Below are 57,671 nucleotides of genomic sequence, written 5' to 3' on the forward strand. Positions count from 1 at the left end.
CCCGCGACGATTTTAGCCCGGCGATCGCTTGAGACGCATCGACACCGAAAAGCGCTCTGCGGGATGCACCGTCACCGATATCTCGAACGTCGCGCCGCTCGCGTCGAGATAGCGGCGCACGATTTCCAGCGCCGCCGTTCCCGCCTCGACGCGCAGGCGTCTCGCCATCTGCGCCGATACGGCAATGGCACGCACGTCCTGCTGAATCTCGTCGATGCAGCGTCCGTAACGCGCTTCGATCAGCGCGCTGATGAGCGTATCCGGGTTCTCCTTCGCGGCTTGCGCGACGTCCTCGTATTCCGGATCGATATACACATCGGTCCAGCCAACGGGCGGACTGTCCTTGTCGCCGTCGATACGCACGCTCGATATGCGCAGCCACGGTGTGCCCTGTGCGCAGCGCAGCGTCTTCGCGAGCTTCGCGGAGGTTTCGATGTGCTGCGTCGACTGCACGACGCTCGATCTCGTTTCGGAAGTGCTGTTCTCGTTCATCAACCTCGTGATGAAGCTCGCGCCGCTCGGCACGTTCGGCGCGGTCGCGTATTCGGTGGGCAGCAACGGCACGGCAGTGCTGATCGCGCTGGCGCAGCTCGTCGTGAGTTTCTATGCGGTGGTCGTTCTCTTCATCGTCGTGGTCATGGGCATCATCGCGAAACTCGCGGGCTTCAGCCTGTGGCGCTTTCTGCGCTACATCAAGGACGAGATCTTCATCGTGCTCAGTACTGCTTCGTCGGAAAGCGCACTGCCGCGTCTTCTGATCAAGCTCGAACGGCTCGGCTGCGCGAAGCAGACGGTCGGACTCGTGCTGCCCACAGGCTATGCGTTCAATCTCGATGGCACGTCGATCTTCATGTCGATGGGCGTCATGTTCATCGCGCATGCTTATGGCGTGCAGATCACGCTGGAACATCAGATCGGCATTCTGCTGCTGATGCTGCTGACGTCCAAAGGCGCAGCCACGGTTTCCGGCGGATCGTTCGTGGTGTTTGCAGCGACCGTCACGTCGACGGGCATCCTTCCCGTCGAAGGACTCGCGTTGATCTTTGGCGTGTACCGCTTCATGTCGATGGCAATCGCGACGTGCAACACCATCGGCAACAGCCTTGCGACGGTCGTCATCGCGAAGTGGTCGCGCACGTTCGATGCGGCCGTCAGCGAACGGCATCTTTATCCGGAGCGCTATCCGGAGATCGCCGAAGCAGACCGGCGGCTCGCGGACGGCAATCTTCTCCCCGAAGACATGAACGACGCGAATCCTCATCCGGACGGTATCCCGCTAAAAACGGCGCGATGATTCTCGCAGCGCGGCAATCGCCGCGCTTTTTTTCACTTCGCTTATCATCGGAAAACCGCGCATCGAACGTGCTGGATGAGCAACCGCAACGGAGGTCGCATGCCACCGCTACGCGCAATCCATCTGCTGCAAACGAAGGAAGGCTCCCGTCTGCATGGCGCCGGGCTCGACCGGTGGCGCCGCTGGGGCCCGTATCTGAGCGAGCGTCAATGGGGCACCGTTCGCGAGGATTACAGCGAATACGGCACGGCGTGGGACTACTTTCCGCACGACCATGCGCGCAGCCGCATGTATCGATGGGGCGAGGACGGTATCGCGGGATACGGCAACGACCCGCTCGACTGGTGCGTGTCGCTCGCGTTGTGGAACGGCCGCGATCCGATCATCAAGGAGCGGCTTTTCGGTCTCACGAACGAGCAAGGCAATCACGGCGAAGACGTAAAGGAACTGTACTTCTATCTCGACGGCACGCCGACGCATTCGTACATGAAGATGCTGTACAAGTATCCGCACGATGCGTATCCGTATCAGCAACTCATCGACGAGAACAAACGGCGCGGTCCCGATCAGCCCGAATACGAACTGCCCGACACGGGCGTATTCGATTGCGACCGTTACTTCGATGTCTATGTCGAATACGCGAAGCACGCGCCCGATGACATCGTGATGCGCGTGACCGTCGAGAATCGCGCGGACGAAGCCGCGACGCTTCATCTCTTGCCGCAATTCTGGGCGCGCAACCGGTGGGCGTGGTCGAGCAAATGGGGCAAGCCGTCGCTGAAGCTCGAACACGATGCGCGCGAAGGTGCCCGCGTCATCGCGCACAATCCGTCGCATGGCGAGATGGATGTCACGGCTTCTGCGCAAGCGCCGGTCGAATGGATTTTCTGCGAGAACGAGACGAACGTTCGTCGCATATACGGCATCGAAGGCGCGGGGCCGTTCAAGGATGGCTTCAACGACTATCTCGTCGAAGGCGACGAACAGGCGATACGCCGCGATCGCGGCACGCGTTGCGCCGCGCATGTGCATCTGCAACTCTCACCGCATGAAAGTTCCGTGATGTACTTGCGCTGGCGTCCGGCATCGGTTTCGAACGATCCGCCGCTCGACCTGGCCCAGCTTTTCGCGCGTCGCGAAGCGGAAGCCGACGAGTTCTATGCGACGCTGCAACACGATATCGACGATGCCGACGCGCGTCTCGTGCAACGCCAGGCGCTCGCCGGCATGCTATGGACGAAGCAGTATTATCAGTTCGACGTCACGCGCTGGCACGACGGCGATCCGGGCCAGCCCACGCCGCCGAAAGAACGGCGGCATGGCCGCAATGCTGACTGGCGGCACATGTGCAACGGCGACATCGTATCGATGCCGGACAAGTGGGAGTATCCGTGGTACGCATCGTGGGACCTTGCGTTCCATGCGGTCGCGTTCGCGACGATCGATCCCGACTTCGCGAAGAAGCAATTGCTGTTGCTCGTGAAAGAACGCTACATGCATCCGAACGGGCAATTGCCCGCTTATGAATGGGCATTCGGCGATGCGAACCCACCCGTTCACGCATGGGCGACATGGCGCGTGTTCGAGCTCGATCGCGAGATGACCGGCATCGGCGATCACGCGTTCCTCGAGGTCATGTTCCACAAGCTGCTGCTCAACTTCGCGTGGTGGGTGAACCGCAAGGACGCCGACGACCGCAATATCTTTCAGGGCGGATTTCTCGGCCTCGACAACATCGGCATCTTCGATCGCTCGCAGCCGCTGCCGACCGGCGGACGTATCGATCAGGCCGACGGCACCGCATGGATGGCATCCTACGCGCTCGACCTCATGCAGATCGGCCTCGAACTCGCGATGACGAACGAATCGTATGTCGAGATCGCGGTGAAGTTCTTCGAGCACTTCCTGTATATCGCGGAAGCCGTGAGCTGCGGCGAAGTCTGCAATACCGGCCTATGGGACGGCAGCGACGAATTCTTCTACGACGTACTGCATCTGCCGAACGGCGCGCGCGTGCCCATGCGCATTCGATCGATCGTCGGACTGATTCCGCTCTTCGCCGTTCATGTGCTCGAGGAAAGCGTGTACGGCGACTTGCCCGGACTGCGTGAACGCCTCGTATGGTTTCTCGATCATCGGCCGAACCTTGCGAAGCTCGTATCGCGCTGGACCGAGCCTGGCAAAGGCAACACGACTTTGCTTTCGCTCTTGCGCGGACATCGCATGAAAGCGCTGTTGCGCCGCACGCTCGATCAAGCGGAGTTCCTGTCGGACTATGGCGTACGCGCGTTATCCCGCGTGCATTGCGACAAGCCTTATGTGTTCGATCATGATGGCGTGAACGTCTGCATCCGGTACTTGCCCGCGGAATCGGATTCGCGCGTATTCGGCGGCAATTCGAACTGGCGCGGGCCGATCTGGATGCCGGTCAATTACTTGTTGATCGAATCGCTTTACGAGTTTCATCGCTACTACGGCGATGATTTTCGCGTCGAGCATCCGACGGGATCGGGCAAGTTTCATTCGCTGAGCGAAATCGCCGACGATCTCTCACGGCGCATCAGCATGCTCTTTTTGAAAGACGAAGAAGGCAAGCGTCCTGTGATGGCCGCGTATCCGATGCTGCAAGCCGATCCGCGCTCGCAGGATCTCATTCTCTTCCACGAGTACTTTCATGGCGACAACGGGCGCGGTGTCGGTGCGTCGCATCAGACTGGATGGAGCGGGCTCGTTGCGCTGCTGCTGCAACCGCGTCTGATGAAGTTATCGCACGTGGGGCCGGAAGCGCCCGTCATGGCCGTGCGTCTGCATGAAGAAGCGAGCGCCGAGATGGGACGCTAGCGCGTCATGAAGCAATCGACTTCGAATGCGTAGCTGCCGAAACAGAAGCCGCCTGTCCGTCGCTTTCGATGACACATTTTTCTGGTGCGCGGGGTACCGCCGGAACGTTTGTACCATGCGGATGCGGACGATGAAAACATTCTCGCGGATCTGATTTTCGCGCTGGAAATTCTGGCGCTCGCCTATACTTGAATCGTCGGTTCGCGTGTTTCTTTCATGTCCCCAGAGAACCGGAGGACGTCATCATGTTCAACCATCTGCTGGTTCCCACTGACGGGTCCGCGCTCTCCGAAGCGGCTGTCCGCATGGCGGTCTCGCTCGCCAAAGAGAACAGTGCGCGCATCACCGGTCTTTATATGGTGCGGCCATTTCATATGACCGTTTATAGCGCCGAGATGGTCGGCGCGAGTCAGGATGAGGCGCACGCCGCGGATCAGGCCCGCGCGCGGCAATATCTCGAGAATCTGCGAAGTATCGCCGCCCAGGCCGGCGTCGCTTGCGATACGGAAGCGCCGACGGGATCGCATCCGTATGAGGCGATTCTCGATACGGCGAAAGCGCGGCACTGCGATCTCATCGTGATGGCGTCGCATGGGCACGGCGGAATTCGCGGGCTATTGCTCGGGAGTGAAACGCAGAAAGTGCTTACGCATAGTCATTTGCCGATTCTGGTGGTGAGGCCGCCGGAGTGATGCGTCCGCCGTCCTACCGCTCCAGATTCCCGAAACAGACATACTTCGCTTCGAGATACTCCTCGACTCCCGACGATGCCCCTTCGCGCCCCATGCCCGATTCCTTGATCCCGCCGAAGGGCGCAACTTCGTTGAACACGAGGCTGTCATTCACGCCGACGACGCCGCATTCGAGCGCTTCCATGACGCGGAATGCGCGGCTGATATCGGCGGTATAGAAGTACGCCGCGAGCCCCGTGCGCGTATCGTTCGCGAGCGTGACGACGTCGTCCTCGTCCCTGAACGGCAGCACGCTGGCAATCGGGCCGAGCACTTCGTCGCCGCATACGCTCATCGACGGATCGACGTTCGTCAGCACCGTCGGCCTGAAGAAGTTCGATCCCGGCGCGACGCGTGAGCCGCCCGCTGCGATCTTCGCGCCGAGCCTGACCGCTTCGTCGACGAGACTTTCGATGCGCGTCACCGCCGCATCGCCGATAAGCGGGCCGATCTGCGCGCCCTCGTCCAGCCCGTCGCTCACTTTCAGCAACGCGACCTTGGACACGAGCTTGGCGACGAAAGTCTCGTACACGTCCTCATGCACGAAGAAGCGGTTCGCGCACATCGCCGCCTGCCCCGAATGACGAAACCGCGCATCGAGCGCGCCCTTCACGGCGAGGTCGATGTCCGCGTCGTCGAACACGATGAAAGGACAGTTCGCCCCCAGTTCGAGCGACATCTTCTTCACGGTAGGCGCGCATAAAGTCATCAGCCGCTTGCCTTCCTCAATGGAACCGGTGAACGATACTTTCCTCACGTCGGGGCTCGCAAGCAGCGTGCTGCGAACCGGTTCGCCCTCGCCCGTCAACACGGAGAGCACGCCGCGCGGCAAGCCCGCGTTCTCGCCGAGCACGCACAGCGCGAGCGCGGAGAATGGCGTCTGCGGATCGGGGTGATGGATGACCGTGCAGCCCGCCGCGAGCGCAGCGCCGACGCGTCGCGCAACCATCGACGAAGGAAAGGTCCATGACGTGATCGCGCCGCACACGCCAATCGGCTGATGCAGCACACGTATGCGTTGATTGCGTCGCGGCGCGGGAATGTTGTCGCCGTAAATGCGGCGCGCTTCCTCGGCGAACCAGTCGAGATAATTCGCGGCCTGCGTGATTTCGGAGCGCGCTTCGTGCAGCGGCTTGCCTTGTTCGCGGCAGAGGATGATGGCGAGATCGTCGCGATGATGTTCGACGAGGCGCGCCCACTCTCTCAGCACCGACGCGCGCTCGCGACTGCTCCAGCTGCGCCAGTCCTGCAGCGCCGCGTGCGCGCACTGGATGGCCTCCGTCACCTGCTCGTCCGTGACCTGCGGCACCGAGCCGATGATTTCTTTAGTGGATGGATTGATGACAGACACGCGCGGCAGCGAAGTATTGTCGATCCACGCGCCGCCGATATACGCCGATTGTTCGAAAAGACTGGGGCACTGCAGTTCCATGGCTCGCTCCAATGCGTTGGCGCTTCGTGCAATCAGGTGCATCGAGCTTAACGCATTTTCCACTCGCCATTCGGACGCGCGCGGCATCCCGGGTATACGAATACTGCGCGCGCCGCTCACTCAACATCACCTTAATGGCTCGCGCCCTCCACCGCGCCGATGCCCGTTTCGGAGCGCACGGTCTGCGCTTCGAAGCCTGCTTTATCGACACGCGCACGCGCCGATTGATCGGTTACAGAGAAGAGCCAGATGCCGATGAAACCGATCGCCATCGAGAACAGCGCAGGCGATGCATACGGGAACGGCGCATCCGCGTAGTGGAACACATCGACCCATACGGCTTTGGACAGGACCGTCATCACGACCGCCGAAAGCAGGCCGAGAAAGCCGCCGATTGCCGCGCCGCGCGTCGTGCAGCCGCGCCACAGGACCGACATGAAGAGCACCGGAAAGTTGGCGGACGCCGCGACCGCGAACGCGAGCGACACCATGAACGCGATGTTCTGCTTCTCGAACACGATGCCGAGCACGACCGCGACGATGCCGAGCACGATCGTCGTGATGCGCGACACCTTCAGTTCGCTCTTGCTGGACGCCTTGCCCTTCTTGAACACGGTCGCATAGAGATCGTGCGACACCGCCGATGCACCCGCGAGCGTCAGGCCCGCCACCACTGCGAGGATAGTTGCAAACGCAACTGCCGAGATGAAGCCGAGGAACACGTTGCCGCCGACCGCGCTCGCGAGATGCACCGCCGCCATGTTCGTGCCGCCGAGCAGCTTGCCGCCCGCATCCTTGAACATCGGATTGGTGCTCACCAGCACGATCGCGCCGAAGCCGATGATGAACGTGAGTATGTAGAAGTAGCCGATCCACGTCGTCGCCCAGAACACCGACTTGCGCGCTTCCTTCGCGTTGGGGACGGTGAAGAAACGCATCAGGATATGCGGCAGACCGGCCGTACCGAACATGAGCGCGATGCCGAACGAGATCGCCGAAATCGGATCCTTGATGAAGTTGCCCGGACCCATGATCGACGCCTTCTTCTCGTGCACGTCGACGGCCTTCGCGAAGAGCGCCTCGGGGCTGAAGTGGAATTGCCACAGCACCATGAACGCCATGAACGATGCACCCGCAAGCAGCAAACACGCCTTGATGATCTGCACCCACGTCGTCGCGGTCATGCCGCCGAAGAGCACGTACACCATCATCAGCGCGCCGACGATCACGACCGCGATCCAGTATTCGAGCCCGAACAGCAGCTTGATGAGCTGTCCCGCGCCGACCATCTGCGCGATCAGATAGAACGCGACGACGACGAGCGTGCCCGATGCAGCGAACGCGCGAATCGGCGTCTGCTTGAAGCGATACGCGGCGACATCGGCGAAGGTGAAGCGGCCGAGATTGCGCAGACGCTCCGCCATCAGGAACGTGATGATCGGCCAGCCGACGAGAAAGCCGATCGAATAGATCAGCCCGTCATAGCCATTGCTATAAACCGCCGCCGAAATGCCGAGAAACGACGCCGCCGACATGAAGTCGCCCGCGATCGCAAGACCGTTCTGAAAGCCCGTGATGCCGCCGCCCGCCGTGTAGAACTCGGCCGCGGAACGCGTCTTCTTCGCGGCCCATTTGGTGATGAAGAGCGTCGCGATCACGAACGCGATGAACATGCAGATCGCGGTCCAGTTGGTCGCCTGCTTGACCGCCTGACCGAGATCGCCGCCTGCTGCAAATGAACTCGCGGACGCCGCGAAAAGCGCGCCCGCCGTGACGATGCGTTGCGGCTTCATGCGGCCTCCCGCTTGATCTTGTCGGTGAGTTCGTCGTACGTGCTGTTGGCGTGGCGCACATACAGCCCCGTGATGACGACCGTGAACACGATCACGAACAGGCCGATCGGCATGCCCCATGTCATGACGCCCGCGCCCATCTTCGCGGCGAGCAGATCCTTGTTGAATGCGATGAGCAGCACATAGCCGTAATAGACGACCAGCACGAGTGCCGTCAGCGTCCAGCCGAGCTTCGAGCGCTTTCGCACCAGTTCGCCGTAAGCGGCGCTCGACTTTATTTTCTCTACGATCTTCAGATCCATTTCCGTCGTCTCCTGCATGAATGCCTCGTGTACGATGCGCTGGAGACTAAGGTAAAAGCGTCCGCTTACCCGTTTCTTACGTGAAGCGTTTTCTTTCGACGGGGTTTACGCGAAGCATCGTCCATTGCTATGCACCCGATAGGCGATCCATCGTTCGCCCGGGCAGCGTCGTCGCGCTGTCGTCTTTGAGGCTCACGCCCGTCAGCTTGCGCGTGCGCGCTTCGTTCAGCAGCCACGCGAGCTTGAACGCGGCCGCGTCGTAAGCAAGTCCTTCAGGACGCACGTTCGATATGCAGTTGCGCTCCGCATCGCTGCGGCCCTGCACGGGATCGTAAGTCACATACACGCCGAGGCTCGCGGGCGAACTGAGCCCCGGCCTCTCACCGATCAGCACCGCGACGATGCGCGCCCTCAATATCGCGCCGATGCAATCGCCGAGCGCGACGCGCGCCTGAGTCGCGACGACGACCGGACCGATGCGCCATCCGTCGAGCCGCGCGATCGTTCTTTCGATGAGCGGTATCGCGTGCGTCGCCGCTGCGTTCGACGACAGTCCATCGGCGATGACGAACACGACATCCGCGTCCGTCGCGTGGGTCGCGAGACTCGCGGCGCTGTCGTCGCTCAGCATGCGGCCAAGATCCGGACGACGGAGATAAACATCGCGTGCCGAAGCGGCGCTGCATACCGAAGCACATGCGAATCGCTTCGAAGCCAGTTCTCCCAGCAACGACGAGACATCGAGCGGCCGATGCACCGCATCGCGCGCCTGCGCATGCGCGAGATTGAACGCGAGCAGCGGCGCGGTCGGCACGCTGTTGCCCGCGCGTCCCAGCGCGATGCGCGCATCGGTGAAACGGCGCAGCGCTTTCCACGGATTCTGGCTGACGCTCATCACGCCCTCATCCAGTCGTTCAGCGCGGGCCACTCGGCGCGCGTCTGAAGCATGCCGCGCGCATTCGTGATCTGAATCGCGCGCAGCCACGCTTCGAACTCCGGCGCGCGTTTCAGACCGAGCACGTCGCGCACATACAGCGCGTCATGAAACGACGTGCTCTGATAGTTCAGCATGACATCGTCTGCGCCGGGCACGCCCATGATGAAGTTCACGTTGGCCGCGCCGAGCAGCGTGAGCAGATTGTCCATGTCGTCCTGATCGGCTTCGGCGTGATTCGTGTAGCAGACGTCGCAACCCATCGGCACGCCGAGCAGCTTCGCGCAGAAATGATCTTCGAGTCCGGCGCGAGTGATCTGCTTGCCGTCGTAGAGGTATTCCGGACCGATGAAGCCGACCACGGTATTCACGAGAAACGGATCGAACTTGCGCGCGACCGCGTAGGCGCGCGCTTCGCAAGTCTGCTGATCGACGCCATGATGCGCGTTCGCCGACAACGCGCTGCCCTGTCCCGTCTCGAAGTACATCAGGTTCTCGCCGACCGTCCCGCGCTTCAGCGACAAACCCGCTTCATACGCTTCCTGCAACAACGCGAGCGAGATGCCGAACGACGCATTCGCCTTTTGCGTGCCCGCGATCGACTGGAACACGAGATCGACCGGTGCGCCGTGTTCGATCGCCGCAAGCGTGTTGGTCACGTGTGTCAGCACGCAGGTTTGCGTCGGCACGTCGTAGCGTTCGCGGAACGCGTCCATCATCGCGAGCAATTTGCCGATGGCCTGCGGCGAGTCGGATGCGGGATTGATGCCGATCATCGCGTCGCCGCAGCCGTACATGAGGCCATCGATCATCGAAGCGGCGATGCCTTGCACATCGTCGGTCGGATGATTCGGCTGCAGGCGCACCGACATGTGCCCCGGCAATCCCACGGTATTCCTGAAACGCGTGACGACCGGACGTTTCTTCGCCGCGAGAATGAGATCCTGATTGCGCATCAGCTTCGATACGGCCGCGACCATCTCGGGCGTCAATCCTTGCGATACGGCGACGAGCGCGGCGGTATCGGTCGTATCGGCGAGCAGCCATTCGCGGAACTCGCCGACCGTCAGATGCGACACGACGGCGAACGCCTCCCGCGAATGTTCATCGATGATGAGGCGCGTCACTTCATCGTCCTCATACGGAATCAACGCTTCTTCGATGAACGCCCGCAACGGCACCCTCGCCAATGCCAACTTCGCCGCCGCGCGTTCTTCTTCCGTCGCGGCGGCGATGCCCGCGAGTTCGTCGCCGGAACGTCGCGAACTCGCTTTCGCCAATAGCGTCTTGAGATCGTCGAAACGATACGTCCGAACGCCTACGGTTTCGCTGAAGCTCATACGCCGCTTCCGCCGACCGTCTTCAAACTCTTCCATTGCCCTTGCTCGACCTGAAAAAGCGTGTATGGAGGCTTGATGAGATCGCCATATGGATCGAACGAAATCTTGCCGGTCACGCCAGTGACGTTGACCTTCGCGAGCGCATCCACGATCTTGCCGCGATCGAGCGAGTTCGCATCGTGAATGGCCTTGATCATCGCGAGCGCGGCATCGTAGGCGAATGGCGCATATAGTTCGACATCCTGATTGAAGCGTGCCTTGTAGCGCTTGCCGAACTCCTGCGCGGAAGGCAGCTTGTCGAGCGCGGGACCGGGCTCGAGGTCCTGCGTGCCGTTGCCCGATGTGCCCGCGATCTGCAGGAACGCGTTGCTCTTCAGTGCGCCCGCGCCGAAGAGCTGCGTCGTCATGCCGAGCGAGCGCATCTGCTTGACGAGCATCGCGCCTTGTTCATCGAGTCCGCCGAAGAAGATCAGATCGACGTTCTGGCTCTTCATCGTCGTGAGAATCGCGCGGAAATCGACGGCCTTGTCGTTCGTGTATTCGCGCGCGACGACCTTGCCGTTGGCTTCCTTCACGCCCTTCTCGAAGGCATCGGCGAGACCTTGCCCGAACGCCGTGCGATCGTCGATGATGCCGATGCGCTTCGGCTTCATCTGCTCGACGACGAAGCGCCCCGCCACCACGCCGCCCACGCCATCGTGGCCCATCGTGCGGAACACGTTCTTGAAGCCCTGTTTCGTGAGTTGCGGATTCGTCGAGCCGGGCGTGATCATCGCGACATTCGCCTGGTGATAGACGGTCGATGCCGGAATGCTGCATCCAGAGTTGTAATGCCCGATCACGCCGACGATGCCGCTATCCACCGCTTTCTGCGCGACCTGAATCGCGACGCGCGGATCGGCCTGATCGTCGTACACCTCCAGTTCGAACTTGACGGGCTTGCCGCCGACGATGGGATGCTTCGCGTTCTCTTCGTCGATCGCGAGTTGCGCGCCGTACTGCAAGTCCTTGCCGACGCGCGCAACCGGCCCGGTCAACGGTCCGACGAACGCGATCTTCACGACCTCGGGATCGGCGGCCCACGACATCGGCATGTACGCGGCAAGCACGCCCGCGGTCACGCCCGAAAGAAAGATACGGCGATTCATGTTCATGCTCCTCAGTGAAAACGCGACGCGCGATAACTCGCGAGATCGAGTGGCGGCGAACGTCGCGCGATGAGATCGGCGACGATGCGTCCGCTCACGCCCGCGAGCGTCAAGCCAAGATGCTGATGCCCGAACGCATACACGACGCGCTCGCTCGCCTTCGATGCGCCGATGACCGGCACGCCGTCCGGCAGCGTCGGACGAAAGCCCAGCCATTCGCGATCGGGCGTGCCGAGCGCGGGCAACGCGCGCTTCGACGATACGGTGACGAGATCGAGCAGCGCGCGATTGCGCTCCTCGATGAAACCCGCGAGTTCGACGGTGCCCGCGACGCGAATGCCATCGCTCATCGGCGTCATGTAGAAGCCGCGCTCCGCCCAGCCGCACGGCCGCGATATGAGGTTCGATGCCGACGCATAACGGATGTGGTAGCCGCGCTCGGTATCGAGCGGCACGCGATCGCCACATTGCTGCGCGAATTCGCGCGAACGCGCGCCCGTCGCGACGACGACATGATCGAAGCGGCGCGCATCGCCCTCGACGCGCAACGCGACGTCCTGCACGCCCGGCTCGATCGCGTCGACCTTCTTGCGTTCGAGTTGCGCGCCACGCGCGGCGAGCCGCTCGTGCAAGGCCTGAAGAAAGCCCGCCGGATCGCTGAAATGCCAGCTATCGCGAAACAGCACGCCGCGCGCGAAAATCGGCGCGAGGTGCGGTTCGAGTTCGCGGATCGCGCCGCTGTCGAGCACATCGAAGCCGACGCCAAGCCTCTCGCGCAATGCCAGCGAATCGCGCGACGCGTCGAACGAAGCCGCGCTCGAATACAGATAAAGGCATTCGCGCGGCTTGACGAAGCGCTTCAAGGCATTGTCGTCGAGCAAGGGTGCATAGCCTTCCTGCGCACGCGACAACAACGCGGCCAGCGCCTGTGCGCTCGCTTCGAAATTCTTTTGTCGCGAGCTCATCAGAAAGCGCGCGAGCCACGGCGCGAGTTGCGGCAGATAACGCCAGCGCAATCTGAACGGACTATCGTTCGAGAAGAGAAAGCGCGGAATATCGCGGAATACGGACGGATTGTTCACCGGCACGCATCCGTATGGCGCGAACGTGCCCGCGTTGCCGAACGACGCGCCCTGCGCCACGCCCGACGGATCGAACAGCGTCACGCTGTGACCGTCGCGCGTGAGCCAGGCCGCGCTCGCCATGCCGATGAACCCCGCGCCGATGATCGCCACGTTCGACATCAGTCCTGCCCCTTCCATGCGAGCCGATTGTCTTGCGACAGGAAGCCCGTCGCCGATTCGCTCTCTTCATGACGATGATGATGCTTCGCGGCGAAGAAGTACGCCGCCGATGCGGCCGCGAGGCTCGCGAGACTCGCCATCAGTTGCGGACGCAGTTCGTGGTCCGCGCCCATGGCCGCAAGCACACCGACGATCGCGATCACGACGGCATACGACAGCCACGGGAAGAGCCACATCTTCAGCGTGAGACGCTCGGGCGCTTCGCGTTGAATGCGTCGGCGAATGCGGATTTGCGCCAGCGCCGTTGCGAGATAGACGAACAGCATCACCGCGCCCGATGCGTTCACGAGAAACAGGAACACGCCCTGCGGCGACACGATCGCGGCGACGATCGCCACATAACCGACGACGCTCGACAGCACCACCGCGAGACGCGGCACCTTGTTCGGCGTGAGCTCGAGCAGCGACTTCGGCGCATCGCCGCGTTCCGCGAGACGGAACAGAATGCGCGACGACACGTACAGGCCCGAGTTCAGCGCGGACAGCACGGCGACGAGCACGATCGCGTTCATGATGTCGGCGGCGTAGGGAATGCGCATCGTCTCCAGCGCGGCGACGAACGGCGAGTGGCCCGTCACGATGCTGCCCCACGGCACGATGCACGCGATCAGGAACAGCGAGCCGACATAGAACGTGATGACGCGCAGGATGACCGAGCGCGTCATCGCGGCGACGCTTTTCGCGGGATCGTCGGATTCGGCCGCTGCGATGGTCGCGATTTCCGCGCCGCCGACCGCGAAGATGACGGTCGGCACGGCGGCGAACACGGACATCGCGCCGAACGGCAGGAAGCCGCGATTGCCGGTGAGATGCGCCACGGCGCTGCCCGCGTGCCCGAAGCCGAGCAGATAGCCCGCGCCGATGGCGAGGAACACGATGATCGCCGCGACCTTGATCGACGCGAACCAGAACTCGAATTCGCCGTACGACTTGACCGAAAGCAGATTGATGACGGTCATCACGGACAGCAGCACGAGGCCGATGACCCAAACCGGCGCGGGTATCCAGCGCTGCAATATCGCCGCGCCGGCGACCGCTTCGACCGCGACGACGATCACCCAGAAATACCAGTACAGCCAGCCGCTCGTGAAGCCGGCCCAGTTGCCGAGGCCGATGCGCGCATATTCGGTGAACGAGCCGACGCCGGGCACGGCGAGCGCCATTTCGCCGAGCATGCGCATGACCATCAGCACCACGATGCCGGCGACGAGATACGACACGCACGCCGCCGGACCGACGGTCGCGAGCGTCGCGCTGCTGCCGACGAACAGCCCCGCGCCGATGATGCCGCCGAGCGCGATCATCGTGACGTGCCGCTGACGCAGCGCGGAGCCTAGCTTCGGTTGCGAGGTTTCAGGCAAGGACATCGGGGAATCTCCTGGGGACAAAGATCGGATGAAACGGGAAGCGCGGGATGAGACACGCACCAGACAAACTCTGATCCTAGAATCACACAATATTTTTTTGTGTGCAATTAAAAGCGCGGTTGTGTGGTGCCGGTATTTTCCCTGAGGGGAGGATGGAGCGGCTCTTGCAGAGGCGTTTCAGTCCATATACGGCCACTGCGTCGGCCATGCGCTGGGTTAGAATCGGCAGACTTCCGCACAAATCGCGGACAAAGCAATGTTTGTATGGAGACACAGATTCATGGCTTCCGACAAGGATCAGACGCTGAGCGCAAACGGCGAAGCCGACGGCACGACGAGGCGATCGACCTATATCGAGGTGTCGAGCTCCATCGAGAAGGAAATCCGCAGCGGCATGTATCCGCCGGGCAGCCGTCTGCCGCCGCAGCGGCAACTGGCGAGCGAACTGGGCATCAACGTGTCGACGGTGTCGCGCGCGTACAAAGAGTTGCAGTTGCGCGGCCTCGTGATCGGCAGCAAGCGGCGCGGCTCGCTCGTCACGGGCGGCGCGATGCCGAGCGTCGAGATGCCGCCCGCGAGCACGGGCAGCTCGGTCATCGATCTGACGGTGAACCGGCCCGCGACCGGGGAATTCCTCGCGTGCCTCGCGCGCACGATGGGCGAACTGCCGCGCGATCCGCGCTTTGCGCAATTGCAGGAATATCAGCCGCCGCAGGGGCCGTCATGGGCGCGCGCGGCCGGTGCGCGCTGGATGAGCGCGCCGGGTTTCGCGCCGACGGCGGATCAGGTCGTCGTGACGAGCGGCGCGCAGCACGGGCTGTATGCGGTCCTCAACAGTCTGATCGGCACGGACGGCGTGATTCTCGCGGATCAACTCACGTATTACGGGCTGAAGGCGCTCGCGCCCGTCTTCCAGTTCGAGATCGTGGGCATTCCGAGCGACCGCGACGGCTTGCTGATCGACGAGGTCGAGCGCGTGTGCAGGCGCGTGCCGGCGAAGGCGATTTTCACGGTGCCGAATCTGCAGAATCCCACGGTCACGACGATGAGCCTGGAACGGCGCATGGCGCTCGTCGATGTCGCGCGGCGGCATGGCGTCGCGATCATCGAGGACGACGTGTACGGGCCGCTCGTCGCGCAGCGTCTGCCGACGCTCGCGAGTCTGTGCCCCGAACTGACGTATCACATCTCGGCGACGTCGAAGATCCTCGCGCCCGGCTTGCGGCTCGGTTATCTGCTGAGCCCGCAGGACAACGCCGCGCTATGTGCGGAGGCCGTGCGTACGACGGCGTGGATGCCCGCGCCGCTGTCGATGCTGATCGCGACCGTCTGGATCGAGGACGGCACCGCGCAGCACATCATGAATGCGCAGCTCGCGGAAATCCGCGCGCGGCATGATCTCGCGCGCGAGTTGCTGCCGCAGGAATTCCTGCAATCGGATCCGGCGTGCATGTTCGTGTGGTTGAAGCTGCCGCTGCCGTGGCGCGCGGACGATTTCGCCGCGAATGCGAAGGCGCGCGGCGTCGTGGTGATGCCCTCGTCGGCGTTCGCGGTCGACCGGTCGGAAATCGAGCATGGGGTGCGCGTGAATCTCGCGTGCGCGGAAAGCCGCGATCAGCTCGTCAGCGGATTGCGGATGCTGGCGGGAACGTTGAGAGACCGGCCGCGGGCGCTGTTCGGGCATTTGTGATTCCGACTCGCCGCCGGAAAGCGCACGACGGCGGCGTCACGGCGCCCAAGTCAGGACATCGACATTTCGGTTCGGCGTTGCATTTATCGTCACGATGAATCCGACGGCTCGCTAAGCCATCCATACCTTCCCCGCCGATTCAGCACGCCAGTTCAGTAATTGCTGCGCATCCCGATCCACACCATTCAGTCAAAATGCCGATAAACGCTATGGCGTTTTCATCCGAGTTCAGCTATTAGTAGACTCGTCACGCACGTCACGCCACTCGGTGGCGAACCAAGAGCATCTCTCTGGCTATAACTCGACCGTCAAAACCGGAGGCAGCTACGCCACATTACAAGCATCAGGCTCGCGCTCGCTGACGTCGCCCTAAGTCCTGTCCCGCGCGATTTCATCGCATGGCGCAGGCGCACCGGAAATGCGCACGCTTTCCGGGCGCATCCGCCTAAACGCACACCGCGAGCATTGTCGTGGCGAGGCGCTCTGTTGGCGCGTTCGCTCATCAACGATCGGCCATCCCAACGGGGGAGGCGCCCATGGCGTTCGTGTCGGAACACGTACTGGACTGCTGCTCGTTCGCTCCACCTTCGCGCTCCATGCGCGCGCTGCGCGTGGGCGCGATCGCCGCGCTCGCGTCGCTCTCGCTCGCGGCGTGCAAGAAGCCGGCGCCGCCAGCGCAGAAGCCCGCCGTCGATGTCACCGCCGTGACTGTCACGGCGCAATCGACGCCCGTCGACTTCGAATTCACCGCGCAGACGCAAAGCTCGCGCGAGGTCGAAATCCGCGCGCGCGTCGACGGCTTCCTCGAAAAGCGCATGTACACCGAAGGCGCGCTCGTCTCGGCCAATCAGGTCATGTTCCTCATGGACAAACGGCCGTTCGAGGCCGCGCTGCAGACGGCCAAAGGCTCGCTCGCGCAACAGCAGGCGCGGCTGCTCGTCACGCAGCAGAATCTCGCGCGCGTGAAACCGCTCGCCGCGATGAACGCATTGAGCAAGAAGGATCTCGATGACGCCATCGGCAACGAAAAGAGCGCCGAGGCCGCCGTCATCGCCGCGAAAGGCGAAGTGCAGACCGCCGAACTGAATCTCAGCTACACGACGATCCGCTCGCCGCTCAAGGGCCTGTCCAGTTTCGCGCGCATCCAGGAAGGCAGTTACGTGACGCCGACGCAGGGCGGCCTGCTCACCTACGTCTACCAGCTCGATCCGATGTGGGTGAACTTCAGCATCTCGGAGAACGAACTGCTGGGCTATCGCGAGCAGATCAAGAAAGGCGAACTGCGCTTTCCGCCCGACAACAAGTTCGATGTGACCGTCATCCAGGCCGACGGCTCCGTCTTTCCGCAAACCGGTCGCATCGACTTCACGAATCCGGCGTTCAGCACGGAGACGGGCACGTTCCTCGTGCGCGCGGTGTTCGCGAATCCGCAAGGCACGTTGCGACCGGGACAGTTCGTCAAGGCGCGCGTGGCGGGCGCGGTGCGACCCAACGCGATTCTCGTGCCGCAACGCGCCGTGCTGCAGGGCGCGAAGAGTCACTTCGTGTGGGTGCTCGACGAACAGTCGAAGCCGCATCAGCGCGTCGTCGAAGTCGGCGAATGGCACGGCGACGACTGGTTCATCACGAACGGCCTGAAGGCGGGCGAACGCGTCATCGTCGATGGCGCGATACGCGTCGGCGCGGATACGCAGGTTCGCGTCGTCGCCGCACCGGCCGCGGGCGGCGCGGCGGCATCGGGCGCGCAGGAGGCGTCGCTCGGAGACGCGAAGAACGCAAGCGGCGGGACCGAAAAGTGAAGTGATTTGATCTGACGACAAGCACGTCGCGCGGAAGAGGCCAATGAACATTTCACATTTCTGCATTGACCGTCCGATTTTCGCGTCGGTCATTTCGATCATCATCACGCTGGGCGGCGCGCTGACCATGCTCGCGCTGCCCACCGCGCAGTATCCAGACATCACGCCGCCGCAGATCACGATCTCCGCGACTTATCCGGGCGCGAGCGCGGATGTGGTCGCGAACAACGTCGCCGCGCCGATCGAGCAGCAGGTCAACGGCGCGGACAACATGATCTACATGAGCTCGTCCAGCTCGTCGACGGGCAATCTCACGATCAACGCGTACTTCCAGATCGGCACGAATCCGGAACTCGCACAGGTCGACGTGCAGAACCGCGTGAACCTCGCGCTGCCGCAGCTGCCGCAGTCGGTGACGGCGCAGGGCGTGCAGGTGCAGAAGAAGTCGCAGGCGTTCATGATGGTCATCGCCATCTATTCGCCCGACGAGCGCTATGACGCGACGTATATCGCGAACTACGCGAACGTGTACGTCCTCGACGCGTTGAAGCGCATTCCGGGCGCGAACCAGAGCGCGATCTTCGGCACGCCCGATTACGCGATGCGCATCTGGCTCAAGCCCGACCGCATGGCGCAGCTCGGCATCACCGCCGCCGACGTGCAACGCGCCGTCGCCAATCAGAACCAGCAGTTCGCGGTCGGCCGTCTCGGGCAATCGCCGACTGGCGCGCCCGTCGAACAGTCCTTCGCGGTGACGACGACGGGCCGCCTCACCGAGCCTGCCGAGTTCGAGAACATCATCATCCGCGCGCAATCGGGCGGCGCGGCGATCGTGCGTCTGAAAGACGTGGGACGCGCGGAGCTCGGACAAAAAGACTATTCGATCCGCAGCCGCTTTCAGGGCAAATCGGCGACGGTGCTCGCGGTGTATCAGCAGCCTGGCGCGAACGCGCTCGATGTGTCCAAGCAGGTGCGCGCGTCGCTCGCGGAAATGAAGAAGACGTTCCCGCAGGGCATCGACTACGAAATCGCGATGGACACGACGGAGTTCACGCGCGCGTCCATCTCCGATGTGGTGCATACGTTCTTCGAAGCGGTCGTGCTGGTCGTGATCGTCGTGTTCGTGTTCCTGCAAAGCCTGCGCGCGACGCTCATTCCGGTGCTTGCGGTGCCGGTGTCGATTGTCGGCACGTTCATGGGCATGGAAGCGCTCGGCTTCTCCATCAACATGTTGACGCTGTTCGGCATGGTGCTTGCCATCGGCATTGTCGTGGACGATGCGATCGTCGTGATCGAGAACGTCGAGCGCAACATGACGGTGCACAAGCTCGATCCGAAGACCGCCGCGAAGAAGGCGATGGACGAAGTGGCCGGGCCGGTCGTCGCCATCGTGCTCGTGCTGTGCGCGGTGTTCGTGCCGGTGGCGTTCCTCTCCGGCATCACGGGGCAGATGTACAAGCAGTTCGCCATCACGATCGCGATATCGGTGGTGATATCGGGCCTCGTCGCGCTGACCTTGTCGCCCGCCCTCGCCTCCTTGCTGCTCAAGCCGGGACATCACGAGAAAAAGGGCTTTTTCCGCTGGTTCGACAATCAATTCGCGCGCATGACGCGGGGCTACACGCACCTCGTGCGGCTCGTCATCAAGCGTTTCGCGATCGCGCTGCTGCTCTTTGTCGGCATGATCGCGCTCGCCGTCATGATGATGCGCGACATTCCGACGGCGTTCCTGCCGCCCGAGGATCAGGGCTATCTGCTCGGCGCCGTCATCATGCCCGATGCCGCGTCGCTCGACCGCACCGGCGCCGTGTCCGACCGCGTGACCGAATACTTCATGAAACAGCCGGCGGTCGGCAGCATCACGACGGTCGATGGCTTCTCCATTCTCGACAGCCAGAACAAGAACAATTCGTCGACGTTCTTCGTCGGCTTCAAGAGTTTCGAGGATCGCTATACGTCGGCGAATATCCGCACGCAGAACGCGCGCGCCGTGCTCGTCGATGCTTACAAGCATCTCTCGCAGATTCGGGAGGGCATCGTCGTGCCGCTGAATCCGCCGTCGATTCCGGGCCTCGGCACGACGGGCGGCACCGAAATGTGGATTCAGAGCAAGGGCGATGCGACCATCGCACAGTTCGCCGGAATCGTCGACGATTTCGTCGCGAAGGCGAAAGCGCGGCCGGAACTGACGGGCGTGACGAGCACGTTCAACGCGTCGTCGCAGCAACTGCTCGCCAACGTCGACCGCGACAAGGCCGAAACGCTCGGCGTGCCCGTCGAGGACGTCTACAGCGCGATGCAGACGATGTTCGGCTCGCTGTACGTGTCGCAGTTCAATCGATCGAGCCGCCTGTGGCAGGTGATTCTCCAAGCGGAGCCGCAGTATCGGCTGAAGCCCGACGATCTGACGCAGATTTTCGTGAAGAGCAAGAGCGGCGAGATGGTGCCGCTCAAGTCCGTGGTCAATACGAAGTACGTGACCGGTCCCGATCTCATCACGCGCTTCAACAACTTCCCCGCGGTGAAGATCACGGCGAACGCCGCGCCGGGCTACGCGTCGGGGCAAGTGATCGCGGCGCTGGAAGACATCGCGAAGGACTTGCCGAGCGATTACGGCATCGGCTGGAGCGGCGAGGCTTACGAGGCGAAACAGTCGGGCAGTTCGTCGGCGCTCGTGTTCATATTCGGCCTCATCATGGTCTTCCTGATTCTCGCCGCGCAGTACGAAAAGTGGAGCCTGCCGTTCGGCGTGCTGATGGCGGTGCCGTTCGCGATCTTCGGCGCGCTGCTCGCGATCCTCTTGCGCGGCCTGAACAACGACGTGTACTTCCAGATCGGTTTGACGATGCTCGTCGCGCTCGCCGCGAAAAACGCGATTCTCATCTTCGAGTTCGCCGTGCTGAATCGCGAGGCGGGCGCGTCGGTCTACGACGCCGCGATGACCGCCGCCGAAGAGCGCCTGCGCCCGATCGTGATGACTTCGCTCGCGTTCATTCTCGGCTGCGTGCCGCTCGCGATCGCGACGGGCGCATCGGCGAACAGCCGGCACTCGATCGGCACGGGCGTGATCGGCGGGATGCTCGGCGCGACGGTCATCGCCGTGTTCTTCATCCCGATGTTCTTCTGGGGACTCGAAACGATGTCCTCCCGCTCGAAGAAGAAGAAAGGCGCCGAAGCGAGCGCGCCGGATGCCAAGCAGACGCACGGCGGAAGCGGCCAGAACGCGTCGCCGTCCGCTCCGGACAAGGGAGACTGACATGCGGCGCGCCAGCCTCGTTCACTCGTTTTCGGGCATCGCCGCGGCGCTGTCGCTGTCCGGCTGCCTGCTCGGCCCGAACTACTCGCGTCAGCCGGTCGAAACCCCGGCGACGTACCGCTTCGCCGCGCCCGAAGTCGCCGACGCCGCGAACTCGGAATGGTGGCGTCAGTTTCAGGATCCGGTTCTCGACGAGCTGATCTCGACGGCGCTCGCGAACAACAAGGACGTCAAGATCGCGGCGGCGCGCGTCGATCAGTTCATGGGCCAGTTCGTCACGACGCGTTCCTTGCTGTTCCCGCAGATATCGGCGGGCGCGACGGCCTCGCGGCAGCGCGCGTCGGCGGCGGGACCGCAACCGCTCAACGGCTTCGGGCCGGTCTACAACGACTTCCAGGCGTCGATCGCCGCGTCGTGGGAGCTCGATCTCTTCGGCCGCACCCGGCGTCTGACCGAAGCCGCGCGTGCGAATCTGCTGTCGAGCGAAGAAGGACGGCGCGCGACGATCCTGTCGCTGGTGGCGTCGGTGGCGTCGTCGTATCTGAATTTGCGCAGTCTCGACAAGCAGCTCGAAATCGCGAAGGCGACGACGCAAAGCCGCGCCGAATCGGTGCATGTGTTCACGCTGCGCTTCGAAGGCGGCGAAGTCTCGCAGATGGAACTCGCGCAAAGCCAGTCCGAATACGAAGCCTCGCTCGCGACGATTCCGCAGCTCGAAACGCAGATCGCGCAGCAGGAAGACGCGCTGTCTATCCTGCTCGGCGCGAATCCCGGGCCGATCGTGCGCGGCCGAACGCTCGGCGAGATGGCGACGCCCGTCATCCCCGCCGGCCTGCCTTCGGACTTGCTGGAGCGCCGGCCCGATCTGCTGCAGGCGGAACAGGATTTGATCGCGGCGAACGCGCTGATCGGCGCGGCGCGCGCGCTCTATTTCCCGCAGATTTCGCTGACGGGCCTGCTCGGCACCGCGAGCGGCCAGTTCTCGTCGCTGTTCACGGGGCCGTCGCGCATCTGGTCGTTCGCGGGACAGGTCACGCAGCCGATCTTCACGGCGGGCAACATCTCGGGTCAGGTGCAGTCCGCCGAAGCGCAGCAGCAGGCGGCGCTGCTCACGTATCAGAAGGCGATCCAGGTCGCGTTCCAGGAAGTCGACGACGCGCTCATCGCCTCGCAGAAACTGCACGAACAGCTCGAAGTGCAGGGCCGCCAGGTCACGGCGCTCGCGACCTACTCGCGCCTTGCGCGGGCGCGCTACGAAGGCGGTTATACGAGTTACATCGAAGTGCTCGACGCCGAGCGCAGCCTCTTCAACGCGCAGTTGTCGGCGACGCAGACGCAGGCCGCCGCGCTCGTGTCGTTCGTCACGCTCTACAAGGTGATGGGCGGCGGCTGGGTCGTCGCAGCCGACAAGATGACGACGCAACAGCAGTCGGCCACGCCTTCCGCCGATTCGCCCAAACCGGGCCAGCCCGCTTCGCAGACGGTGCAATGAACACGGTCACATCGGAGGATCGCGACGCGCGGCCGCTGATCGCGTGTCACGAATGCGATCTGATGCAGCGCGAGTGCGACGTGCCGCCCGGCGGCACGCTGCGCTGCTGCCGCTGCCGCGCCGTGCTGTACCGGCGCCGCGGGCGCGGCTTCGATCGCGCGCTCGCGTACGCGCTCGCCGCCTGCGTGCTGTGGCTGATCTCGAATGCGTTTCCGATCGTCGGTCTCGCGGTGAACGGCGATCTCGTCGAGACGACGCTCTTCGGCGCCGTGCGCGTGCTCTATCGCGACGGCATGTGGCCGCTCGCCGCCCTCATCTTCTTCACGACGATCCTGATGCCCGCCGTGCAGGCGCTCGGCATGGTGTGGCTGCTGCTGCCGCTTTATCTGGAGCGCCGGCCGTGGCGCGCCGACACCGTGTATCGCCTGCTGCGCGTCGCGCGCAACTGGGGCATGACCGAAGTGCTGATGCTCGGCTTGCTCGTCGCGGTCGTGAAGCTCGCGCATATCGCATCGGTGGTGACGGGGCCGGCGCTGTGGTCGCTCGCCGCGCTGATGCTGCTGCTCGTCGCGGCGTCATCGTCGTTCGATGAACGCGCCATGTGGCAGCGCGTCGAAGGCGCGCCGCCCGGCATGCCCGCCGACACGCCGCTCAAAGGGCGCACGGCGGCGGAAAGCGGCATCTGCGTATGTCACGATTGCGGCCTTTCCACGCGCGGCATGCAGCACCGCGGCCATCTGTGCTGTCCGCGCTGCGGCGCGCATTTGCATCTGCGCAAGCCCGCGAGCCTTTCGCGAACCTGGGCGTATCTGATTTCGGCGGCGATCCTGTATATCCCGGCGAACATCCTGCCGGTGATGAACACGAGCTCGCTCTTCGGCGCGCAGAAAGACACGATCATGAGCGGCGTCGCGTATCTGTGGACGTCCGGCTCGCCGCCGCTCGCGGTGCTCGTGTTCATCGCGAGCATCGCCGTGCCGATGCTGAAGATTCTCGCCATCGGTTATCTCGCCACGAGCGCGAATCTGCGCATGACGCAGCAGAGCGCGTTTCGCGCGCGCGTCTACCGTATCGTCGAATTCGTGGGACGCTGGTCGATGCTCGATATCTACGTGATCGCCGTGCTCGTCGCGCTCGTGCAGTTCAGCGCGATGGCGACGATCGAGGCCGGGCCGGCGGCGATCGCGTTCGGCGCGGTCGTCGTGCTGACGATGTTCGCGGCGATGTCGTTCGATCCGCGCCTGATCTGGGATTTCTCGCCGACTCGGGAAGGTACGCGATGAACACGCCCGATGCCGAAGTCGTGCCGAAGAGGCGCTGGCGCATTCCGTGGGTCTGGATCGTGCCGCTGGTCGCCGTGGCGATCGGCATCTGGCTCGCGGCGCAGGCCGTGCTGGAGAAAGGGCCGACCGTCACCATCAGCTTCAAGACCGGCGAAGGCCTCGAAGCCGGCAAGACGAAGATCAAGTTCAAGAACGTCGACATCGGCCTCGTCAAGACGGTCGCGCTGTCGAAGGATTACACGCGCGTGATCGCGACGGCCGAGCTGACGCGCGACGCGACCAACATGCTCGTCGACGACACGCGCTTCTGGGTCGTGCGGCCGCGCGTGGCGGGCGGCTCGGTGTCGGGCATCAGTACGCTGCTGTCGGGCGCGTATATCGGCATGGACATCGGCCGCTCGAAGCAGGACCGGCGCGATTACACCGGCCTCGAAACGCCGCCGATCTTCGCGAGCGACGTGCCGGGGCGGCAGTTCATCCTGAAGGCGACCGATCTCGGCTCGGTCGATGTCGGCACGCCGATATATTTCCGCCGTCTGCAAGTGGGCCAGGTGACGGCGTTCGAACTCGACAAGGACGGCAGCGGCGTCACGCTGCACGTATTCGTCAACGCGCCCTACGACCGTTACGTGAACGCCGATTCGCGCTTCTGGCAGGCGGGCGGCATCGACGTGACGCTCGGCACCGACGGGCTCAAGGTCAACACGCAGTCGCTCGTGTCGATCCTCATCGGCGGACTCGCGTTCGAGACGCCCGCCGTGTCGCTCAGTTGGGCGGAAGCGCCGCGCGACACCGTGTTCACGCTGCATCCGACACGCGCCGATGCGCTGCGCGTGCGCGAAAGCATCGTCGATAAATATGTCTTCGCGTTCGATGGTTCCGTGCGCGGCCTCGCGGTCGGCGCGCCGGTCGAATTCCGCGGCATTCAGATCGGCGAGGTGTCGGCGATTTATACGCGCTTCGATCCGGTGACGAAGCGCATCAGCATACCGGTCGAGGTGAATCTGTATCCGGAGCGTTTCACGTCGCGCTTCGCCAACGTGCCGAAGGGCGGCCGCCTCACGAACGACCGCAAGGAGCTCGCGGACCTGCTCGTCGCGCGCGGCATGCGCGGGCAGTTGCGCACCGGGAGCCTGCTGACGGGCCAGTTATATGTGTCGATCGACTTCTTCCCGGCTGCGAAGAAAGCGAGCATCGACTGGAGCCGCACGCCGCCCGAAATGCCGACGACGCCTAGCGGCCTCGACTCGTTGCAGGATTCGGTCAACCGCATCATGACGCGCATCGACAAGCTGCCGATCGAGGAGCTGACGGCGAGCGCGCGGCAGACGCTCGACAGCACTACGCGGCTGATGCAGGGCCTCAACACGGAAGTCGTGCCGCAGGCCGCGACGACGCTCGCCGCGGCGCGCGCCGCGCTCGATGCCGCGCATTCCACGCTGATGCCGGATTCCGGGCTGCAGCAGGACACGGCCGAAGCGATCCGCGAACTGACGCGCACGGCGGTCTCGTTCCGCAGTCTCGCGGATTATCTGCAGCAGCATCCGGAAGCGTTGCTGCGCGGCAAGCCGGAGGACAAGAAGTGATGCGGCCCGTACTCGTCTCTCTCGTTCTTTCGATGGCGATGCTCGCCGGATGCGCCTCGCCGAGCGCGAGCTTTTATCGCTTGAGCGCCGATCCGTCGCTGACCGCGGCGACCGCGCGCGCCGCATCGAGGCCGGTGATCGTCGGACCGGTGACGGTGCCCGATCTCGTCGACCGGCCGCAGATCGTCACGCGCAGCACCGACAACGAAGTCACGTTGAACGAATACGCGCGCTGGGGCGAGCCGCTCAAGAGCAGCATCGCGGATGCCATCGCGGGCGATCTCGCGCTGCTGCTCGCATCGGATCAGGTCGCGCCTGCATCGCGCGCCATCGCGGATGCGAACGCGTGGCGCGTGCGCGTCGATATCCAGCAGTTCGAATCCGTTCCCGGCGATGCCGTCGCGATCGATGCGCACTGGTCCGTGCGCCGCTTCGGCGACGACAACGCGCTGACCGGCCGTTCGCTCGTGCGCGAGCCGGTCAGCGGAAGCGGCTGGGATGCGCTCGTGGCCGCGCACAGCCGCGCGCTCGCGAGCGTGAGCAGGGATATCGCGGGGGCGATCGGGGGTAGTGGGCTCAAGTAGAAGCGCCCCTCACAGCACCAGCTTCGCCGCCTCATCGAACGCCGCGCCCGCGGGCGGCACATCGCGCCGCGCGATCCGCACGATCTCCACCGCGCGCGTCTGCGGCGGCTGCGTCGGCAAGTGCGCAAGCTCGATCGCGATGTCGGCGTGCGGCTCGTCGCAGCGCGTTTCCATCAGCAGGTTCATCTGATTCAGACACAGCTCGCGATGCGTGACGGAAATCAGCGCCGCCGGCTCGGCGAGCAATTCGACGATGGTCTGAAGCTGCATCTCGATGGAATCGGCGAGCGAGCCGAGTGCCGAGAGCGCGGCTTCGTTCTCCTCGAAATCGCGCTGCAGCCGCGTGGCGTCGCCGGCCAGATCCGTCGATGCAATCAGGCCGCTCATGCCCGCGCCGCGCCGGCCGAGCATCTGCATGCGCGCGGTCAGCAACGCGCGATGTTCCTGCAGCGCGTCGCGCCGCGCGTCGTTGTGCGCGACGCGCGACATCGCTTCCAGCACGAACTGCTCGACGATCCGCTGCACGAGATCGCGTCTGAGCGCTTCGTCCGTTCCGTTGCAAAAGCGCATGCGCTTGTCGTCGAAGCTGACCGCCGTGCGCGCGACGTCCGAACGCAACGCGCCGCCCTCCACCGCCGCGACGAGCACCTTCCGCTCGACGAGCGTCGCGCCCAGCACCGCGAACCCATGATCGGCGGCAATGTTGCCGTCGAACCAGCCGCGCACATCGTGCGATTCGCCGATCACGCGCGCGACGTCGTCCGGCGTCGCGAACTTCGCGCGCAGATACGGATCGTCCGCCCATGCCGCCGGTGTCGCGTCGCGCGGCGCGGGCAGCGCCGCGACGAGTTCCCGCGCGTGATCCAGCGTCTTGCCGACGACCGGCGCGAGCCGCGACTCATAACGGCTCGCGAGGCGCACCTGAGGCGCGACCGCGACGATGCGGCCGAGCGCCTCCTTGACATCCTCGCGCGAACTCGCGTTATCGCGCCGGAACAGCCAGTTGAACATGCTTATCCCATGATATGCACGCCGCCGTCCACGTACAGCGTCTCGCCGGACATGCGCCGGGCGAAAGGCGTCGCGAGGAACGCGCAGGTAAAGCCGACGTCCATGATGTCGACCAGCTCGCCGAGCGGTGCACGCTGTGCGGCTTCGGTCAGGAGCAGGTCGAAGTCCTTGAGTCCCGATGCCGCGCGCGTCTTGAGCGGCCCCGGCGAAATAGCATGCACGCGAATGCCCTGCGGACCGAGCTCGTAGGCGAGATAGCGCGCGCACGCTTCGAGCGCGGCCTTCACCGGGCCCATTACGTTGTAGTTCGCGACGACCTTGTTCGCGCCGTGATAGCTCATCGTGAACATCGCGCCGCCGTCTTTCATCAGCGGCGCCGCGAGCCGCGCCATGCGGACGAACGAATGGCAGGAAATGTCCATCGCCTTCGCGAAGCCTTCGGCGGAACAGTTCAGCAGGCCGCCCTGCAGATCGTCCTTCGGCGCCCACGCGATCGAGTGCACGAGAATATCGAGCTTGCCCCACTCGCTCGCGATACGCTCGAACACCGCTTCCAGTTCCTCCTGGCTCGACGCGTTCAGCGGCATGAAGATCGGCGCTTCGAGGGCTTGCGCGTGCGGCTCGACGTAAGGCCGCGCTTTCTCGTCGGCATACGTGATGGCGAGATCGGCGCCCAGTTCGCGGAACGCTTTCGCGCAACCATAGGCGATCGAATGCTCGTTGGCGATGCCGGTGACGAGCGCCTTCGCGCCCTTCAGCACGGGCTGCGGGACATTCAATGTCATGCGGATGCTCCTTCGCGTTTGTCATCGATCAGCGCGAGCGTGTGGCGCGCGATCATGAGTTCTTCGTTGGTCGGAATCACCCATGCGCTCACCTTGCTCGACGCCGTGCTGATGCGCGGGCCGCCGCTCGCATTGGCTTCTGTATCGAGTTCGATGCCCCACCACGCCGCTTCTTCGCACACGCGTTGTCGTATCTCCTTCGAATGCTCGCCGATGCCCGCCGTGAACACGATTGCGTCGAGCCCGTGCAGCGCCGCGCTCATCGAGCCGAGCTCGCGGCCGATGCGATGCACGTAAAGATCGATCGCGAAGCGCGCGCGTTCGTCGCTGCTCGCGAGCAGCGCGCGCATGTCGCCCGACACGCCCGACACGCCGAGCAATCCCGACTGGCGATACAGCATGTCTTCGATCTCGCGCGCGTTCATGCCGAGCTCGTCGAGCATGTAAAGAACCACGCCCGGATCGAGATTGCCGCAGCGCGTGCCCATCATGAGACCGTCGACGGCGGTGAAGCCCATCGTGCTGGCGACGCTCTTGCCCGCGTGCATCGCGCACAGGCTCGCGCCGTTGCCCAGATGCGCGACGACCGTGCGCCCGCGCGCGGCATCGGGTGCAACATCCGGCAGGGCACTCGCGATGTATTCGTACGAGAGACCATGAAAGCCGTAGCGCCGCACGCCGTTCTTCGTGATCGATTCGGGCAGCGCGAACGCCTGCGCGAGCGGCGCCTGCGTCGAATGAAAGGCCGTGTCGAAGCACGCGACCTGCGGCAGGCCCGGATTGCGCTCGGCGACGATGCGTATCGGCCTCAAGTTATGCGGCTGATGCAGCGGCGCGAGCGGTGTGAGCTTGTCGAGTTCGTCGAGCACTTCGGGGCTCGTCAGTACGGGCTTCGTGAAACGCGCGCCGCCGTGCACCACGCGATGCCCCACGCCGACCAGACGATGCCCCGCGCCATGCCCGCGCAGATACGCGCCCAGATGCGCGATCGCTTCGGCATGTTGCAGCTTCGCGCCTTCGCCCCATGAATGCTCCGCGGACTTCTCGCCTCGCCTGTCGTAAGCGACGAAATGCGGCGCGCTGAACAGCGCTTCAACCTGTCCGTGCGTGACGAGTTCGAGCGCGTCGCCTTCGACATCGAACGCGCTGAACTTGATGCTCGACGAGCCCGCATTGAGAACCAGAATCACATCGGCCATGGAATCACCCCACTACTTGCGCTTCTTCGCGGCGCTTCGACGCCACGAGCGATGCGATCGCGCACGATGCGAGCCGCGATTGCAGCGAATCGGCGCGGCTCGTCAGAATGATCGGCACGCGCGCGCCGAGCACGATGCCGGCCGCATCCGCATTCGCGAGAAAAGACAGACTCTTCGCGAGCATGTTGCCCGCTTCGAGGTCCGGCACGATCAGCACGTTCGCGCGCCCCGCGACGGGCGAATCGATCTTCTTCGTATGCGCCGCTTCGAGGTCGATGGCATTGTCGAGCGCGAGCGGCCCGTCGACGAGCGCGCCCGTGATCTGATGACGATCGACCATCTTGCAGAGCGCGGCGGCCTCCAGCGTCGACGGCACCTTCGGGTTCACCGTTTCCATCGCCGAGAGAATCGCGACGCGCACTTCCGCGAAACGCAGCGCGTGGCCGAGATCGATCGCGTTTTGCAGGATGTCGACTTTATCGGCGAGCGTCGGCGCGATGTTGATGGCCGCGTCGCTGATGATGAGCACGTCGTCGTGCCCCGGCACATCCATGATGAAGCAATGCGACACGCGCCGCGACGTGCGCAGTCCGCCTTCGCGCTTCACGACCGCGGCCATGACTTCGTCGGTGTGCAGGCTGCCTTTCATGAGCGCTTCGGCCTTCGCCTCGCGCACGAGTTCCACCGCCTTTTCGGCAGCGGCGTGGCTGTGCGGCGCATCGACGATCGGAAAGCCCGCGATGTTGAGGCCGCATTCTTCCGCCACCTCGCGAATGCGATCGCGTGGCCCGACGAGCTGCGGCGCGATCAGACCCATCTCGTGCGCCTTCACCGCGCTTTCGAGCGATGTCCGGTCGCAGGGATGCACGACCGCCACCGCGAGCGGCGGCAACGCCTGGCAAACCTCGATGAGCCGTACATATTTTTCGCGCGGCTGATTCATTTCACCCTCCGTAGTTACGTGTGATGCAACGCCCGAACATCAGTGCGCGGGCGCGGAACGTCTTGGCGCGCGCGCAGCCTTGACCGGCAGCGCCGCGCGGATGCGCGCGAGCATGTCGTGCTGCGCGGCCGTCGGCTCGAAGCCCTGCATGCGGCTGTCGTCGTGCAGCTTGTCGAAGAGCGTGAGGAGCTTCTTGCGGTCGTCGCTGTCGTCGAGCAGACCGGGCAACGACGCGAGCGCCTGCTCGGGCTCGTAGCGCACGATGATTTCCTGTTCGCCGCGAATGCGCCGCCATTCGTCGCGCGGCATCTGCGGCAAATACTCCGCATAGTCGGCCGCGAGTTCCTGACGCAGCACCATGCGCGTGAGCGGCAACGGCTCGTCGTGACGCATGAGCAGGCACGCGACGCGCGCGACGGCTTCCGCGTATCCGCCGTGCGCAACCGACGCGAGCGCTTCCTGAACGAACGGCAGATCGCGCGGATCGGTCCGATTTTCTTGCGTCTCGCGTTCCTGCACGCGCTGTGCCGGCAGCAGGTTGCCGTACACGGAGAAGAACATCGCTTCGGTCGTGGCGTCGCGCATCGCACGATAGAAGTCGAGGCTCGCGCTGATCATGTCGGAGCCGCAATGCTCCGCACGGCGCAACGCGTCGCGTTCGGTGTCGGGCTTGCGCGTGGCCTTCACCGCTTCCGCCGCCGGGCCGAGCCATGCAAGCCACGGATTCAGATCGGAGAACATCCAGCGCTGCGCGCGCAACGGATGGAACGCGCGCAGCATCGTCGCGGTCGCGTCGTTGGCCATTGCCTGAACGAAGGGTTGCGCGAACAGTTCGTACGCACGCTGATTGAAATCCGATACCTGTTTCACCGCTTCGAACGGCAGTTCGTCGATACGCTCGAAACGGTTGAAGCGCGCGGTCACGTCTTCGAGACGTCGCTCGTGAAAGCTCACGTCGTATTCGGTCTTGCCGTTCGCGTTCTTGCGTTCGGCGATCTCCATGCCGTACAGCCCCGGCGGAAACGATTCGATCGCTTCCAGCACCGATGCGATCTGCGTGTATTCCTTCTTCGCGACCTTGCCGCTCACGAAGATGCCGAGATGCCCGATGCTCTTGTGCATCAGTCCGACGATCACCTGCCCGCGTGCCTTGATCTCGTCGGTGCTGCCGTAGATATCCGCGACCCAGTTGAAGGCCTGTTGCGGCGGCGTGATGTTGTCGCCCATCGAAGCGAAGAGAATGATCGGCGATTTGATCGCGCGCAGATCGAACGATGCGCCCGACGCGCCGCGCACTTCGCCCGACCACAGCTTGTTGCCGACGAAAAGATTGCGCGTGATCCATTCGATCTCTTCGCGGTTCATCAGGTAATAGCCGCCCCACCAGCGCTCGAAGTCGAGAAAGCGCGGCGGTTCGGTGTCGATCTTGTCGAACAGCGTGTAGTACTTGTCCCAGAAACTGTTCGCCGGATTCAGGTTCTCGAAGTTCTCGACGAGATACGCGCCGTCGAACTTGCCGTTGCCGAGATCGGCCGTCAGCGAAGCGAGCCACGTCCCGCCGAGCATGCCGCCCGAGTAGCGCATCGGGTTGTCGCCCTCGCCTTCGCTCCACGCGCCGCTCCAGTACGACATCGGCGCGCCGTTGATGACGAGCGGACCGGTATCGTCGGGCTGCGAGCTCGCGAGCATCATCGCGGCCCAGCCGCCCTGGCAATTGCCGACGATAGCGGGCTTCGGGCTGTCCGGATGCATCTCGCGCACATGCTTCACGAACTGCTGCTCGGCCGCGCATACGTCGAGCAGCGTCTGGCCGGGCTGCGGGTCGCGAAAGAACGTGACGAAGTACACCGGATGACCCGCGCGCAACGCGACGCCGACTTGCGAATCGTCCTTGAATCCGCCGATGCCCGGACCATGCCCCGCACGCGGATCGATGATGAGATACGGCCGCTTCAGCGGATCGATGACTACGCCTTCGGGCGGCACGATACGCAACAGCGCATAGTTCACCGGCCGCGCGAACGTGCGTCCGTCGAGCAGCATTTCATGCGCGAAATGCAGCACCGGTTCGAGACCGCGCTTCGCCTGCTCGATGAAGTTGTTGCCGCGCTGACGCAGCGTGTCCCAGAAGAGCACCGTGCGCTGCATGACATCGACCGCATAGTCGAAGCCGTTGAAACGATCAGCCTCGCCGTTGCCGAGGACACGCACGCCTGCTTCGCGCGCGCGCTCGCTGAATTGATGCTGCGCAAGCTCCGCGCGCTTCTGATAAACGCGTGTGACCTTTTCCGCGATTTTCTGGCTGCGCGCTAGTTGATCTGCATACGTCATGACGTGATCTCCGCGAGGGAACGTGCAAGGGACAACGCAGGAAGCAGATGCATCGGCGGCCATGATGAACGCATGGTCCGATGACTTGGATACCATCATCAAAATATATGCGCAATGTGCGACAAGCAGGTGGCAAAAATTCGCGACTCAACGACGCGCGACTTCATCGCCATTGCGCGAAACAATCTCCTGATACTTCGCGACGACATGTTCGAGGTTGTAGAACATGCGCGCTTCGCCGAGCAGCGCGCCGAGCGGCGAGCGCCGCACCGCCGCGAGCACGCCCGGATTCAGGCCCGCGAGCCAGAGCGTGGTGCCGTTCGCGGCGAGGCGCGCTTCGGCTTCGATCATCATCTTGAGCGCGGTGTATTCGACATCGAAGACCCGGCTCAGATCCAGCACGACGATCTTCGCGTCGGAATCGCGCACGAGCGGGCGGATCTTTTCGGCGACACGTTGCGCATTCGCGAAGAATATCCGCCCTTCGGGACGCAGCAGCAATAAGCCGGGAAACGCTTCGTCGTCCGGATGCCGCGACGAAGCGCGCCGGAACACGTTGGTTCCCGGTATCCGCTTCAATGCGTACACAGGCGGATTGGACACCTGATGCGCGAGCGCGAAGAGCGACACGACGATCGCCACCACGATGCCTTCCAGCGTTCCGAACAACACGACGCCCGCGCATGCCGTGAGCGCCCACACGAATTCGGTGCGGCGAATCTTCAGGATCGCGCGGAATTCGGCGGGGCTGAAAAGCCCGATCGAATAGAACACGACGACGGCCGCGAGCGTCGCGTGCGGCATCAGCGCCATGAGCGGCGCGAACAGCAGCATGACGGCGAGCGCGAGCGCCGCGGTCACGAGTCCCGCGAGTTGCGTGCGCGCGCCCGCCTGCCGGTTGACGGCCGTCTGGCTCGTTCCGCCGCCTGAGACCATCGCGCCGAAAAGCGCGCCGGCCGCGTTCGCGAGGCCGGTCGCGAGCAGTTCGCGGTTCGCGTCGGGCGCGGGTTCGTCGTTGCGTGCGAACGCCCGCGCCGCCGCGATGCTTTCGGTGAAGCTCATCAACGCGATGCCGAGCGCGTCCGGCCACAGCTTCAATGCAAGCGACAGATCCGGCCGTGTCCACGACGGCAATCCCGCCGGCACCGCGCCGACCGTTTCGACGCCGTGCGCGCGCAGACCGAACGCGGCCACCGCGACGATCGCCGCCGCGACGACGAACAACGGCGCGGGCGCGCGCGGTGCGAAGCGTTCGAGCGCGATGAGCGCGGCGAGCGTCGCCAACGCGAGCGCGAGCGTGCTCGCCGACAGATGCGGCAAGCCCGCGACGAACGCGCCGACGTTGTGAAAGAACGATCCCTTCGGATAGTGAATGCCGAAGAGCTTCGGCAACTGATCCACGACGATGACGATCGCCACGCCCGCCTTGAAACCGACGAGCACCGGCTCGGAAATGAAGTTCGCGACGAACCCGAGACGCAGGCACGCCCCCGCGACGAGCATGATGCCGACGAGCATCGTCAGCGTCGCGTTGGCGACGGCGAGCGCGTGCGGATCGCCATTCGCGACGGTCGCGCCGAGCGCGTTCGCCGCGAGAATCGCGAGCGTGGTCGTCGTGCTGACGGACAGCGCGCGCGACGTGCCGACGAACGCGTAGACGATCATCGGCACGCAGGCCGTGTAGAGGCCGACCTGAACCGGCAGGCCCGCGATGGTCGCGTACGCGAGCGCCTTCGGTATGACGACCGCCCCCGCCGTCAGGCCCGCGACGATATCGGCGCGCGCCCACGGCTTCTCGTAACGAAACAGCCATTCGGGCGCGATGGACGCGCGATGCGGCATGACGATCCCGCGTTCCAAAGTCGCGCTAAAAACGCTCGGGCACGTAGCGCAGCGGCCGATCGCTTTCGCGATACCCCTCCGCCTTCTGGCGCTTCGGCAACTTCACCTTTTCGCGCGGCACGGCCTTGTACGGGATATTCGCGAGCAGATGGCTGATGAGATTCAGGCGCGCGCGGCGCTTGTCGTCGGAACGCACGACGTACCACGGCGCCTGTTCCGTGTCGGTGGCCTCGAACATGTCGTCGCGAGCGCGCGAGTAGTCGTACCAGCGGCTGTAGGAACGCAGGTCCATCGGCGAGAGCTTCCAGATCTTGCGTTCGTCGTGGATGCGTTCCTCGAGACGCCGCGTCTGCTCTTCCTGACCGACCTCGAGCCAGTACTTGAGCAGAATCACGCCCGAATCGATGATCGCGCGCTCCACGAGCGGCACGCCTTTCAGAAAGGTTTTCGCCTGGTCCTCGGTACAGAAGCCCATCACGCGTTCGACGCCCGCGCGGTTGTACCAGCTTCGGTCGAAAAGCGTGATCTCGCCCGCGGCGGGCAGATGCGGCAGATAGCGCTGCACGTACATCTGCGTCTTTTCGCGCTCGGTGGGCGCGGGCAGCGCAACCACGCGGAAGATGCGCGGGCTCACCCGCTCGGTAATCGCCTTGATCGTGCCGCCCTTGCCCGCGCCGTCGCGTCCCTCGAACACGACGCAGACTTTCGCGCCCGTGTAGACGGCCCATTCCTGCAGCTTCACGAGTTCCACATGCAGGCGCGCAAGCTCTTTTTCGTACTGTTTCCTGTTCAGGCGCTCATGCACGCCCGCGCCTTCACGCACGCCTCTCGATTCGCCGACAGCCCTCTCTTCGTTCATTGCTGTCTCCCGATATTTTTGGATGCCATCCGCGCGGACGAATCGAGTCCGCCGTCGCGACGATGCGCGCGGCACATGGTCGCGGACCCGTCATGACGCCGTCAGGTTTCGTTGCGCTCGGGCACGACCTGCACCACGAGCGTGCGGTTCTTCCAGAACATGTTGTGGATGCGCGGCTGAAAGGTGCGCAGCACGTGCGGCTCGATCGAATCGAAGGTGACGACCGCGGCCGGATGCTCGCCGGTACCCGTCACGCGCTGAATCGAATCGTAGGGTGGAAAGCCGTAGCGGCAGAGAAATTCCCTGATTTCGTCGTCGGTCGTGGACTCTTCCACGTTGCCTATCCAGAGATCGCCCATTGCAAGATTCTCCGTTGAGTTGTGCGACGTTTCTTCGACTAATACACCAACGGACGGCTCAGGTCGACCCATCTCGCTTGGCCGATTTGCGCTGCGCGAGCGGATTCAGCGCGACGACGAAAGTCACGATCCCGATGCCGAGCACCCACATGCCGTAACGGAATTCGAGTTTCATGTCGTACAGAAGGCCGTGGATCGTGAAATACAGCCCGGCGAGCCAGATGAACACGCCAATCGAGGCAACCACCATGCGCGGCTCGTTCAGTCTCATCGATGTCTCCCGGAAGCGGTGCGCGAGATAGCTTCAGTTTAGGAAAACTTCCGTCGTCCTGTGAACACACTCGTGTGCAATGACCTTGGCGCGCCGCGATCGTTAGGCTACATTTCCCGCGTATGGCGGAGCAGCAAATGCAACGCATGACCAACTAAACCAATTAACGTTCTGACGCGCCCCGCAGATGCAAAAGCCAACCCCTTTCCCGACCAGGTTGCGAAATTTCGTGATGCTCTTCGTCCTCGCTGCCGCGCCCTGCGCCGCGCTGGCGCAGGGCGCGCCGGACCGCGCGGTCGTCGGCGCAAACGTCAAGCAGTATGCGAATTCCGTGCTCGCGATCATGTCGTACACCGCGGTGCCGGATGTCACGACAAGTTCACTGTCGATCAATAGCGGCACGACCGGCAATCCGGGCTTCGGTCAGACGCAACTCGGCGGCGGCTTTACCCTCAGCAATTCGTTTCCGCTCTACCTCGAAGGCACGCTCGCGTACAGCCGCTACGATCCGACCTTCATCGCGACCGACGGCGACCAGCAGCGCGCGGTGCCTGCGAAATGGAACACGTTCAGCACGACGGTTGGCGTCGGCTGGGACTTCCCGATCACGAGCGAGCTGAAATTTCGCCCGATCATCAACGGCATGATCGGCCGCGTCGCGAGCGATGCGCGCATCGCGCAGACGGTGTTCAATCACGTCGCCAACACCAATCTGCAGTTCCTCGAGGACGGCGCGCTCAATGCGTACGGCGTCGGCGGCTCGCTGATGCTCGATCTCGAGCATTATCGCGAGCACTACGAGGTCGATGTCGAACTGCGCGCAACCGATATTTATCTACGCAGCTTCGGCAGTTCCTCGGAAGCGGTGCAAGGCTCCGCGACCGCGCAGCAGTTCAGCCTGTGGGCGCGCTGGCGTGCGCCCACAGGCTTCGCCGCGCTCGACAGGCCGGTGCGCTACGTGCTCGAAACCGCGTACTCGCATTACTTCGGCGACAGCGCGGGCGTGCTCGGCTTCAACGATCTGACATCGCTCGGCGTCGGGCTCGAACTGGACAGCAGCAAATATCCTGTCGTCATCACGCGCACGCGCGCGATGGTGCGCTACGTGTTCGGCCACAACGTGCACGGCGTGTCGTTCGGTCTCGCCGTCAGCTTCTAGCGCGCGCCGTTCAAAGCACGTTGCGCTGGCTCGGATCGTATTTCGGATCGGGCTGCTTCTGCGTCTGCCGGAGCACGCCCTGAGCGTCGAAATAGAAATGGAACAGCATGTGGTCGATGTTGTTCTCCAGGTATCGATACGTCCACACCTCGCGATCCATCCGCTTGAAATAGGCCGTCTCGAACGGGCGTCCGAACGCGATCATCACGTCGTTGCGCGTCCACTTGTTGACCTCGGCGCGGTAGAACTCGTTTTCCTGAAGCACTTGCCGAACACTGACCGTATTGCCCGACGCATCGAGATCGACGGCCGTGGTCGTCGATCCCATCGGCTGCGTGGGCCACATCAGACGCTTGCCGCCGTTCGGCAGGTCGTAGGTTTCCTTCGGCGGCCCGAGCCTGGCGACGATCGCCTGCTGATCCATGCCGGGCTGCACGCGCTGTTCCGGCTGCGCGCAACCGGCGAGCGCGAGCGCGACGGCGCACGCGCCGTGCGTCAGCGCGAATGCAAAGCGTTTTTTCATGGGTCTCTCCCGCGTCCGCCACGGTTGGTGGCGCCTTATTTTGTCATGGCGGGTTCCACGGATATGGCGAACGCTTCCGTATAAACGGCCTTCACCTGATCGCCCTTCTTGACGCGCTTCAGGCGCTCGGGATCCTGAACGTGCAGATCGACCGTCTCGCCGCGCGGCCCGCGCAGCGTCACGGTCTTCGCATGACGATCGACGGCGATCACATCGGCGATGATCGTCACTTCGCGCCCGACCTCGCCGCCCGGCTTCGCGCCCGGCGCCGCGCGCTCGGCCGAGTCGCTCTCGGAACGCGACGGCTGCGTCTTCTTGTCGAGCAGGCTCAGCGTCAACGACTCGCGGTACTGCGCGGTGACGACATCGCCGACTGCGAGCTGATCGAAGTTGCGCGCTTCGTTCGTGACTTCCAGTTCCATCACCTTGCCGGCGTTCGTTTTCAGCGTGACGGTGCGCGTCGCCGGATCGATGCCGACGATCGTCGCCGTCACCTTCGCGACGCCCTGCACCGTCGCGCCGTCCGGGTTTCGCACGACGCTGACGTCGGCCTGAGGATCGGCGGTGGGATCGGCTGCAAAGGCGCTTGCGGATAGCGCAAGGCATGACAAGACAACGAGGCTGACGCGTTTCATGTTCGCGCTCCTTTTGTTCTATCGATACCGCGATGACGTTACTGGATCGTGTAACCGCGTCCCTGCATGCACGCCGACCACGCGCGATAGTACGTCTGCATCGCGCCCTGGCTCTGCGCCTGCGCGTTGGATTCCTGCGCCCGCTTGTTCTGCCGTGCGCGCATGCCGCCGGCCATCGTGCCCGTCGCCGCGCCGATGGCCGCGCCCTTGCCCGCATCGCCCGCGATCGCACCGATCACCGCGCCGCCCGCCGCGCCGCGCGCCGCGCCGCCGACGCGCTCGCCGCCGCCCACAGCCGGTCCGCCTTGCGGTGGCGGCGCCGCCGATGCCGTCGCCGGGTCGATGCCCGTGTTGCTCTTCGCCCAGCTGTAGCACGCGCCGTCGTCGCTTTGCTGCTTCTGCGCGCTCTGTCCCTTGGCCGGATAAGCGATCGGCTTGCTCTGCGCAATAGCGTCGAGCGCCATCACGGCGATCACGATGGCGCAGCCGGCACGCAATCTCGTTGCATTCATGGCGACTCCTTGCCTGATTTCCAGAGTTGGCGATTCAAGATTCTTTTGATACACGACGCCGTCGTTATTGACAATGAAAGTCATCGCGCCGCTTGCGCCGGATTGCACGCGATAGTCTGCAATACAGACCACTCCGGATTCAGGAAGCGAACGCGTGAAGAACCTCTGACCAGAACAGCAAATTTTGTATTCTCGTGTTGCCGTTTGTAGCTTGATGCGCGCCGGACGCAGCGCCGCGAAAAACATGCATATTCGAAGATATGCGAACGTCCTGGCGAATTCAAGAATCGCCGCATAGGTGTTTGTTCGCTGATTTGTCGAACGACTCGGGCTTTTAATTACCCGCCTAAAGCGATGATCGCCATCGTCAGAAGCACGCCGAGCGCCATCATCGCGAGACCGGCTTTCCAGCCGCGCCAACCCGCATAACCGCCCAGCGCGAAGCCGCAGCAAAACAGCATCGCGAGCGTGAGCACGCGCGATATGAAGAGCGCGGTCGGAACGTGCTTGACGAGAACAAAAGGCGCGGCGACCGGAAACGTCGACAGTACGATGATGACGAAGATGCCCAGCGCCGCGAGAAAATCGTCGCGCACGAAGCGCGCGCGTTCCGGCAGGCTGTCGCTCGCGGCGATGCGCTTGCGGATGGATTCGAGATCGTCGTCGGAGATGAACGGATCGAGCGTCGCGGATACTCTCTCGCGCAACATGCGCACGCCCGCCGCCGCGTCGCGCTCGCGCTGGATCGCAAGCGCGAGCGCGTGCCTGCGCGCGCGGTCCGCGATCGTGCGAACGAGATACATGACGGCATCGGCGAGACCCCACGCGAGATTGCAGCCGAGCGCCGTGTAGAGCATCTTGTGTCCCGCCGCCTCGCCGCCCGTCGCCGCCGATACCGTGCCGACAAACGTCAGCGCCATGAAGAGGCCGAAGCACAGCTCCGACACGCGATCGACGGTGTCGAGCACCGGCGCTCGCGTGCGTTTGCCCGGCGAAGTCTCGTCGTGCATGAGCGCGCGGCTATCCGACCTTCACCTCGTTTTCCAGGGGTTGATTGTTCTCGAAAGCCGTGATGCTCTGCAGCGTGGTTTCGCAGATCGTCGTCAACGCTTCGCGCGTCAGATAAGCCTGATGCCCCGTCACGATCACATTCGGAAACGACACGAGCCGCTGGAAAACGTCGTCGGTGATGATTTCGCTCGAGAGATCGCGGAAGAAGAGATCGGCTTCCTGTTCGTAGACGTCGATTGCGAGGCCGCCCAGTTGTCCCGTCTTCAGCGCTTCGATCACCGCTTCGGTGTCGATCAGTCCGCCGCGGCTCGTATTGACGAGCAACGCGCCGTGCTTCGAACGCTTGAGCGATTCCGCGTTGATGATGTGATGCGTCTCTGGCGTCAGCGGGCAAAAGAGCGCGACGATGTCCGCCTTCTCGCCGATCTCGCCGGACGTCGCGTAACGCAACCCGAGCGCCTCGAACTGTTTCGACGGATACGGATCGTAGCCGATCACGTTGCAGCCGAAGCCCTGCATGATCTTCGCGAACACGCAGCCGATCTTGCCCGTTCCCACGACCGCGACGGTTTTGCCGTACAGATCGAAACCGATGAGGCCGTCGAGCGAGAAGTTCGAATCGCGCGTGCGGTTGTATGCGCGATGCACTTTGCGATTGATCGCGAGCAAGAGCGCGACCGCGTGCTCCGCGACCGAGTTCGGCGAATAGTTGACGACGCGAACCACCTTGATGCCGAGCTTCGCGGCGGCCGCGAGATCGACGTTGTTGAAGCCGGTGCAGCGCAGCGCCACGAGACGCGTGCCGCCTTTGTGCAGCGCTTCGAGCACTTCGGCATTCGCCGTATCGTTGACGAAGATGCAGACCGCGCCGTAGCCCGCCGCGAGCTCGACGGTGTCCATGTCGAGCGACATGTCGTGGTACCGGAGCTTGTGGTTTTCCTTCTTGTTCGCCTGGTCGATGTACTGACGCTCGTAAGGGGTCGAACTATAGATCGCCACTTCCATGATGCACTCCTTGAAAATTGTATTGACGGGCCGGCCAAGAGCCTAACCCGCGGCCAGCGATATGGCGATCTGCACGAATAACACCTTGACGATGGTCATCGACGGAAAAATCATCGCGTACATGATGTCCGGCTGATCCGTCGGCGCGACGCGGTTCGCGAACGCGAGGATCGCCGGATTGCCGGTCGCGCCGCAGATCACGCCGATCGACGTGTCGAACGGCAGCCTGAAAATCCACAGGCAGCATATCGCCGTGACCGCGACGAGCACGAATACCGTGATGATGCTGAAGACCAGCAGAATCGGCCCGGCGGTGCCAACGGTGTCGACGAACTTCGGCCCGCACGAAATGCCCACTTGCGCGAGAAAAATCGTGAGGCCGAGATTGCGCAAGACGAGATTCGCGGACAGCGGCATCACCCAGACGAACGGCCCGTTGCGGCGCGCCTTGCCGAGACACAGCGCGACCAGGAGCAGCGCGGCGAGACCCAGACTGAACGCGCCGAGGCCGGGAATCGGCAGCGGAATCGCGCCGGCCAGCAAGCCCAGCGCCGCGCCGATGCCGAGGCAGATGAAGCTCAGGTCCGCCGTGCCCTTGATCGAATCGCCGAAGAACGTCCGCATGGTCGCCTGATGCGCGCGATTGACGAGCAGCCCGACGCGATCGCCCGCTTCGAGGATGAGATCGGGCGTCGAGAGCATGTCCGCGTCGCCGCGCCGCACGTGCGCAATGGCGCAGTTCACGCCATCGGGAAAGCGGATGTCGCCGAGCGCCATGCCGACGACCGCCGGATTCGACGCGAACACGCGCATGTAGTCGAGGTCCTCGCGATGGCTCGTCATGCGGCCCGGCTGCATTTCGCCGCAGAGCGCGGCGGCTTCTTCGAGCAGACGGCGATCGGTGCTCGTGGCGAGCAGCACGTCGTCGGCGCGCAGCGTGAGGTCGGCGGCGGGCAACTGATTGTGATGCGCGCGCCGCACCGCCGCGATCGCCACGCCCGAGGGCAGCCGGCTCGACAGCTCCGACAACCTGAGGCCGATGAGGCCCGCGTTTCGCAGCGCGATTTCGGCCGTTTCGAGTATCTTCGCGGGCGGCTTCTGAATCTTTACCTTCAGCGCAACGTTGAGCAGATAGATGAGCAGGATCGGCCCAGCGACGCCGAACGGATAGGAAATGCTGTACGCGACGGCCGCATCGTTGCTTTTCATCGATGCGATCGCGACCTGCAGGCTCGCCGTGCTGGTTCCGCTGCCGGCGAACATGCCGAGCGCATCGGCGAGCTTGATGCCGAAGTGGATGAAGCCGCACGCCACGAGGCCCGCGACGATCACGCCGACGCACGCGGCGATGTTCGCCTTCATGCCCTCGCGGCTCGTTAGTCCGCGAAAGAACTGCGCGCCGTACTGAATGCCGATGCCGTATAGAAACAGCAGCAGCCCCAGCGTGCCGAGCAACGGCGGCGGTGCGGACTTCGGCGCGAATGCGCCGATCGCGAGCCCGACGAACAGCACCGCGCCGGAGCCGAGGGCCACGCCTTTGATGTTGATTTCACCGATCAGATAGCCCAGCGCGATCGTCAGAAAAAGCGCGAACAACGACTGATTCTCGAGGAAGGTTCTGACTGCATCCATGCCGCCTCCTGTGGGTGGACAAAGCAACTCGGCAGTACACGAACATTAAAGGCGCTTTGCGTCGCACAGTCCAGCACCGCCGTGCGCATTCAACGGGACTGAAGCACGACGACGCTGCGCGCCTCGACGCGGCACGCACCGCGCGCGACGAGCGCCGTTTCGACATTCGGAACAATGTCGTTCGGCGATTCGGCAGATGTATCGACGACGCGCAGCCAGCTCGAATTGTCCACCGCCGGCAGCGCGGCCTCGCGCGCATCGTCGTTCATGTTGAGGACGATGTGCAGCATCGGCTCGCCCGGCGCGTGGCCCGCGAGCGTGAACGCCACGAAGCGCGCGCCGGGGTCGTGCCACGCGGGCGCATCGAGACGTTCGCCGTGCCATGCGACATCGGGATGCGTCTGTCCGTTCGCCGGACGTCCCGTCAGAAAGCGTCGGCGGCGCAGGCTCGCGTGACGCTTGCGCAGCGCGATCATCTCGCGCGTGAAACGCAACATGTCGCGCGCGTCGTCGGAAAGTTGCCAGTCCATCCACGAAAGCGCGTTGTCCTGACAGAACGCGTTGTTGTTGCCGCGCTGGCTGCGCAGGAGCTCGTCGCCGGCGAGAAGCATCGGCACACCTTGGCTCAGCAGCAGGATCGCGATGAAGTTGCGCGCCTGCCGAAGCCGCAGTTGGATGATCGCGGGATCGTCCGTCTCGCCTTCCGCGCCGCAATTCCACGACAGATTGTCGTTGCTGCCGTCTCGGTTGTCCTCGCCGTTCGCCTCGTTGTGCTTCGCGTCGTAGCTGACGAGATCGGCGAGCGTAAAGCCGTCATGGCACGTCACGAAGTTGATGCTGTTCGCGGGCAGCCGGCCATCGTCCTCGTAGAGGTCCGCGCTGCCCGCGATGCGCGTGCACACTTCGCCGACGACGCCCGGCTCGCCGCGCACGAAGCGCCGGATCGCGTCGCGATAACGCCCGTTCCACTCGGACCAGTCCATGCCGGGGAACGTGCCGACGTGATAAAGACCGCCCGCATCCCAGGCTTCGGCGATCAACGGCACGCGCGCGAGGATCGGCGATGCTTCCATCGCCCAGGGTAACGGCGGCGTGCGCAGCAATTCGCCGTGCTCGCCGCGAGCAAAGACGCTCGCGAGATCGAAGCGGAAGCCGTCGACGCCGAGTTCGCGCACCCAGTATTCGAGGCAACGCATGATGAACGCCGACACCAGCGGATGATTGCAATTGACCGTATTGCCGCAGCCCGTGTAATCGAGGTATCGCCGCGAATCGTTCGGGTCGGACTGATAGAAGGCGTCGTTGGCGAAGACCTTGAAGTGGATCAGCGGGCCGTTGTTGCCCGCCTCCGACGTGTGATTGAACACGACATCGAGCAGCACGCGAATGTCCGCCGCGTGCAATGCGTCGACGAGTTCGCGGAATTCCTGCGGCGCCCGCGCGGGCTCGACGCAATAGCGCGGATGCGGGCTATAGAAGCCATATGTGCTGTAGCCCCAATAGTTGCGAAGTCCGCGCTCGGCGGCGAAGGCGGGAAGGTCCTGTTCGTCGAAGGCCATCACGGGAAGCAGTTCGACATGCGTGACGCCGAGCGCCTTCAGATAGGGAATCTTTTCGATGAGACCTGCGAACGTGCCCGGATGACGCACGCCGCTCGACGCATGCCGCGTGAAGCCGCCGACATGCAGTTCGTAGATGATCGCGTCGTCGAGCGTGCGGATGTCCACGTCGTCGACGGGCCGATTCAACGGCTCCGTCACGATGCCTCTGAGCGACGCGTGTTCGGCGGCGTGCACAGCGGCGGCCTGCGCGCGATCGTAGAAGCGGTCGCTCACGCCGCGCGCTTGCGGATCGAGCAGTTCCTTCCGGCTCGCGGCTTCGTCGCTCATCTGGGGCACGTCGAGCGGGCCGTATGCGCGCCACGTATAGCAGCAACGCAGCGGCAGATCTTCGACGAACACATGCCAGAAGAAATACGTGCGGTTCGTTTCGCTCGTGAGCGCGATGACCTGAAACGGTTCGACGCTCTCTTCCGATGCGTACAGCAATAGTTCGACGCGCGTCGCGCGCCGGCAGAACGCGCAGAAGTTGACGCCGCCCGGCATGACCGTCGCGCCGAGCGGGAAGCGCGAGCCGGTCCGCGTGCGATAGCCCGCGTGATCGTGCGCGACTGCAGGAACATCGCTCATGGTCGTCTCCCGCTTCGCTTCGTCACACTGAGCAAGGATATGTGAGGCGTCGCGGATTACAAGTGGACGGCTCGGGCGCGCGTCGCATCGGCGGGTGTTAAGCGTTTCAATATTTCTGTCGGATCGTTTCATCCGCTTGACCCCATTCGGATTCCGGCTACAACGGAATCAGTGCACACGTTGCGTGGAATCGGTCATGCCATCCGAACAAACGTTACAAGAAGGCTCGAGCGGCGGCGGCGTGCAAGGCTGGTCGCGTCATGTGCCGTTGATCGCGTTGCTGCGCGACTATCGCGTGGGGTGGCTGAAGAACGACATCATCGCCGGACTCGTGCTGACGACGATGCTCGTGCCCGTCGGCGTCGCATATGCGCAGGCGTCGGGCGTGCCGGGCGTGTGCGGCCTCTATGCGACGATCGTCCCGCTACTCGCCTACGCGATCTTCGGCCCGAGCCGCATTCTCGTGCTCGGCCCCGATTCCGCGCTCGCCGCGCCCGTGCTCGCGGTCGTCGTGCTGAGCGCATCCGGCGATCCGTCGCGCGCGATCGCCGTCGCGGGCATGATGGCGATCGTCTCCGGTTTGGTGTGCGTCGTTTTCGGCCTGCTCAAGCTCGGCTTCGTCACCGAGTTGCTCTCGAAGCCGATTCGCTACGGCTATATGAACGGCATCGCGCTGACCGTGCTGATCAGCCAGTTGCCGAAGCTCTTTGCGATATCCATCGAAGATCACGGGCCGTTGCGCGATCTCGCGACTCTCGCCAAAGGCATCGCCGCCGGCCAGTCGAACTGGTACAGCTTCGCCGTCGGCGCGGCGAGCCTCGCGCTCATTCTCCTGCTCAAGCGCTTCGACAAGGTGCCGGGCATTCTCATCGCCGTCGTGCTCGCGACGCTATGCGTGAGCGTGTTCCATCTCGACCAGCGCGGCGTGAAAGTGCTCGGGACCATCCCGCAAGGACTGCCCGCGTTCTCGCTGCCGTGGCTGAGCGATGCCGATTTCGTGCGCATCGTGCTCGGCGGCTGCGCGGTCGCGCTCATCGCTTTCGCCGATACCAGCGTGCTGTCGCGCACCTTCGCGGCGCGCGCCAATACGCGCGTCGATCCGAATCAGGAGATGATCGCGCTCGGCGTCGCCAATCTCGCGACCGGTCTGTTTCAGGGCTTCCCGGTCAGCAGCAGTTCGTCGCGCACGCCTGTCGCGGAAGCGGCGGGCGCGCGCACGCAGGTGACGGGCATCGTCGGCGCGGTGGCGGTGGCGGCCGTGCTGCTCGCCGGGCCGAATCTGCTGCGTCATCTGCCGAGCAGCGCGCTCGCGGCCGTCGTGATTGCCGCGGCCATCGGACTATTCGAGTTCAGGGATCTGAAGCGCATCTATCGCATTCAGCAATGGGAGTTCTGGCTGTCGATCTGCTGCTTCGCCGGCGTGGCGGTGTTCGGTGCGATTCCCGGCATCTGCATCGCCGTGGTGATCGCGGTCATCGAATTTCTATGGGATGGATGGCGGCCGCATTACGCCGTGCTCGGGCGCGTGGAAGGACTGCGCGGTTATCACGACACGATGCGATACCCGCAAGCGGAACAGGTTCCGGGCCTGCTGCTGTTCCGCTGGGACGCGCCGCTTTTCTTCGCGAACGCCGAGCTGTTCCAGCAGCGCGTGCTCGAAGCGGTGAAGCAGGCGCCGACGCAAGTCAAACGCGTCGTCGTGACGGCCGAGCCGGTCACGAGCGTCGATGTCACGTCCGCCGACATGCTGCGCGAACTGCATCGCGCGTTGCAGGAACGCGGCATCGCGCTGCATTTCGCCGAGATGAAAGACCCGGTTCGCGACAAGCTCAGGCGCTTCGAACTGACGCCGATCTTTCCCGATGCGTGCTTTCATCCGACGATAGGCAGCGCCGTCGACGCCTGGCTCGCCTGTCAGACGCCCGCCGCCTGAATGTCGGCGAAGCGCGCCCGGAGCGTCTTCTTGTCGATCTTGCCGACGCTCGTCTTGCTGATCGCGTCGATGAAGCGCACGTCGCGCGGCACCGCATAGCGCGAGATGCGTCCGGTTTCGGCGATGCCGCGCAGATATCGCGTGATCATTTCCTCCGTGATCGGCGCCGCGCAATCCGGCTTCTGCACGACGAGCGCGAGCGGGCGTTCGCCCCACTTCGCATCGGGCACGCCGATCACCGCGACCTCGGCCACGCCCGGCAACTGCGAGATCAGGCTTTCGACTTCGAGCGACGACACCCATTCCCCGCCCGACTTGATGACGTCCTTCGCGCGATCGGTGATGCGCAGATAGCCGTCGGCATCGACGTTGCCGATGTCCTGCGTATGCAGCGCGCCGCCTTCCCACAACGTCGCGGATGCCTCGCGATTCTTCAGGTAGCCTTGCGTGAGCCACGGTGCGCGCGCGACGATCTCGCCGCACGTGCGGCCATCGCGCGGCGCTTCGCGCAGTTCGTCGTCGACGATGCGCAAGTCGACGAGTGGAATCGCGCGGCCCGTCGTGCAACGCAGGCGCACTTGCTCGTCGGCGTCGAGCGTGTCCGCGTGCGGGGGCAATTGCGCGAGACTCAGCAGCGGACCGCTCTCCGACATGCCGTATCCCGAGAACACGTCGATGCCGCGTCCGAGCGCCGCGCGCGCGAGTCCTTCGGTCAGCGCGCCGCCGCCGATCACGACCTTCCATCGGCGCAAATCGACGGCGTCGGCATCCGGGCATGTCAGAAGCATATGCAGGATCGTGCCGACGCAATGCGAGAACGTCACGCCTTCTTCCTCGATCAGACGCATGATGTTCTGCGGCACATAGCGGCCGGGGTACACCTGTTTCACGCCGAGCATCGTCGCGATGTAGGGCATGCCCCACGCGTGCACATGGAACATCGGCGTGAGCGGCATGTAGACATCGCCGCGATGAAAGCGCTGGCCGCTCGCCGGGCTCGCGAGCGCGGCCATTCCGGCAATCGTATGCAGCACGAGCTGGCGATGCGAAAAGTACACGCCCTTGGGCTTGCCGGTCGTGCCGGTCGTGTAGAACGTCGTGGCGCGCGTGTTCTCGTCGAAATCGGGAAACTCGCGGACGGGATCGGCGGCGGCGAGCATCGCTTCGTATTCGCGCGCGAACCCGATGCCGTGCTCCGGAACCGCGACGCCTTGCTCATCGATCCAGATGAAAGTACGCACGGTTTCGAGGCGCGTTCTGATCGCGTCGATCACCGGCAGGAAATCGGTATGCACGATCAGCATGTCCGCGCCCGCATGATTGAGCGTGTACAGAATCTCGTCCTGCGAAAGCCGCACGTTCACCGATTGCAGGACCGCGCCCATCATCGGCACGGCGAAATAGCATTCGAGATAGCGATGGCTGTCCCAGTCCATCATCGCGACGGTGCTGCCATGCTTCGCGCCGAGCGCGTCGAGGGCATTCGCGAGGCGCGCGACGCGCTCCGTCATCGTGCGATACGACTGCCGCACCGCGCCGCGATAGACGATCTCCTGATCCGGCGAATTCGCGAGCGGCGTGTGCAGCAACTGCTTGATGAGCAACGGGTACGAATACGCGTCGGGCGCGGCGTGCGGGTCGAAATACGTGTCTTGCATCCTTGTCTCCAAATATTCAGAAGTTGTGGCGCAGGCCGAGCATGGCCGCGGTCGTCGACTTGCCCGGCGCGGTCGGCTGGCCGTAGGCGATCATCTGGTTCATCGTGCCGTTGTTGTCGACGTGGCCGACTTCGGCATACGCGAGCGTGCGCTTCGACAGGTTGTATTCCGCGCCGATCGCGAATTCCAGCGAGTGATTCGACGACTGGTTCTTGTCCTTGATGTAGTAGACGCCGGTCGTCACGTTGAGATTGGGCGCGAAGCGATAGCCAAGACCGCCCGAGTACATGTCGAAGTTCGCGCGATCCGAATCGGCGGGGTTCTTGCCGTTCGCGTAGGACATCGAGATCGAGAAGCCGTGCGTCGTGTACAGGCCGCCGAAATACATCATGCGATTGTTGTTGAGTCCGGTGGGCACGGAGCCGGGCGCGGGATTCGCGTCGTGGCCGTTGTAGTAGACAGCCGTCAGCGTCAAGCCGAAGTTCGAGTACTTCAGCACCGCCGATTCGCGCGTGCCGCCCTGAAACTGTCCCGCCACGCCGCCGGGCGCATATTCGAGCGATGCCGACAAACCCGCATACGTCGGCGACTGATACACGAGCGCGTTGCTGTCGTAGAGCGCGCCGATCGAGCCGTTGGTGCTCGTGCCGGGCCAGCCGGCCGCCGTGTTCATGCCGAGCCATGCGGTCAGCACGCTGCCGAAATACTGCGCGCGGCGCACGTCGGTGTCGTACATCGCCCAGATCATCGGCACGATCTGGCGGCCCGCGTTGAAGGTGCCGAACGGGCCGGACACGCCGATCGTCGCGTATTGATTGAACATCGCGGTGGCGCCGGGCGTATCGGAGAGGCCGGTCTTGCCGGTGCCCGAATCGAACGAGCCTTGCAGCTTCACGTTGATGAAGTAGCCGCCGCCGAGATCTTCGCTGGCCTTCAGGCCCCAGACGCTCGAATAGATGCCGCCGTCCTTGAAGCGATACACCTTCCCCGTGTCCCGCGCGTTGCGCGCGAAGCTCGCCGCCGACGTGCTCTGATACATGAGGCCGGCGTCGAGCACGCCATAGAGCGTCACGGTGGATTGCGCATGCGCGCCGCCGGCGGCCAGCACGAGCCCTGCGGCAGTGGCGAATCTGAGCTTCATCGAGTCTCCTGATCTTGTTCTGGATGCGCCGCGCACCGATAGGGTCGCGGCGTCAGGAGGCAAGAATACGCATCGGCCAAGTGCCGAACCCCTCTCACGGAGAGAGGGGTAGGGATTGCGAGAGAGGCGGGAAAACCCTGCTGAAAACGCTTGAAAAAGGCGCTATTGCACGCCTTCGAGCAGGCCGAGCGCGATGGCGCGGCGCACCGCGTGCTTGCGCGAACTGGCGTCGAGCTTGCCGAAGAGATTCTTCAGATGCCACTTGACGGTGCCCTCGCCGACCGCCGCCGCGAGCGCGATTTCCTTGTTGCTCAAGGTGCGCGCGAGCAGTTCGAGAATCTCGCGCTCCTTCGGCGTGAGGATCACGCTCGGCAACGCGCGCGGCCCGCCTTCGCCCGAACGCGGCGGCACGCGCACGACATGCGGCGGCACGACCGGCCGCTCGCCGGCATCCACGCCGCCCGCTTCGCTCACGCGCCGCGCCCAGTCGGCGAGACCGGGATGCGCGTCGATCAACACGCGCCCGAGGTGATACGTGCGCGCGAGGTTCAGCGCTTCGAGAAACGGCGCGTGGCCGTCGCCCGTCGCGCGTTCCTGGGCGAACGCGCGCAACGCCATCAGCTCGATGCGCTCGCGTCCGCGCTTCATCGTCGCGGCGATCTGTTCCGCGCGCGCGAGCGGTTCGACCGCAGCCGGCCAGTCCTGACGCGCGAGCGCCGCGCCGCCGTGCGCCATCGTCTGCAGCATCTGCACGGAGCGGCTCCAGATCGGCCCGCGCGTGGCGATGTGTTCATCGACGATCGCGTCGATACGCTCGACGAGCGCATCGCAGGTCTGCGCGCGATAGCGTCCCGCATGCGCGCTCACCTGCTCCGCGAGGCTCGTCACGCAAAGACGCGGCAGATTGCGCGCGACGCCCATCGCGTAAAGCATTTCGAGCAGATCGAGCGCGCGATGCTCGTCGCCGCGCAACGCCGCGATGCGCGCCGCCGTGCGATACGCGAGCACGACGGTCTCCGGCAACGCCGCGCGTTCGAGCACGTCGAGACGGTTGGCGAGCAGCGCGGCGGCCTCGTCGATGCGATCGTCCTCATACGCGATCGACGCGCACGTCGCCGCGAACATGCACGTCAGCGGATGACGCCGCCCGAGGTCTTCTTCGGCGCTCGCGAGCGCGGGCAGCAGGACGCTTTCGGCGAGCTTCACCTGTCCTTCCTGAAGCCACGTCAGGCCGACCATGTGATCGCCCCAGCGCACGACATAGCCGAGCCCCTTGCCGATCTGCGCGCGCGTCACCGCCTGTTGCAGACGCCGCGCCTGCGCCGGCTCGCCGAGCAGCATCGCGCGGGCGGCGAGGCGGTTCGCATGCGACTGCGCGAGCCACGAGTCCTTGGGCGGCGGCGTCTGCGCCCACGGCTCGAAAAGCGTCAGGAAGCGGTCGGGATCGTCGGCGTACCACGCGGCCGCGCTCAGGATCAACGCGCATTCGTAACGCAAGGCGTCGTCCGCACCCGGCGATGCAAGCACGCGCTCGACCTGACGCTGCGCCTCGTGATGACGTTCGCCCAGCGCGAGCGCCCACGCGACCGCCAGACACAGGCGCGGACGCTTTTCCAGTTCGGCTTCCGGCAGACGTTCCAGCCACTCGAGCACGGTGCCGAGCTGGCCTTGCTTCACGGCGTCGTGCAGCGACTGCTCCGCGAGTTCGTACGCATGTTCGCGCTCGCCCGCCGCATGCGCGTGGCGCGCCGCCTGTTCGAGCATGCCGCGCGCGCCGAGCCAGCGCGCCGCGCGCCGATGCAGTTCCGCGCGCGCATCGTCCGCGAGCGCGGCAAAGCGCGTCTGCAGCACGTCGCGCACGAGCGGATGCAGGCGGCACCAGTCGCTCTCCTCCGCCGTCACGAAGACGGGCGTATCGCGCGTGAGACGTGCGAGGCGTTGCGGCGCGTCGGCGTCGCCGGTCAGGGCTTCGCACAAGTCGGGATGCAGCACGTCCACGACGCTGATGTCGACGAGCAGGCGTTCATCGGCGGATGACAGCTCGCTCAACAGCGCCGCGACGAGCGGTTCGCGCAAGCCGCGCGGGCCCGCCGCGAGATTGTCGAGCGCCGTGCGCGGGTCCTGCGCGCGCGCCATCGCGGTGAGCGCGAGTTGCAGGCCGAGCGGCCAGCCGCCGGTGATTTCGAAGAGGCGCGCGGCGGCATCGGCGTCGACGCGCGCGCCGAAACGCTGCGTGACGAGCGCGATGGTTTCATCGACGCGAAAACGCAGCGCGTCCGGCGCGACGAGTTCGGCCTGTCCGTAGGCGAGCAGTTCCGCCGCGGGCTTGTCGAGCCCCTGCCGCCCCGCCGCGACGATGCGCAGATTCTGCGGCGCGTTGTGCATCACGTAATCGAGCAGTTGCGCGCCGGGTTCCGGCAGACGATCGGCCTCGTCGACGATCAGCACGACATCGAGCGATAGCTGCGCAAGCTCGGCCAGCCACGCGGTGGCGAGATCGAACGCGCCGGCGGGCACGCCCGGATTTTCCGCGATGAGACGCCCGAACGAGGGCCGCGCGCAGCATGTCCGGATCGCGTGGACGAGCGCGCGCAGGAAGCGCTCCGCGTCGTCGCGATCGTCGGCGAGCAGCCACGCGACCGCCGCGCCGTGCGCCAGAAACTCGCGCCGCCATTGCGCGAGCAGCGACGTCTTGCCGTAACCCGCGCCGGCCTGCACGAGCACGATCTGGCTGCGTGCGGTGTCGGCGTTCAAACGGGCGCGCGCGAGCAGCCCGGACGGCGCGCGCGGCGCCATCGTCTTCAGAACGAGCTCGGTGGATGGGGAGTCGGTGGGCATCGGTAATTTTTTGTCTTCCATCTAGGATGGTTCGGATCGCGCGCGTGCGTCAAGCCCCTCCCGCCGCGAGAGGGGCGCTCGCCCGCCGCCCGCACTACGATTCGATCAAACGTGCAATTGAAAACCGAAGGATCACCATGTACCGACATCTGCTCGTGCCCGTCGAGCGCAACGACGCCAGCGTCGAGGCGACTGGCCATGCGGCCGAGCTCGCGCGCTCGCTCGGCGCACGCATCACGTTCGTCAGCCTGCATGCGGGCGCGAGCGACGATGCGGCGCAGCATCGCCGGATCGCGGCCGCCCTCGCCCGCGCCGAAGCCGCCGCTCGCGCGCACGGCGTGCCGGCGACGGTGCTCGGCGTGCAGGGCATCGATTCGGCGGCGGCGAACGATTACGACCTCGTGTGCATCGCGCAAGGCAGCGCGGTGCCGCCCTTGCCGGGCGTGGCCGTGCTGATCGCGCCGAGCGACGCGCGCCCGATGGCCACGAAGGCGGCGGGCGCGCTGCTCGCCGTGCATCGGATGCGCTCGGACGCTTACGACGATGCATTGCGCACTTCGCGACCCGATGCGCGGACGATCGAGCGTCTTCGCGAAACACATCACGAAGAAACCGCGCTGACCACGGCATTGCGCGAGCGCACATCGACGCTTGATGCTGAACTCGACGAACTCGCGCGCCTCGCCGAACGCGAAGCGGCGCTGCTCGCGCGCGTCGCGACATCGATCGCGAATGGCGAGGTCATCGACGACACATTGCTTGCGAGCGCGCGCTTCGCGTGCGAACGCATGGGACGCATCGAAGGCGTCGTGCTGCCGGCCGCGCGCCGCTATCTGCGCGACGCCGACTGGAACGCGCTCGCGCGCTGAACGCCATACAGGAAACAGAGACTCAAGGAGACGAAACAATGGCACATGCAATCCGCTTTCACGAAACCGGCGGTCCGGAAGTGTTGCGCTGGGAAGAAGTCGCCGTGGGCGAACCCGGCCCGTTGGAGGTCCGTCTGCGTCACGAGGCCGTCGGGCTCAATTTCGCGGACACGTATTTCCGCTCGGGCCTCTATCCGGTGCCGCTGCCTTCGGGCATGGGCGTCGAAGCGGCGGGCGTCGTCGAGAAGGTCGGCGCGAACGTCACGCATCTGAAGGAAGGCGATCGCGTGACCTACACTGGTTTCATCAACACGCTCGGCGCGTACAGCACGGAGCGCATCATTTCCGCCGCGCCGCTCGTCAAGCTGCCCGATGCGATCGATTGCACGCGCGCCGCCGCCATGACGATGCGCGGCCTCACCGCCGCCTATCTGATGACGCGCATCCGCCGCTTCGAGCGTGGCGACACGCTGCTCTTGCACGCGGCGGCGGGCGGCGTCGGGCTGATCGTGTCGCAATGGGCGAAGCTGCTCGGCGTGACGGTGATCGGCACGGTATCGAGCAAAGAGAAAGCGCGCGTGGCGCGCGAGCATGGCGTGGCGCACACGATCGACTACAGCCGCGAGGACGTGGCCGCGCGCGTGCGCGAACTGACCGATGGCAAGGGCGTGAACGCGGTATTCGACAGCGTCGGCAAGACCACTTTCAACGCATCGCTCGATTCGCTCGCGCGCCGCGGTCTGATGGTGTGCGTCGGCACCGCATCGGGTCCGATTCCGCCGTTCGATCCGCAATTGCTCGCGATGAAAGGCTCGCTCTATCTGACGCGCCCGGCGCTCGCGGATTACATCGCCGATCCGGCCGAGAAGAATGCGCTCGCCGCCGAACTCTTCGATCACGTCGCGAGCGGGCGCATTCGCATCGAGATCAACCAGCGCTATGCACTGCGCGACGCGGCGGACGCTCATCGCGATCTCGAAGCGCGCAAGACCACGGGTTCGTCCGTGTTCGTCGTCTGAGGAGACATTCATGCGTATCGAACAACTTACTTGCGCGATCGGCGCGGAACTCACCGACGTCAATCTCGCCGACGCCATTCACGACGACGCCCTCTTCGCCGAAATCCGCGCCGCGTTGCTCGCGCATCGCGTGCTTTTTCTGCGCGATCAGGAAATCACGCGCGCGGAGCACGTCGCGTTCGCGCGGCGCTTCGGCGAACTGGAGGATCATCCGGTCGCGGGAAGCGATCCGGACCATCCGGGGCTCGTGCGCATCTACAAGTCGCCCGATCAGCCGAACGACCGCTACGAAAACGCGTGGCACACGGACGCGACCTGGCGCGTCGCGCCGCCCTTCGGCTGCGTGCTGCGCTGCGTGGAAACGCCGCCCGTCGGCGGCGACACGATGTGGGCGAACATGGTGCTCGCGTATGAGAAGCTGCCCGCGCACGTCAAGGAACAGATCGCGGATTTGCGCGCGCGGCACAGCATCGAGGCGAGTTTCGGTGCGGCGATGCCTATCGAGAAACGCCTCGCGCTGAAGGCGCAGTTTCCCGATGCCGAGCATCCCGTCGTGCGCACGCATCCGGAAACGGGCGAGAAGGTGCTGTTCGTCAACGCCTTCGCGACGCACTTCACCAACTATCACACGCCGGAGCGCGTGCGCTTCGGGCAGGACGCGAATCCCGGCGCGGGGCAGTTGCTCGCGTATCTGCTGAGCCAGGCGTATATCCCGGAATATCAGGTGCGCTGGCGCTGGAAGAAGAACAGCATCGCCATCTGGGACAACCGCAGCACGCAGCATTACGCGGTGATGGACTATCCGCCGTGTCATCGCAAGATGGAGCGCGCGGGGATCATCGGCGACGTGCCCTTCTGATGGATCGACGCATGAACGCACCGACGATACTCATGGTCCCCGGCCTGCGCGATCACGTCGAGGACCACTGGCAGACGCATTACGCCAACGCGCATGACAACGTGCGTACCGTGCCGCCGCTGCAACGCGACAAGCTCGATCGGAGCGCGCGGGTCGCCGCGCTCGACGCGGCGCTCGCGCAGATCGACGGACCGGTCGTGCTCGTCGCGCACAGCGCCGGCGTGATGATTTCCGTGCACTGGGCGCAGCGGCATCGTCGCGAGATTCAGGGCGCGCTCTTCGTCACGCCGCCCGATTTCGATTCGCCGCTGCCGGAAGGCTATCCGTCAGTCGATGAACTCGAGCTGCACGGATGGCTGCCCACGCCGCGCGAACGCCTGCCGTTTCCGTGCGTCGTCGCGGCGAGCCATGACGATCCGCTCGCGCGCTTCGAACGCGTCGCCGGCATGGCGCACGACTGGGGCGCGCGGCTCGCCGATCTCGGCCGAGTCGGGCACATGAATCCGGCGTCGGGATTCGGCCTCTGGCGCGACGCCGGGCGATACATCGCGGAGATCACCGAGCGTTAAGCCGACAAGCTCGCGAGGATATTCGCCGCTGCCCGCGCCGCCACTTCGCAGCCGAGCACGATGTGCGACTCCGCCGTGTCCTCGATGAAATCGTGACTCACTCCGCCGATGCTCGGCACGAACAGCATGCACGCCGGCACATGATGCGCGATCACCTGCGCATCGTGCGACGCGCCGCTCGGCATGCGTTCCCACTGACCCGGCGCGAGCGCTTCGGCGGCCTCCGCGATATGCGCCTGCAAGGCGGCGTCCATCACGACGGGCGCTTCGGGCGGCTCGCTGTCCGTCATCGCGACACCGATTTTCCCTTCTGCATTGAAGTCGCGGATCAGCGCGGCGAGCGCGGCTTCCATCGCGCGCAAACGCTCCGCGCTGGCGTCGCGGAATTGCAGATACATGTCCGCCGCGCCCGGCACCACGCTGAACGAACCCGGATCGAGCTCGATGCGCCCGACGGTCCAGACGGTATCGGCATCGGCGATTGCGCGAAACGCTTCGTCCATGCGCGCGATGAACGCAACGAGCGCCGCGCCCGCATCGCGCCGGATCGACATCGGCGTCGTGCCCGCGTGATTGCGCTGCCCGGTGAAGCGCAGCTTCAGCTCGCGTATGCCGACGATCGTCGTCACCACGCCGATCGACTTGCCGTGCGCCTCCAGCCGTCCGCCCTGCTCGATGTGCGGTTCCAGATACGCCTTGTGCCGCGCCCTGTCGATACGCACGCGCGCCGCGCCGATGAGTCCGGCTTGCGCGAGCGCATCGCCGAGCAGGACGCCTTCGCGATTGCGCGCGTGGCGCAGGGCTTCATCGACGGCTTCGCCGACGAAACTGCGGCTGCCGAGAAAGCCCGAGAACGTGCCTTCCTCGTCGATCCACGATGCGACGTCCACCGCGAAATGACGCGTCGTTTCGCATTCGGCGAGCGCCCGCGCGATTTCGAGGCCGTAAATGACGCCGAGCGCGCCGTCGAGCCAGCCGCCGGTCGGTTGCGTGTCGGTGTGCGAGCCGATCAAAAGCGCCGGGCCCGCGTTGCGCGAGCGGCCGAACACGGTGCCGACGCCGTCGATCGTCGCGGCGAGTCCCGCTTCGTTCATGCGGCCCGCGAGCCAGCGGCGCGCGTCCATATCGACCGATGACAGCGAGAGGCGCACGACGCCCGGACCGGTTGCGCCGAACGTGCGCAGATGACGGAGGTCGTCGAGCAGGCGGGCGGGATTGATCTTCAGCACTGTTTGTCCTCGATGTAGTCGTTACGTTTGAGTGCGCGCCTCGCGCCGCACTTCCTGCGGCGGCACGCCGAAGCCGCGCATGAATGCTTCGCGCATGTGACGGCGGTCCCTGAAGCCCGTTTCCTGCGCGATCGTTTCGAGCGAATGCCGGCTTTTCTCGATCATCAGACGCGCCGCTTCGAGCCGCAATCCTTCGATGGCTTTCGCCGGCGACTGCCCCGTCTCCAGCGTGAAGACGCGGCTGAACTGACGCGGGCTCAGATGCGCCTCGCCCGCGAGCTCCTCGACCGTCAGCGGCCGGTTCAGATTCTTGCGCGCATAGTTCAGCGCATTCTGGATGCGATCGGACTTCGGCGCGAGATCGAGCATTTCCGAATGCTGCGACTGCCCGCCCGCGCGACGCTGATGCATGACGAGCTTGTGCGCGACCGAACGGGCGATATCGGCGCCGAGATCCTTCTCGACCATCGCGAGCGCGAGATCGAGCCCCGCGGTCATGCCCGCCGACGTCCAGACCGGGCCATCGACAATGAAGATGCGGTCTTCTTCCACTTGCACATCGGGATAGAGCCGCTGCATGTCGCGCGCGTAGGCCCAATGCGTGGTCGCGCGGCGATTCGCGAGCAGGCCCGCTCCGGCCAGCACGAATGCGCCCGTGCAGATGCCCGCGATACGCCGCGTGCGCTTCGCCGCGCGGCGCAGGAACGCGAACACGTCGGCGGGCGGCGCGATCGTGAGCGGCGTGGTGACGCCGACGGCGATCCAGGTGTCCATCTGCGTGCGCGCGGTGATCGCTCGCGTGTCGATCTTCATGCCGAGCGACGAGCGCACTTCGCCGCCCGCCGTCGAATAATTTTCGATGCCGTAGAACGCCTCGCCCGATACGTCGTTCGCCATTTCGAAAACCGTCTGCGAGGCGAGCGCCATGATCTGGAAGCCGTCGCTCAATAAATAGCCGATGCGGTGCATGTCGTTTTCCTGCCGCGCGATGTCACGAATCACTACCCTATACGTCATTTGCGTCACGGTCAAATCCGGCCAGAATTCACTCACGCAATCAACCACTTGTTTTCTGACGGAGTGAAACATGACGCAGACACACCTCGGCACCGCG

The 57,671-nt window shown here is 64.5% G+C and carries 46 protein-coding genes and 2 pseudogenes (1 of these 48 only partly in view); 17 read left to right on the top strand and 31 right to left on the bottom strand.

The features are described 5' to 3' along the window. Nucleotides 1-12 precede the first annotated feature (12 nt). Nucleotides 13-453: a GntR family transcriptional regulator gene (locus NCS03_RS22330; protein WP_250529811.1), complete on the bottom strand. Its 441-nt coding sequence runs from the start codon at nt 451-453 to the stop codon at nt 13-15. 4 nt (nt 454-457) lie between these two features. Here NCS03_RS22330 and NCS03_RS22335 point away from each other — a divergent pair. The 3 genes and pseudogenes from NCS03_RS22335 to NCS03_RS22345 form a co-directional block, all read left to right on the top strand. Beyond that, nucleotides 458-1,294, top strand: a pseudogene (locus NCS03_RS22335) (cation:dicarboxylate symporter family transporter); the annotation flags it as partial. Nucleotides 1,295-1,393: 99 nt separating this feature from the next. Continuing rightward, nucleotides 1,394-4,135 (top strand): MGH1-like glycoside hydrolase domain-containing protein, encoded by a 2,742-nt coding sequence (locus NCS03_RS22340; protein WP_250529812.1) that lies wholly within the window; start codon nt 1,394-1,396, stop codon nt 4,133-4,135. A 245-nt stretch (nt 4,136-4,380) separates the two neighbouring features. After that, complete coding sequence (locus NCS03_RS22345; protein ID WP_250529813.1) at nt 4,381-4,827, top strand: universal stress protein; 447 nt, start codon at nt 4,381-4,383, stop codon at nt 4,825-4,827. Between the two features lie 13 nt (nt 4,828-4,840). On the opposite strand, the gene NCS03_RS22350 is transcribed toward NCS03_RS22345, so the two are convergent. From NCS03_RS22350 to NCS03_RS22385, 8 genes are all read right to left on the bottom strand, one after another. Further along, on the bottom strand, nt 4,841-6,298 hold the full coding sequence (locus tag NCS03_RS22350) for an NAD-dependent succinate-semialdehyde dehydrogenase (protein WP_008348458.1): 1,458 nt from the start codon (nt 6,296-6,298) through the stop codon (nt 4,841-4,843). A gap of 131 nt (nt 6,299-6,429) precedes the next feature. Beyond that, entirely contained in the window at nt 6,430-8,091 is a 1,662-nt protein-coding gene (locus NCS03_RS22355) for a cation acetate symporter (protein WP_008348460.1), read from the bottom strand. Beyond that, nucleotides 8,088-8,393 carry a DUF485 domain-containing protein gene (locus NCS03_RS22360; RefSeq protein ID WP_008348462.1) on the bottom strand — a complete coding sequence of 102 codons (306 nt, stop codon included), beginning with the start codon at nt 8,391-8,393 and terminating at the stop codon, nt 8,088-8,090. The genes NCS03_RS22355 and NCS03_RS22360 overlap by 4 nt, the downstream gene beginning before the upstream one ends. A 127-nt stretch (nt 8,394-8,520) precedes the next feature. Next, entirely contained in the window at nt 8,521-9,288 is a 768-nt protein-coding gene (gene eutC / locus NCS03_RS22365) for an ethanolamine ammonia-lyase subunit EutC (protein ID WP_250529814.1), read from the bottom strand. Further along, nucleotides 9,288-10,667, bottom strand: coding sequence for an ethanolamine ammonia-lyase subunit EutB (locus NCS03_RS22370; protein WP_250529815.1), 1,380 nt, complete (start codon nt 10,665-10,667; stop codon nt 9,288-9,290). The genes eutC and NCS03_RS22370 overlap by 1 nt, the downstream gene beginning before the upstream one ends. Beyond that, nucleotides 10,664-11,815 (bottom strand): branched-chain amino acid ABC transporter substrate-binding protein, encoded by a 1,152-nt coding sequence (locus tag NCS03_RS22375; protein ID WP_250529816.1) that lies wholly within the window; start codon nt 11,813-11,815, stop codon nt 10,664-10,666. The genes NCS03_RS22370 and NCS03_RS22375 overlap by 4 nt, the downstream gene beginning before the upstream one ends. Before the next feature lie 11 nt (nt 11,816-11,826). After that, nucleotides 11,827-13,059 carry an NAD(P)/FAD-dependent oxidoreductase gene (locus tag NCS03_RS22380; protein WP_250529829.1) on the bottom strand — a complete coding sequence of 411 codons (1,233 nt, stop codon included), beginning with the start codon at nt 13,057-13,059 and terminating at the stop codon, nt 11,827-11,829. Further along, nucleotides 13,059-14,486, bottom strand: coding sequence for an amino acid permease (locus NCS03_RS22385; protein ID WP_008348471.1), 1,428 nt, complete (start codon nt 14,484-14,486; stop codon nt 13,059-13,061). The genes NCS03_RS22380 and NCS03_RS22385 overlap by 1 nt, the downstream gene beginning before the upstream one ends. Nucleotides 14,487-14,766: 280 nt before the next feature. Between NCS03_RS22385 and NCS03_RS22390 the strand changes: the two genes are divergently transcribed. The 7 genes from NCS03_RS22390 to NCS03_RS22420 all read left to right on the top strand — a co-directional run bounded on the left by NCS03_RS22390 (nt 14,767) and on the right by NCS03_RS22420 (nt 26,176). After that, nucleotides 14,767-16,176, top strand: coding sequence for an aminotransferase-like domain-containing protein (locus NCS03_RS22390; protein ID WP_250441068.1), 1,410 nt, complete (start codon nt 14,767-14,769; stop codon nt 16,174-16,176). 536 nt (nt 16,177-16,712) lie between these two features. After that, nucleotides 16,713-17,975, top strand: a complete 1,263-nt coding sequence (locus tag NCS03_RS22395) for an efflux RND transporter periplasmic adaptor subunit (RefSeq protein WP_008348475.1) — start codon at nt 16,713-16,715, stop codon at nt 17,973-17,975. A 43-nt stretch (nt 17,976-18,018) separates the two neighbouring features. Then, the gene (locus NCS03_RS22400) at nt 18,019-21,231 is read left to right on the top strand and encodes an efflux RND transporter permease subunit (protein ID WP_175981170.1); all 3,213 of its coding nucleotides are present in this window, start codon (nt 18,019-18,021) and stop codon (nt 21,229-21,231) included. A gap of 1 nt (nt 21,232) precedes the next feature. Beyond that, nucleotides 21,233-22,723 carry an efflux transporter outer membrane subunit gene (locus tag NCS03_RS22405; protein WP_008348477.1) on the top strand — a complete coding sequence of 497 codons (1,491 nt, stop codon included), beginning with the start codon at nt 21,233-21,235 and terminating at the stop codon, nt 22,721-22,723. Next, nucleotides 22,720-24,006: a paraquat-inducible protein A gene (locus tag NCS03_RS22410; protein WP_008348479.1), complete on the top strand. Its 1,287-nt coding sequence runs from the start codon at nt 22,720-22,722 to the stop codon at nt 24,004-24,006. Before NCS03_RS22405 ends, NCS03_RS22410 begins: the two co-directional genes overlap by 4 nt. Then, a complete protein-coding gene (locus NCS03_RS22415) occupies nt 24,003-25,592 on the top strand; it encodes a PqiB family protein (protein ID WP_175981172.1) in 1,590 nt (529 codons plus the stop codon). Before NCS03_RS22410 ends, NCS03_RS22415 begins: the two co-directional genes overlap by 4 nt. Further along, nucleotides 25,592-26,176, top strand: a complete 585-nt coding sequence (locus NCS03_RS22420) for a PqiC family protein (protein WP_008348482.1) — start codon at nt 25,592-25,594, stop codon at nt 26,174-26,176. The genes NCS03_RS22415 and NCS03_RS22420 overlap by 1 nt, the downstream gene beginning before the upstream one ends. 9 nt (nt 26,177-26,185) lie before the next feature. On the opposite strand, the gene NCS03_RS22425 is transcribed toward NCS03_RS22420, so the two are convergent. From NCS03_RS22425 to NCS03_RS22465, 9 genes are all read right to left on the bottom strand, one after another. After that, complete coding sequence (locus tag NCS03_RS22425) at nt 26,186-27,187, bottom strand: hypothetical protein (protein ID WP_250436773.1); 1,002 nt, start codon at nt 27,185-27,187, stop codon at nt 26,186-26,188. A 2-nt stretch (nt 27,188-27,189) separates the two neighbouring features. Next, the gene (gene fabI, locus NCS03_RS22430) at nt 27,190-27,972 is read right to left on the bottom strand and encodes an enoyl-ACP reductase FabI (protein WP_175981176.1); all 783 of its coding nucleotides are present in this window, start codon (nt 27,970-27,972) and stop codon (nt 27,190-27,192) included. Then, nucleotides 27,969-29,171 (bottom strand): acetate/propionate family kinase, encoded by a 1,203-nt coding sequence (locus NCS03_RS22435; protein WP_008348486.1) that lies wholly within the window; start codon nt 29,169-29,171, stop codon nt 27,969-27,971. The genes fabI and NCS03_RS22435 overlap by 4 nt, the downstream gene beginning before the upstream one ends. A gap of 4 nt (nt 29,172-29,175) precedes the next feature. Beyond that, nucleotides 29,176-30,114 (bottom strand): phosphate acetyltransferase, encoded by a 939-nt coding sequence (locus NCS03_RS22440; RefSeq protein WP_008348487.1) that lies wholly within the window; start codon nt 30,112-30,114, stop codon nt 29,176-29,178. A gap of 39 nt (nt 30,115-30,153) precedes the next feature. After that, complete coding sequence (locus tag NCS03_RS22445) at nt 30,154-32,445, bottom strand: DUF3141 domain-containing protein (protein WP_250436782.1); 2,292 nt, start codon at nt 32,443-32,445, stop codon at nt 30,154-30,156. A gap of 147 nt (nt 32,446-32,592) precedes the next feature. Next, complete coding sequence (locus tag NCS03_RS22450) at nt 32,593-34,287, bottom strand: SulP family inorganic anion transporter (protein ID WP_008348493.1); 1,695 nt, start codon at nt 34,285-34,287, stop codon at nt 32,593-32,595. Between the two features lie 25 nt (nt 34,288-34,312). After that, nucleotides 34,313-35,146 carry a polyphosphate kinase 2 gene (gene ppk2, locus NCS03_RS22455; protein WP_008348496.1) on the bottom strand — a complete coding sequence of 278 codons (834 nt, stop codon included), beginning with the start codon at nt 35,144-35,146 and terminating at the stop codon, nt 34,313-34,315. 101 nt (nt 35,147-35,247) lie between these two features. Then, entirely contained in the window at nt 35,248-35,505 is a 258-nt protein-coding gene (locus NCS03_RS22460; RefSeq protein WP_008348497.1) for an RNA recognition motif domain-containing protein, read from the bottom strand. 58 nt (nt 35,506-35,563) lie between these two features. Continuing rightward, nucleotides 35,564-35,776 carry a DUF2964 family protein gene (locus NCS03_RS22465; RefSeq protein ID WP_250529817.1) on the bottom strand — a complete coding sequence of 71 codons (213 nt, stop codon included), beginning with the start codon at nt 35,774-35,776 and terminating at the stop codon, nt 35,564-35,566. A 232-nt stretch (nt 35,777-36,008) separates the two neighbouring features. Between NCS03_RS22465 and NCS03_RS22470 the strand changes: the two genes are divergently transcribed. Continuing rightward, nucleotides 36,009-36,935 carry a hypothetical protein gene (locus NCS03_RS22470; protein WP_008348502.1) on the top strand — a complete coding sequence of 309 codons (927 nt, stop codon included), beginning with the start codon at nt 36,009-36,011 and terminating at the stop codon, nt 36,933-36,935. A gap of 10 nt (nt 36,936-36,945) precedes the next feature. Here the strand turns inward: NCS03_RS22470 and NCS03_RS22475 are convergent, their stop codons facing one another. The 8 genes and pseudogenes from NCS03_RS22475 to glgX all read right to left on the bottom strand — a co-directional run bounded on the left by NCS03_RS22475 (nt 36,946) and on the right by glgX (nt 44,442). Further along, a complete protein-coding gene (locus NCS03_RS22475; RefSeq protein WP_008348503.1) occupies nt 36,946-37,458 on the bottom strand; it encodes a hypothetical protein in 513 nt (170 codons plus the stop codon). A 35-nt stretch (nt 37,459-37,493) separates the two neighbouring features. Beyond that, nucleotides 37,494-38,093, bottom strand: coding sequence for a hypothetical protein (locus tag NCS03_RS22480; RefSeq protein ID WP_008348505.1), 600 nt, complete (start codon nt 38,091-38,093; stop codon nt 37,494-37,496). A 38-nt stretch (nt 38,094-38,131) separates the two neighbouring features. Then, a complete protein-coding gene (locus NCS03_RS22485; RefSeq protein WP_033536292.1) occupies nt 38,132-38,605 on the bottom strand; it encodes a glycine zipper family protein in 474 nt (157 codons plus the stop codon). A gap of 21 nt (nt 38,606-38,626) precedes the next feature. Then, nucleotides 38,627-38,851: pseudogene (locus NCS03_RS31280) on the bottom strand (DUF2950 family protein); the annotation flags it as partial. Nucleotides 38,852-38,943: 92 nt separating this feature from the next. Continuing rightward, complete coding sequence (locus NCS03_RS22490) at nt 38,944-39,615, bottom strand: VIT1/CCC1 transporter family protein (RefSeq protein WP_250529818.1); 672 nt, start codon at nt 39,613-39,615, stop codon at nt 38,944-38,946. A 10-nt stretch (nt 39,616-39,625) separates the two neighbouring features. After that, nucleotides 39,626-40,621, bottom strand: a complete 996-nt coding sequence (locus NCS03_RS22495; RefSeq protein ID WP_008348512.1) for a 2-hydroxyacid dehydrogenase — start codon at nt 40,619-40,621, stop codon at nt 39,626-39,628. Between the two features lie 42 nt (nt 40,622-40,663). Next, on the bottom strand, nt 40,664-42,253 hold the full coding sequence (locus NCS03_RS22500; RefSeq protein ID WP_175981183.1) for an aspartate-alanine antiporter-like transporter: 1,590 nt from the start codon (nt 42,251-42,253) through the stop codon (nt 40,664-40,666). Nucleotides 42,254-42,342: 89 nt separating this feature from the next. Then, complete coding sequence (glgX, locus tag NCS03_RS22505; RefSeq protein WP_250529819.1) at nt 42,343-44,442, bottom strand: glycogen debranching protein GlgX; 2,100 nt, start codon at nt 44,440-44,442, stop codon at nt 42,343-42,345. A 196-nt stretch (nt 44,443-44,638) separates the two neighbouring features. Between glgX and NCS03_RS22510 the strand changes: the two genes are divergently transcribed. Continuing rightward, on the top strand, nt 44,639-46,375 hold the full coding sequence (locus NCS03_RS22510; RefSeq protein ID WP_250457505.1) for a SulP family inorganic anion transporter: 1,737 nt from the start codon (nt 44,639-44,641) through the stop codon (nt 46,373-46,375). Here the strand turns inward: NCS03_RS22510 and NCS03_RS22515 are convergent. From NCS03_RS22515 to NCS03_RS22525, 3 genes are all read right to left on the bottom strand, one after another. Next, nucleotides 46,357-48,033 carry a fatty acid--CoA ligase gene (locus NCS03_RS22515; protein WP_250529820.1) on the bottom strand — a complete coding sequence of 559 codons (1,677 nt, stop codon included), beginning with the start codon at nt 48,031-48,033 and terminating at the stop codon, nt 46,357-46,359. The two genes, NCS03_RS22510 and NCS03_RS22515, sit on opposite strands and share 19 nt — an antisense overlap. A 16-nt stretch (nt 48,034-48,049) precedes the next feature. Beyond that, on the bottom strand, nt 48,050-49,174 hold the full coding sequence (locus tag NCS03_RS22520; protein ID WP_175981191.1) for a porin: 1,125 nt from the start codon (nt 49,172-49,174) through the stop codon (nt 48,050-48,052). 162 nt (nt 49,175-49,336) lie between these two features. After that, nucleotides 49,337-52,012: a winged helix-turn-helix domain-containing protein gene (locus NCS03_RS22525; RefSeq protein WP_008348523.1), complete on the bottom strand. Its 2,676-nt coding sequence runs from the start codon at nt 52,010-52,012 to the stop codon at nt 49,337-49,339. A 137-nt stretch (nt 52,013-52,149) separates the two neighbouring features. On the opposite strand from NCS03_RS22525, the gene NCS03_RS22530 reads away from it, so the two are divergent. Genes NCS03_RS22530 through NCS03_RS22545 form a run of 4 tightly spaced genes read left to right on the top strand, consistent with a single transcriptional unit; the run spans nt 52,150 to nt 55,328 of the window. Beyond that, complete coding sequence (locus tag NCS03_RS22530; RefSeq protein ID WP_250529821.1) at nt 52,150-52,881, top strand: universal stress protein; 732 nt, start codon at nt 52,150-52,152, stop codon at nt 52,879-52,881. Nucleotides 52,882-52,919: 38 nt separating this feature from the next. After that, complete coding sequence (locus tag NCS03_RS22535; protein WP_250529822.1) at nt 52,920-53,900, top strand: quinone oxidoreductase family protein; 981 nt, start codon at nt 52,920-52,922, stop codon at nt 53,898-53,900. Between the two features lie 10 nt (nt 53,901-53,910). Continuing rightward, nucleotides 53,911-54,759, top strand: coding sequence for a TauD/TfdA dioxygenase family protein (locus tag NCS03_RS22540; RefSeq protein WP_008348529.1), 849 nt, complete (start codon nt 53,911-53,913; stop codon nt 54,757-54,759). An 11-nt stretch (nt 54,760-54,770) separates the two neighbouring features. Further along, nucleotides 54,771-55,328 (top strand): RBBP9/YdeN family alpha/beta hydrolase, encoded by a 558-nt coding sequence (locus NCS03_RS22545; RefSeq protein WP_175981198.1) that lies wholly within the window; start codon nt 54,771-54,773, stop codon nt 55,326-55,328. On the opposite strand, the gene NCS03_RS22550 is transcribed toward NCS03_RS22545, so the two are convergent. After that, nucleotides 55,325-56,557, bottom strand: coding sequence for a Zn-dependent hydrolase (locus NCS03_RS22550; RefSeq protein ID WP_175981200.1), 1,233 nt, complete (start codon nt 56,555-56,557; stop codon nt 55,325-55,327). The two genes, NCS03_RS22545 and NCS03_RS22550, sit on opposite strands and share 4 nt — an antisense overlap. 21 nt (nt 56,558-56,578) lie before the next feature. Next, nucleotides 56,579-57,526 carry a GlxA family transcriptional regulator gene (locus tag NCS03_RS22555; RefSeq protein WP_250436924.1) on the bottom strand — a complete coding sequence of 316 codons (948 nt, stop codon included), beginning with the start codon at nt 57,524-57,526 and terminating at the stop codon, nt 56,579-56,581. A gap of 118 nt (nt 57,527-57,644) precedes the next feature. Here NCS03_RS22555 and NCS03_RS22560 point away from each other — a divergent pair, with 118 nt between their 5' ends. Next, a protein-coding gene (locus NCS03_RS22560; protein ID WP_008348538.1) for an SDR family NAD(P)-dependent oxidoreductase crosses the window boundary here: on the top strand, nt 57,645-57,671 show its 5' portion. The gene runs 786 nt beyond the window's last position; the window shows 27 of its 813 coding nt (coding positions 1-27); the start codon lies at nt 57,645-57,647; the stop codon falls past the right edge of the window.

Origin of the sequence: Caballeronia sp. ATUFL_F1_KS4A, from assembly GCF_023630905.1 — a bacterium.
In the GTDB taxonomy this organism is placed as follows: domain Bacteria; phylum Pseudomonadota; class Gammaproteobacteria; order Burkholderiales; family Burkholderiaceae; genus Caballeronia; species Caballeronia zhejiangensis.

Excerpts from the sequence above, each read along its gene's own strand:
- NCS03_RS22530 (WP_250529821.1), top strand. The coding sequence starts at position 52,150 with ATGTACCGACATCTGCTCGTGCCCGTCGAGCGCAACGACGCCAGCGTC.
- NCS03_RS22500 (WP_175981183.1), bottom strand. The coding sequence starts at position 42,253 with ATGGATGCAGTCAGAACCTTCCTCGAGAATCAGTCGTTGTTCGCGCTT.
- NCS03_RS22495 (WP_008348512.1), bottom strand. The coding sequence starts at position 40,621 with ATGGAAGTGGCGATCTATAGTTCGACCCCTTACGAGCGTCAGTACATC.
- NCS03_RS22340 (WP_250529812.1), top strand. The coding sequence starts at position 1,394 with ATGCCACCGCTACGCGCAATCCATCTGCTGCAAACGAAGGAAGGCTCC.
- NCS03_RS22415 (WP_175981172.1), top strand. The coding sequence starts at position 24,003 with ATGAACACGCCCGATGCCGAAGTCGTGCCGAAGAGGCGCTGGCGCATT.
- NCS03_RS22410 (WP_008348479.1), top strand. The coding sequence starts at position 22,720 with ATGAACACGGTCACATCGGAGGATCGCGACGCGCGGCCGCTGATCGCG.
- eutC (WP_250529814.1), bottom strand. The coding sequence starts at position 9,288 with ATGAGCGTCAGCCAGAATCCGTGGAAAGCGCTGCGCCGTTTCACCGAT.
- NCS03_RS22545 (WP_175981198.1), top strand. The coding sequence starts at position 54,771 with ATGAACGCACCGACGATACTCATGGTCCCCGGCCTGCGCGATCACGTC.
- NCS03_RS22485 (WP_033536292.1), bottom strand. The coding sequence starts at position 38,605 with ATGAATGCAACGAGATTGCGTGCCGGCTGCGCCATCGTGATCGCCGTG.
- NCS03_RS22360 (WP_008348462.1), bottom strand. The coding sequence starts at position 8,393 with ATGGATCTGAAGATCGTAGAGAAAATAAAGTCGAGCGCCGCTTACGGC.
- NCS03_RS22445 (WP_250436782.1), bottom strand. The coding sequence starts at position 32,445 with ATGACGTATGCAGATCAACTAGCGCGCAGCCAGAAAATCGCGGAAAAG.
- NCS03_RS22400 (WP_175981170.1), top strand. The coding sequence starts at position 18,019 with ATGAACATTTCACATTTCTGCATTGACCGTCCGATTTTCGCGTCGGTC.
- NCS03_RS22395 (WP_008348475.1), top strand. The coding sequence starts at position 16,713 with ATGGCGTTCGTGTCGGAACACGTACTGGACTGCTGCTCGTTCGCTCCA.
- NCS03_RS22345 (WP_250529813.1), top strand. The coding sequence starts at position 4,381 with ATGTTCAACCATCTGCTGGTTCCCACTGACGGGTCCGCGCTCTCCGAA.
- NCS03_RS22350 (WP_008348458.1), bottom strand. The coding sequence starts at position 6,298 with ATGGAACTGCAGTGCCCCAGTCTTTTCGAACAATCGGCGTATATCGGC.
- fabI (WP_175981176.1), bottom strand. The coding sequence starts at position 27,972 with ATGACATTGAATGTCCCGCAGCCCGTGCTGAAGGGCGCGAAGGCGCTC.
- NCS03_RS22535 (WP_250529822.1), top strand. The coding sequence starts at position 52,920 with ATGGCACATGCAATCCGCTTTCACGAAACCGGCGGTCCGGAAGTGTTG.
- NCS03_RS22540 (WP_008348529.1), top strand. The coding sequence starts at position 53,911 with ATGCGTATCGAACAACTTACTTGCGCGATCGGCGCGGAACTCACCGAC.
- NCS03_RS22555 (WP_250436924.1), bottom strand. The coding sequence starts at position 57,526 with ATGCACCGCATCGGCTATTTATTGAGCGACGGCTTCCAGATCATGGCG.
- NCS03_RS22515 (WP_250529820.1), bottom strand. The coding sequence starts at position 48,033 with ATGCAAGACACGTATTTCGACCCGCACGCCGCGCCCGACGCGTATTCG.
- NCS03_RS22440 (WP_008348487.1), bottom strand. The coding sequence starts at position 30,114 with ATGAATCAGCCGCGCGAAAAATATGTACGGCTCATCGAGGTTTGCCAG.
- NCS03_RS22355 (WP_008348460.1), bottom strand. The coding sequence starts at position 8,091 with ATGAAGCCGCAACGCATCGTCACGGCGGGCGCGCTTTTCGCGGCGTCC.
- NCS03_RS22450 (WP_008348493.1), bottom strand. The coding sequence starts at position 34,287 with ATGCCGCATCGCGCGTCCATCGCGCCCGAATGGCTGTTTCGTTACGAG.
- NCS03_RS22370 (WP_250529815.1), bottom strand. The coding sequence starts at position 10,667 with ATGAGCTTCAGCGAAACCGTAGGCGTTCGGACGTATCGTTTCGACGAT.
- ppk2 (WP_008348496.1), bottom strand. The coding sequence starts at position 35,146 with ATGAACGAAGAGAGGGCTGTCGGCGAATCGAGAGGCGTGCGTGAAGGC.
- NCS03_RS22460 (WP_008348497.1), bottom strand. The coding sequence starts at position 35,505 with ATGGGCGATCTCTGGATAGGCAACGTGGAAGAGTCCACGACCGACGAC.
- NCS03_RS22475 (WP_008348503.1), bottom strand. The coding sequence starts at position 37,458 with ATGAAAAAACGCTTTGCATTCGCGCTGACGCACGGCGCGTGCGCCGTC.
- NCS03_RS22480 (WP_008348505.1), bottom strand. The coding sequence starts at position 38,093 with ATGAAACGCGTCAGCCTCGTTGTCTTGTCATGCCTTGCGCTATCCGCA.
- NCS03_RS22425 (WP_250436773.1), bottom strand. The coding sequence starts at position 27,187 with ATGTTCAACTGGCTGTTCCGGCGCGATAACGCGAGTTCGCGCGAGGAT.
- glgX (WP_250529819.1), bottom strand. The coding sequence starts at position 44,442 with ATGAGCGATGTTCCTGCAGTCGCGCACGATCACGCGGGCTATCGCACG.
- NCS03_RS22490 (WP_250529818.1), bottom strand. The coding sequence starts at position 39,615 with ATGCACGACGAGACTTCGCCGGGCAAACGCACGCGAGCGCCGGTGCTC.
- NCS03_RS22520 (WP_175981191.1), bottom strand. The coding sequence starts at position 49,174 with ATGAAGCTCAGATTCGCCACTGCCGCAGGGCTCGTGCTGGCCGCCGGC.
- NCS03_RS22470 (WP_008348502.1), top strand. The coding sequence starts at position 36,009 with ATGCTCTTCGTCCTCGCTGCCGCGCCCTGCGCCGCGCTGGCGCAGGGC.
- NCS03_RS22465 (WP_250529817.1), bottom strand. The coding sequence starts at position 35,776 with ATGAGACTGAACGAGCCGCGCATGGTGGTTGCCTCGATTGGCGTGTTC.
- NCS03_RS22375 (WP_250529816.1), bottom strand. The coding sequence starts at position 11,815 with ATGAATCGCCGTATCTTTCTTTCGGGCGTGACCGCGGGCGTGCTTGCC.
- NCS03_RS22510 (WP_250457505.1), top strand. The coding sequence starts at position 44,639 with ATGCCATCCGAACAAACGTTACAAGAAGGCTCGAGCGGCGGCGGCGTG.
- NCS03_RS22380 (WP_250529829.1), bottom strand. The coding sequence starts at position 13,059 with ATGTCGAACGTGGCGATCATCGGCGCGGGGTTCATCGGCATGGCGAGC.
- NCS03_RS22525 (WP_008348523.1), bottom strand. The coding sequence starts at position 52,012 with ATGCCCACCGACTCCCCATCCACCGAGCTCGTTCTGAAGACGATGGCG.
- NCS03_RS22385 (WP_008348471.1), bottom strand. The coding sequence starts at position 14,486 with ATGTCCTTGCCTGAAACCTCGCAACCGAAGCTAGGCTCCGCGCTGCGT.
- NCS03_RS22390 (WP_250441068.1), top strand. The coding sequence starts at position 14,767 with ATGGCTTCCGACAAGGATCAGACGCTGAGCGCAAACGGCGAAGCCGAC.
- NCS03_RS22405 (WP_008348477.1), top strand. The coding sequence starts at position 21,233 with ATGCGGCGCGCCAGCCTCGTTCACTCGTTTTCGGGCATCGCCGCGGCG.
- NCS03_RS22420 (WP_008348482.1), top strand. The coding sequence starts at position 25,592 with ATGCGGCCCGTACTCGTCTCTCTCGTTCTTTCGATGGCGATGCTCGCC.
- NCS03_RS22435 (WP_008348486.1), bottom strand. The coding sequence starts at position 29,171 with ATGGCCGATGTGATTCTGGTTCTCAATGCGGGCTCGTCGAGCATCAAG.